This window comes from Janthinobacterium breve (genome assembly GCF_051380895.1).
Classification (GTDB): Bacteria; Pseudomonadota; Gammaproteobacteria; order Burkholderiales; family Burkholderiaceae_D; genus Janthinobacterium.
Map to the genome: position 1 here is coordinate 342299 of NZ_JBNYXY010000003.1, position 57671 is coordinate 399969.

A 57671-nucleotide genomic window follows, 5' to 3' on the forward strand; every position below is an offset into this window, starting at 1 on the left:
GACGAGCTGTACGACGGCCGCCTGAACGTGGCGCCGGCAGCCTTCGGCCTCCATCAGCGCGACATGGGCATCGCGATCGCATGGCGGCATCATTGCCACACCGCACTCTTGCACGTCTCACAACTCCGCATTATAATAAGAATAGTTCTCATTCACATTTGCGACTCCCACCGGAGTGTGCGCGCAGTCGCCTGACTGATGCGCGACTGGATGACACGCTACGCCAGCCAGGCACCACCGCCAAGCAAGCCTCCATATCGAACACGCCAGCTGCACGACAGCGGCAGACGAGAAGAAGGATGTTGCATGGCGCGTACACATTTTCCGGCCGGCACTGCCGTGGCCACTTCCCAGTACTGATGCACCGCTGCGGCCGCCTTTTCCGTTTCACCTAAAGAGCACAAGGGATACACCATGCACATCATCTCCATCGCGCGCCTCGGCGCCCTCGCCAGCGCCTTGCTGGCCGGCCTTGCCCTGTCCGGCGCTGCCAGCGCGCACCAGATCTGGCTGCAGCAGGACGGCAAGGCGGCCAGCGTGTATTTCGGCGAATTCGGCGACAACCTGCACGAAGCGTCGCCCGGCCTGCTGGACAAGTTCAGCATCCGGCGCGTGACGTGGATTTCGCCATCCGGCAGCAAGCCGCTGCAGGCGAGCAAGACGGCCGGCGCGTTCATCCTGAATGGCAAGGTCGGCGCCGGCGAAAGCATCATCGTCGAGGAAGACAACTACCCGTCGTGGGAAGAGAAGAAGGATGGCAAGGCCACGCGCACCGTGTGGGTCCCGGCCGCGCGCCTGATCGCCGACGCCAAGGCGCAAGCGCCCGCGCTGACGCTGGACCTGGTGCCGACCGGCAAACCGGGCCAGTTCCAGGTCAGCTATCAGGGCAAGCCGCTGGCGCAAGCCAAGGTCAACGCGGTGGTGCAGTCAGGCTGGGGCAAGGAAGCATGGAGCGATGCGCAAGGCCTGGTCAGCTTCCCGCTACCATGGAAGGGTACCTATGTACTGGAGGTGCAGCACACGGACAAGACGGCCGGCCAGCGCGGCGCGCAAGTCTATGACAAGGCCATGTTCGTGACCACCCTGAGCCTGCTGCAGCCGCAAGGCGTGGCGCCGCTGCCGGCCGGTCCGGCCCTGCCACCGAGCAAGGATCACGACTGACCATGCAAGCGCCTGCACATACTGAAACCACTGAAAAAATCGCGCGTCTGCGGCTCTCCGCCGGCGCGCTCTACCGCCTCGGCGTGGCTTCGCGCAGCGTGGCCGCCATCGTTGGCGGCTACGTGCTGGCAGCGCTGGTCACCATGCTGCTGTCGGTGAGCCTGCCCATGGCCCGATCCGAAGCCGTCATGACGGCCACCCTGCTATCGTTTGCCATCTACACCTGCGTGGTGATGTGGGTCTTCGCCACGCGCAGCGCCCTGCGCGCCTGGCTGGGCCTCGCGATCCCCGCCGCCGTCATCGCCGCCATCCTGCAGTTGATGGATGCACTATCCTGGAGTTTCGCATGAAAGAAGGTTTCCGCCAGTCGATGGCATGGCTGCACACCTGGTCCGGCCTGCTCGTCTGCTGGATTTTGCTGCTGGTGTTTTGCGCCGGCACGGCCAGCTACTACCGCAATGAAATCACCGTGTGGATGCAGCCCGAACTGCATGGCGCCGCCGCCACCAAGGTGACGACGGAAGAAGCTGCCAAGGTTGCGCAACAGGCAATGCAGGAGCGGGCCACGGGCGCCACGCGCTGGTTCATCAGCCTGCCCGGCGAGCGCAATCCCGCCACGCAGCTGGGCTGGAGCAAGCCATCGCAAGCCGGTGAAAAGAAACGCGGACGGCGCGGCAACTTCCATAGCGAAGCCGCCGACCCGGCCACGGGCGAGGTGCTATCGAAGCCGCGCGAAACGCGGGGCGGCGAATTCCTCTACCGCCTGCACTTCGACCTGCACTACATGTCCGCCATCTGGGGCCGCTGGATCGTGGGCTTTTGCGCCATGTTCATGTTCGTCTCCATCATCAGCGGCATTGTCACGCACAAGCGCATCTTCAAGGACCTGTTTACCTTCCGGCCAAAAAAGGGCCAGCGTTCGTGGCTCGATGCGCACAACGTGACAGCCGTGCTGGCACTGCCCTATCACATCATGATCACCTACACGGGCCTGGTCACCTTGATGTTCCTGTACATGCCATCGGGCGCCACGGCCGCCTACAAGGGCGACCAGGATGCCTTCTTCGCCGAAGCGTTTCCCGGCCGCTCGGGCGACAGCAAGCCGGCCGGCGTGGCCGCGCCGCTGACGCCGCTGGCGCCCCTCGTGCGCCAGGCGGAACAGCACTGGGGTGGCAAGGTCGAGCGCATCTCCGTGAATCATCCGGGCGACGCCAACGCCACCGTGACGCTGTCGCGCAAGGCCGGACGCAGCATGTCGTCGAAGCAGCCGTCGATGGAATTCGATGGCATTTCCGGCCAGCTGCTGTCGACCGATGGCGATGCGCTGCCCGGCGCGGCCGCCACGCACGGCGTGATGGTCGGCCTGCACATCGCGCACTTCGGCGGGCCGCTGCTGCGCGCGCTGTTCTTCCTCTCCGGCCTGGCCGGCTGCGCCATGGTCGCCACGGGTGCCCTGCTGTGGGCCGTCAAGACGCGCCAGAAGCAGGCCAAGGCGCTGGCCGCCGGCAAGCGCGCCAGCTTCGGCCTGCGCCTGGTCGAAGCGCTCAACATCGGCGCCATCGCCGGCATCCCGATCGCCTTCGGCGCCTATTTCTGGGCCAACCGCCTGCTGCCGGTCGGCATGGAAGACCGGCCGCAAGAGGAAATCGCCTGCTTCTTTGGCGCCTGGGCCCTGGCCGCCCTCATTGCGCAGCTGCGTCCCTCGCGCGCCATGTGGCGCATGCAGCTGGCCGTAGGCGCCTTCCTGCTGGCGTCCCTGCCCGTGCTGAACGTCTTCACCACCGAGTCGCACCTGGGCGTGACCCTGTTCCTGGGCCGCGGCCCCGTGGCGGTGGCTGCCTTCGACCTGGTGGTGCTGGTGCTGGGCCTGGGCCTGGCGTATGCCGCGTTCAAATTGAAACCGCTGCCCGTGAAGGCATCGAAGACGCAAAAAGCAACGGACGCGGCCAAGCCGGCAACGACGATGGAGGCCGCGTGATGGAGCTGCTGGCCAATTTTCTTGTCTTTGCCCTGTGCTATGCGGGCCTGTCGTCGCTGTGCCTGGCCATGGACCGCCACTACGCGGACCTGCACGGACGCGGCGCCGAACCACCCGCACCACTGCGCCGTCGTTTGCAGTGGGCGGGCGGGCTGGCGCTGGCGGCCGCCCTGGCCTGGGCCATGCACATCGCCGGCGGCGGCTATGGCCTCGTCTACTGGGTCGGCAGCCTGACGGGCTGCGGCTTGCTGCTGATCTGGCTGCTGCCCTACGCGCCCCACCAGGCCATGCGCCTGGCGCGCGTCATCGGCGGCGCGGCCGTGCTGGCCGCCATCGCGCTGGCAGTGCTGTAGTTATCGCGGCTGTGCTGCCATGCGTGGTGGCACAGCAACAGCGCATTGCATCGGCACGACTGTCGCGCTAAAATGAGAATAATTCTTATTTGCATTAAGGTTTTCTCCATCATGCCAGGCAGTCCGTTCGCGCCCTCCCCCCTGCTGCCCACGCAGTTGGAAAGCCATTACCGCGCACACCACGGCTGGCTGGCGCACTGGCTGCAGCGGCGCCTGGGCAATGCTGCCGAGGCGGCCGACCTGATGCAGGATACCTACACGCGCCTGCTGGCCGGCGCGCCATTGCAGCCGCAAACGCCGGCCCTGCGCGCACCGAAGGCCTATCTGGCGACAGTCGCCAAACATCTGCTGATCAACCACTTGCGCCGCCAGTCGTTGGAACGCGCATGGCTGGACGCGCTGGCAGCCCTGCCCGAACACCACGTACCATCCACCGAGCAGCGCGCGCAAATCCTGCAGGCGCTGCAAGCGGTCGATGCCATGCTCGACGGCCTGAAACCGAAGGTGCGCGCCGTCTTCATCCTGGCGCAGATCGAAGGCCATGCATTTGCGGACATCGCCGCGCAACTGGGCATCGGCGAGCGCTCCGTGAAGCGCTACATGGCCGAAGCGCTGACCGAATGCGTGCTGCTGGCGCCGGACCTGCCGGCATGAGCGCCGCTGCTCCGCCATATCCTCCGCTGTCGCGCAAGGTGGCGCGCCAGGCCGTCGAATGGTATTTGCTGGAGCAGTCGGGCCAGGCCACACCGGATGACTTGGCGGCGTCGGCCCAGTGGCGCGCGCTCGACCCGGAACACGCGCGCGCCTGGCACAGGGTACAGCAAGTGAGCCAGACGGCCGGCCTGCTGCCGTCCTCGCTGGCCGTGCCCGTACTGCACCGGCCGCAGCGCCGCGTGGCCATGCAAGTGCTGCTGGCGCTGATGGCGGCGCCCGCCGCCTGGCTGCTGGTGCGCCATGAGATGCTGGCAGACTACCGCAGCGGCGTGGGCGAACGGCGCGAAGTGTCCTTGCCCGATGGTGGCACGCTGGTGCTCAACACGGACAGCGCCGTCGATGTGGCGTATGGCGCCGATGAACGCCGGCTGACCTTGCGCCGCGGCGAAGTCCTGATACAGACGCGCCCCGACCACGCGGGCAGCCGCCCTTTCATCGTCACCACCTGCCATGGCCGCATCCGAGCGCTGGGCACGCGCTTCACCGTGCGCGTCGACGACGATGGCAGCCGCGTGACGGTACTCGAACACGCCGTGGAAATGACACCGCGCGCGCCCTCGGCCACCGTGCGCACGGTCATGGCGGGCCAGCAAAGCCGCTTCGACGCCAGCCACGCCAACCTGCCGGCGCCGGCGCCGCTGCAGGCCGATGCTTGGGCGCGCGGCATGCTGACGGCACAGGACATGCGCCTCGATGCCTTCGCTGCCGAATTGTCACGCTACCGCCCCGGCCTGCTGCGCGTGGAGCCGCAAGTGGCGGGCTTGCGCCTGTCAGGCGCCTTCCAGCTCGACGACACCGACGCCGTGCTGGAAAACCTCGCGCGCATGCTGCCCGTCGACGTGCTGTACCGCACACCGTACTGGGTCACCCTCGTGGCCCGCAAAAAATAATCGTGAAAAGCTGGCCCTTTTTTTCACCATGGCCTGTCCTGTGAGTATTGCAAAGACATTTTGCAACGACATTTTGCAACGACACCTCACCGGAAAGGCCAGACCATGCACCCACCTCGTTTGACTCCCCTCGCGCGCGCCATCGGCAACGCTTTGATCCTGCTGTCGCTGGCGCAGGCGCCGGCCATGGCGGCAGAACTGCCCGCCGCGCAAACGGCCTTCAACGTGCCGGCGGGCGAGCTGTCTGCCGCCATCGCCAGCTTTGCCATCGAGGCGAAGGTGAGCGTGGGCGCGGCGGCCGAACTGCTGCAGGGCGTGCGCACGCCGGGCCTGAACGGCAGCTACACGGTGCCGCAGGCACTGGCCCGCCTGCTGGCCGGCACGGGCCTCGATGCACTGCCCAGCGGGGAATGCAGCTACGTGCTGCGCAAAGCGGGCACAGGATCGCCTGCCGCGCCGATAGCCGCGACCCTGGACGAAGTGGCCGTCGGCTCCAGCGCGCTGCGCGACGGCACCACGGAAGGCAAGCGCGGCTACGCGGGCCTGACTAGCGCCACGCGTCTGAACCTGTCGCTACGCGAAACGCCGCAAGCCGTCAGCGTCATCACGCGCCAGCAGATCGACGACCAGGGCTTGCGCACGTTGCAGGACGTGCTGCTGCAGGCGCCCGGCATCACGGTTGACCATTCGTCGAGCACGCGCGAATACGACCAGGTGTTTTCACGGGGATTTGAAGTAACGTCGTACATGTTCGATGGCATCCCGACCAGCAAGAACCTGGAAGCGCGCACCTACGACATGGCCATCTACGACAGGGTCGAGATCATCCGCGGCGCCACGGGCCTGATCAGCGGCACGGGCAGCCCGTCGGCGGCCGTCAACCTGGTGCGCAAGCGCCCGGGCCGCAGCTTTGCCGCCACGGCCGGCGCGCAGCTGGGATCATGGGACCGCTACCGTATCGAGGGCGATGTCTCGACGCCCTTGACGGCGGACGGCAAGGTACGCGCGCGCGTCGTCGCCGCGCATGAAGACCAGCGCTCGTTCATCGACCGCTACCAGCAGAAAAAATACGTGCTGTACACCATCGTCGAAGCGGACCTGACGCCATCGACAGTGCTCAGCGCCGGCATCAACTACCAGAAGGAAAAGCTGAAAGGCGCGGGCCGCGACTTCCCCATGTTCTATGCCGACGGCGCGCAGACCCGCTTCCCCCGCTCGATGAACGGCACGGCCGCGTGGAGCACGTATGACCGCGAACAGAGCATGCTGTTCGCCACGCTCGACCATTACTTCGACAACGACTGGATTACCAAGGTGGCCGTCAACCGCAGCAGCAACCAGTACGACGCCTTGCAGGGCTTTTCCGGCAACGGCTACCCGGACCGCGTGACGGGTGGCGGCATGCAGCTGTGGCTGGCCAACTGGCACAGTAAACCGCAACAGACCTCGCTCGACGCCTATGTCAGCGGCCCGTTCCAGGCCTTTGGCCGCAAGCACGAACTGGTGCTGGGCGTGAGCGCCTCTGAACTCAAGACGAATAGTCCCATCTATCCAAACTGGCGCCTCGCCGGCTATGACTATACGGTGCCCGATATCCACGCCTGGAATGGCGCCATGCCGGTACCCGACTACAGCGGCACGCGCCTGGGCAGCTCGTACGACAAGGAACGGGAAAGCGGCCTGTATTCGACCCTGCGCCTGCGCCCGACAGACGCACTGTCGGTGATCCTCGGCGCGCGCCTGTCATACTGGAAGCGCGACATCCGCAGCGACTTTGCCAACGACACGGACCTGTACGACGCGATGCGCGAAAACGGCAAGATCACGCCGTATGCGGGCCTCGTCTACGACCTGGGCCGGCACTGGTCGGCCTACGCCAGCTACACCAGCATCTTCACGCCGCAAAGCCAGCGCGACGTCAACAGCCGCTTCCTGGCGCCGCTGGAAGGCAAGAACTACGAAGTGGGCGCCAAGGGCGAATTCTTCGACGGCAAGCTCACCACCAGCGCCGCCGTCTTCCAGCTGAAGCAGGAGAACCTGGCCGAAGCCGACCCGGGCAATGTCTGGATCATAGGCACGGGCGGCGGTTCCTACGCCTACCACACGGTCAAGGGCGCCACCACGCGCGGCGTCGAGGCGGAAGTATCGGGCCAGCTGCGTCCCGACTGGCAGCTGACGGCCAGCTATGCCTATAGCCGCATCCGCAACGCGGCTGGCGCGCGCATCCAGACCAGCCAGCCGCAGAGCATGGCAAAGCTGTGGACCACCTGGCGCCTGGCGCAGGGCGTGCCTGGCCTGGTGCTGGGCGGCGGCGTGAACTGGCAGAGCGATATCTACATGGATGACCGCGGACCGAATGGCGAACGTTTCACGCAAAAGGCGTATGCGGTGGCGGGACTGATGGCGCAGTACCAGGTCAGTGCGCAGCTGGTGGCGACCCTGAACGTCAATAACGTCTTCGACAAGAAGTACTACTCGACGGGCATGGGCGGCTACTACGGCGATCCGCGCAACGCCATGCTGTCGCTGCGCTATCAGTTCTGAATGACTTCACTACCTTTGATCAGCACCTCGATACCCTCGGGCGCCATGGCGCGGCCCAGGTAGTAGCCAAACGCCTCGTCGCAGCCCATCTCGGCCAGCTGCTCCAGCTGCTCGCCGCTTTCCACGCCGCCGGCGATGGTGCGCAGTCCGAGCGTGCGCGCCATCGCCACGATGGCGCGCACCATGGCGCTGTCGCCACCGGGCTTGCCCAGGTCGTCGACGAAGCACTTTTCGATCTTCACGGCATCCGTGGGAAAGCGTTTCAGGTAATTGAGCGAAGCATAGCCCGTGCCGAAATCGCTGATGGCAATCGCCATGCCCAGCTGGCGGAACTGGCGCAGTATCAGTTCGCAGTTCTGGCTGCGGTCGATCAGGATGCCAGCGGCGATTTCCAGCTCGATGCAGCGACCCGGCACGCCGGCCGCCTCCAGCGCGGCGGCGAAATTGCGCGCGATATCGCGCTGGTAGAACTGGCGCGCCGACAGGCTGACGGACACCGTCAGCATCTGCCCCTGCGCGATCCAGCTGCGCGCCTGCTCCACCGCCGTGGCCAGCACCCAGGCGCCCACCGGCAGAATCAGCGCGCTTTCTTCCAGCACCGGCAGAAAATCGAGCGGCATCATCAGTCCCAGTTCCGGGTGCTTCCAGCGCAACAGCGCCTTTACGCCCGTGATCCTGCGCGTCTTCAAGTCCATGCGCGGCTGGTAGAACAGGGCGAATTCGTTGCGTTCGAGCGCATGGCGCAGGGCCGTCTCGAGGATGGTGCGCGAATACGACTGCGTCTGCATGCGCGCGGCGTAGCGCAAACAGGTACCCGGCGCGTGACGCTTGGCCGCATACATGGCCAGGTCGGCCTTTTCAATCAGCGCATTGACGTCGTCGTCATCGTCCGGGTACAGGGCCACGCCCACGCTGGCCGCCACCGACAGGCTGTATTCGCCGATGACGAAGGGAGCGGCGATGGCGGCGACGATTTTTTCGGCCACCCGCTCGGCATCGTGCGCCGTGCGCAGTTCCGTCAGCAGGATGATGAATTCATCGCCGCCCTGGCGCGCCACCGTATCGACCTTGCGCACGCACTGCTGCACCCGGCGCGCGAACTCCGTCAGCACCTGATCGCCCACGTCGTGCCCCAGACTGTCGTTGATGGATTTGAAGCGGTCGATGTCGACGAACAGCACGGCCAGCAAGCCCTGGTGGCGGCGCGCGTAGGCAATGCCGTGCTCAAAGCGGATCTGGAAGTGCAGCCGGTTCGGCAGCCCCGTCAGACCGTCGTGGTGGGCGATGAATTCCAGCTGCTGCTCGGCGCGCCGGCGGGCCGATACATCGTGCAGCAGCAGCACCGCACCGCCCTGCGCCAGCGGCGCGCAGCTGTACTGCACGTCGATGCGCTTGCCGTCGAGATGGCGCAGCAGCACGGCGCCGCGCGCCACCTCCAGCACTTCCTGCCGCGCCACGCAGTCGCGCACCTGGCGCGCCGCATCGATGGGTGTGCCGTCATGGAACAGCGGCAGCAGCTGCGTCACGGGCTGGCCCAGACCATCGTCACCCAGCAAGCCACCCATGGCGCTGGCGCGGGGATTCAGGTATTGCACCACGCCATCGTGGTCGGTGCCGATGACGGCCGCCGGCAATGCGTGCAGCAGCGCCAACGCATCTGCCATGCGCTGCGCCTGCGCCGCCTTCAGCACCACGCCGGTCGCATGGCGCATGCGCCACATGCGCGCCACTTGCCATTGACAGGCCAGCAACACGGCGAGCACCATGGCCAAGGTCAGGCACAGTGCCAGCAACAGCGCCGTCATGCGTCACCCGGCAGGCGGAAAGTGAAAAACATGGTTTTCCTTTGCAACGCGCGCCATGCGGCCGGGCGCAGATCCATGCGGAAAGGAAATAGTATAAGAATTTCGCCGGACTTTTTGCCTGATCGGGCGCCGCTTGACTGGCATCAAGCGGCGCGGGGCGGGTGCGCATCAGGTCAGCGACAGCCTCCGGGCCGGCGCGGCCACGCCGGGAACGGCATGCAGTTTGAAGATGCTGACGGCGTCGGCCAGGCTGGCCGCCTGCTGCTGCAGCGCGTCCGCGGCGGCTGCGGCCTGCTCCACCAGCGCCGCATTCTGCTGCGTCACGCCATCCATCTGGCTGATGGCGATGCTGATCTGTTCGATGCCATCGCGCTGTTCCACGCTGGCCACGGCAATCTCGCCGATGATGGCGTTCACGCGCTGCACGCTGCTGACCACGTCATCCATCGTGCGCCCCGCCTGGCCGGCCAGCACGCTGCCCTCCTCCACCGTGCGCACGGATTCGCCGATCAGCTGCTTGATTTCCATGGCCGCCGCAGCCGACCTGTGCGCCAGGCTGCGCACTTCGGTGGCCACGACGGCAAAGCCGCGTCCCTGCTCGCCCGCGCGCGCCGCTTCCACGGCCGCATTCAGGGCCAGGATATTCGTCTGGAAGGCGATGCCGTCGATGACGGCGATGATGTCGACGATACGCTTCGACGAAGCATTGATATGGCTCATGGTCTGCACCACTTGCGCCACAGCCTCGCCACCGCGCTGCGCCACGTCGGACGCGCCGCCGGCCAGCTGGCGCGCCTGGTCCGCATTGTCGTTATTCTGCCGGACGGTGGAGGTCAGCTCGATCATCGAGGCGGCCGTTTCTTCCAGCGAGCTGGCCTGCTCTTCCGTGCGGGAAGACAGGTCCATATTACCGCTGGCAATTTCGCCCGACGCCGTGGCGATGGCGTCCGTGCCGGCCCGCACCCGTCCCACGATGTCGGCCAGGTTGCCGCTCATCGCCTTCAGGGCACGCAGCAGGTCGCCGATTTCATCGCGGCCGCTGTCGGCCACCACGGCGCGCAAGTCGCCGGCCGCCACTTGCTGGGCGATGCCGACGGCCGCACCCAGCGGCACCGTGATGCTGCGGATCAGCCACCATACGGTGACAGTGCCCACGACCAGGGTCACCAGCACGGTGGCCAGCATGGCGATGCTGGCGCTGCGGTGCGCGGTGGCGTCCTGTTCCTTCATCTGCGCCATCAGGCTGTGCGACTGCTTGCCGATAGTCGCGACGATGGCATCGATCTGGCGCGTCGGTTCGCGGTCGATACCCTTGACCAGCGCATCGACGGCCTGCGCGCTGTCGGCGTGCGCGCCGTCATATTTTTGCAGCGCCGCCAGGTAGCTCACGCCCAGCGCATCGTGCGCCTGCATGGCTTGCACCACGGGCGCCGTATCGAGTTTCAACGCGGCCATCATGGCTTGCAGGCCGGCCAGTTCCTTGCGCGTCTGCGCGCCGCTGGCGACAAACGCTTCGCGGTAGCGCTGGAAGGCGGCCGCATCGCCGCCGCGCAGCAGGATGTTTTTCCATTCCTGCACCTGGATCTTGAATTCCACCTGCGCGCTGCGCGCCGCGTCGACCGCTTCCGTCAGGGCCACCGAGCGTTGCATGGCGTCCGCGCTACGCGCACTGGCGGCGTCGAGCGCGCTCCAACCGCGCACACCGACGAATACCAGTGCAAGAAAGAAAAAGGCGCCCAACAGACCCAGGCGGACGGAGATTTTCAGATTCGCGAGTTGCATGTATTTCTCCCGGCGGCAAGAACAGGATGGCAACAAAGGCGTCGCCAAAAACTATCCAATTCTCACCAAATGAGCAAATCATGCAGCGTGCTCAGTGAAAAACCAAGTGACGCTTTTGCTAGAGAAACACTTTCAGCATAGAAACAACAAATTACACGAGAAGGTTGACTGTCTGGCCATATTGCCGGGCTCATAGCATGGTCGGGCCGGCAATATTGTTGGCAGCGCTAGCGCGCCGCAGCAGCCGCTCCCGCGAACTCTTCGCGCAGCAGCGGATACAAACGCCGGTAGCGCGCCAGGCGCTCGTCCAGCACGCCGGACGGCTGCGGCGCCATTGTTTCCTGCACGGGCGGGCGCGTGCACACCTGCGCAGGCGGCAAGCCCGCCACCGCCATCTGCGCCAGGCGCGCCGCGCCCAGAGTGCCGCCAGCCACGCCATGGTCGTGCCGCAGCACGTTCAAGCCCGAGGCATTGGCGCACAGCTGCGCCCAGAAACGGCTGCGCGAACCGCCGCCCACGAACGACGCTTCGCGCAACTGCGTGCCGGCGCTGCGCAGGGCAGCATTACCATCGGCCATGGCAAAGGCCACGCCTTCCATCACGCTGTAGGCCAGTTCCGCGTGCCCGTGTTCCGTCGACAAGCCGAAAAACACCCCGCGCGCCGTGGCATCGTTGTGCGGCGTGCGCTCGCCGCTCAGGTACGGCAAAAAGATGGGCGCTGCGCGCGCTTCGACGTTTTCCGCCAGCGATACCAATGCGCCGATGTCGCTCGATTGCGTCAGCCGCGCCACCCAACTGAGGCTGGATGCGGCGCTGAGGATCACGCTCATCTGGTGCCAGCGCTCGGGCAGGCAATGGCAAAACGCATGCACGCCCTGGCCCGGATTGGGCGCATAGCCATCGCTGCCGGCAAACAGCACGCCGGACGTCCCCAGCGACAGCAGCCCGGCGCCCGGTTCCACCACACCCAGGCCCACGGCGGCGGCGGCATTGTCTCCCGCGCCGCCGGCCAGCAGCACCGCATGGGCGATGCCCCATTCCTGGCACAGGGCCGGGCGCACCTGCGCGGCGGCATGGCTGCCTTCGACCAGGCGCGGCATGTGTTCGCGCGTCAAACCGGTTGCCGCCAGCATGCGTTCGGACCAGTCGCGTTTGGCCACGTCCAGCCACAGGGTGCCGGAAGCGTCGGACATGTCGGAAACATATTCGCCCGTCAGGCGCAGGGCCACGTAATCCTTGGGCAGCAAGACCTTGGCCGTGGCGCGGAACAGCGAGGGCTCGTATTTTTGCAGCCACAGCAGCTTGGGCGCCGTGAAACCAGGCATGGCCTGGTTGCCCGTGATGGCACGCGACTCGGGCACCAGCGCCTCGAGTTCCACGCATTCGGCAAACGCGCGCGTGTCGTTCCACAGGATGGCCGCGCGCAGCACGTGCTGCTGCTTGTCGAGGAGGGTGGCGCCATGCATCTGGCCCGACAGCGCGATGCCGCGCAAGCCGGAAAACGCCACCGGCTGCGCGGCGCAGATGGCCCCGATGACGTCCAGCGTGGCGTGCCACCAGTCTTCAGGATTCTGTTCCGACCAGCCGGGATGGGGACTGGAAACGCGCAGGGTCACGCCGGCGCTGGCAAGGATGGTTTGGGCGTCATCGGTGAGGATGGCCTTGACTTCGGAAGTGCCGATATCGATACCGAGATATGTCACGATGGTTCCATAAAAAAAGTAAAAACGGGCGGTCAGGAAAACGACTCCGGCATGTTCATGTGCAGGCAGGAGCGGAATTTCGACGGCGACATCTGCTTGTGGGCCAGGAACTGGCGGTTGAAATTAGAGAGATTGTTAAAGCCGGTGCGGTAGCAGATATCGGTGACCTTCATGTCCGTGTTCATCAGCAGCTCGCAAGCCAGCGCGATGCGTTCCTGGTTGACGTAATGGATGAAGGAGGTGCCCGTGTGCTTGCGGAAGAAACGCGTAAACTTCAGCGTATTCATCTCCGCCACGTCGGCCACGTCCTGCTCGCAGAAATCCAGGGTGATGTTCTGCTTGATGTAGGCGAGCACCAGGTTGATGGTCGAGGACATGTAGCGCCCCGCCTGCGCCAGGTAGGTGACGCTGGCCAGCGGGCGCCGTTCGCGGCAATCGCACAGGTCGCCGAACAGGCGCGCGAACAGTTCCACCCGGCGCGGTCCCTGCGCCGTCGTCAGCTCCTGCAGCAGCGGCGCCAGGCGCAGGCCCAGCGCATCAGGAAACTGCAAGCCCCTGCCCGCCTCGCCCAGCAGGGTCTTCAACGGCGCCATTTCCGGGAACAGCAGCGCGCAGCGCTCGACGAAGTCGCTGGAAAACTGCAGCACCAGGTCGCGCGCCGGCAGCTGCACGCCCTCGGCCAGCTCGCTGACCCAGTTGTGCGGCAAATTCGGTCCCGTCAGCACCAGGTTGCCCGGCGCATAACTGCCGATATGGTCGCCGACAAAGAATTTTCCCGTCGACGTGGTGATGATGTGCAGCTCGTACTCCGGGTGAAAATGCCATTTCGCCACGACATGCGGATAGCCGTGCGCCCACGCGCGAAACGATTCGTGGATCGGTTTGTGGATCAGTTCCAGGTCAGGCGTCACGGCAGTTCCCTTGCGCGGTCTCGGTCACCCTATTCTAACCACTTACCACCAGGGCCAGCCCGCTGTCGGCGTCGAACAGATGCATGTGTTCCTCGTCGAAAGCCAGCGCCAGGGTCTGGCCTACCTGCGCCGCACTGTTGGCCGCATTCGCCGGCAGCAGGGCCGACAGGCTCAAGGCGCCGCACTGGAAGCTGATCAGCGCTTCCGCGCCCAGCAGCTCGACCAGGTCGATCACGCACGCCAGGCCATGCGTACCTGGCTGCTGCTCCGGCAGCGCCGCGCGCAAGTGGTTCGGCCGCAGACCGAAGACCACGCGCGTGCCCGCCCGCAGCGCCGCGTAGCGGGAAGAAATCAATGGCCAACGGTAGCCGGCGCACACGAGCACCGTTTGGCCACCCTCTTTTTCGACGACGCCATCGATGAAGTTCATGGCCGGCGTGCCGATGAAGCCGGCCGCGAACAGGGTGCGCGGATGGTTGTACAGTTCCGCCGGCGTGCCGATCTGCTCGATATGCCCGCCCTTCATCAGCACCACCCGGTCGGCCAGCGTCATGGCCTCGAGCTGGTCGTGCGTCACGTACAAAGTAGTCGTGCGCAGGCGGCGGTGCAATCGCTTGATGTCGGCGCGCAGCTGCGCGCGCAGCTTGGCATCGAGGTTCGACAGCGGCTCATCGAACAGGAATACCTGCGGCGTCTTGATCATGGCGCGCGCGATGGCCGTGCGCTGCTGCTGGCCGCCCGACATGGCGCGCGGCTTGCGCTCAAGCAGGCTGTCCAGGCTGAGGATGGCCGCCACCTCGCGCACGCGGCGTTCAATTTCATCGTTCGGCACCTTCAGGCGGCGCAGGCCGAAGGCGATATTGTCGTACACCGTCATGTGCGGATACAGCGCGTAGTTCTGGAACACCATCGCCACGTTGCGCGCGCGCGGCGGCAAGTCGTTGACGATGGCGCCGCCGATCAGCAGCTCGCCGCCGCTGATGTCTTCCAGTCCCGCGATCATGCGCAGCAGGGTCGATTTGCCGCAGCCCGATGGCCCCAGCAGGACGATGAATTCACCGTCGTCTATCTCCAGGTCGAACGGCTGCAGCACGGCCGTCTTCTCGTCATAAGTCTTGTGCAGCTGCCTGCAGGCGATGTTTGCCATGATTAGTCTCCTGCCAGTTCAATTTGTATCTTGACGTCGCGCGGATGGCCCTGGGCCGCTTCCTCGAACGCCTGTACGCCGTCGGCGAAGCCGAAGGTGCGCGAAATGAAGGGCTTGACGTCGATCTTGCCCGAGGCTAGCAAGGCGATGGCGCGCGGGAAGATGTTCGCGTAGCGGAACACCGACTCGATGCGCACTTCCTTGGCCTGGATAGCAACGATATCGAAAGGGACATTCTCGGGTGGCATGCCGACCAGCACCAGGCAGCCGTTCGGGCACAGCAGGTCGACGATGTTGTCGTAGGCGCGCATGCTGCCGCTGGCCTCGAAAACGATGTCGGCGCCCCAGCCGTCCGTCAGCGTGCGCACCGTGTCCGCCAGGCTGGCTTGGCGCACGTCGATCGTGGTCACGGCGGGATTGCCGGCAAACAGGGCCAGTTTTTCCGGCACCAGGTCGGCCAGGATCACGCGCGAGCAGCCGCCCGCCAGCGCGGCCAGCGCGTTCATGGCGCCGATGGTGCCGGCGCCGATCACCACCGCCACGTCGCCCGGCTTGATGGCCGCCTTCTTCGCCGCCTGCAAGCCGATGGCCAGCGGCTCGACGATGGCGCCTTCGCCAAAGCTGACGTTATCGGGCAGCTTGAAGGTAAATGCGGCCGGATGCACGACATACGGCGTGAGGCAGCCGTGGATGGGCGGCGTGGCCCAGAAGCGCACGGCAGGATCCAGGTTGTACAGGCCGCGCATGGTGGCCGGCGAATCGAACTGCGGCACGCCCGGCTCCATGCAGACCCTGTCGCCCACTTTCAGGTGGGCCACTTCTGCGCCCACCTCGGCCACCACGCCGGACGCCTCATGACCGAGCACCATCGGCGCTTCGACGGCGAAGGAGCCGATCTTGCCGTGCTTGAAATAGTGCACATCGCTGCCGCAAATGCCGACCGTGTGGATCTTGATCTTTACGTCGCGCGGGCCGACGACGAGCGGCACGTCGATGTCGCGCAGGGTGATGGAATGCGCCTTTTCCAGTACGAGTGCTTGCATGATGAATTCCTTATTTATGTTTGAGCATGGAGTTGAGCAGCCGTCCCAGGATGCCGACGAACAGCAGCGGCGGCAGCGCCAGCAGCACGGTGGAAGCGTTCACCACGCCCCACGGCACTTCTTGCCCCATCGAGGTGAAGGCCGACGCCACCACGGGCAGCGTCATGCTCTTCGACGAGGTGAGCGCCAGCGCGATCATCAGTTCATTCCAGACCAGCACGAAACTGAAGACGATGCCGCCCATCAGGGTCTTCGAGGCCACCGGCAGGGCCACGTGCCAGAACACCTGGTAAGGGCCGTAGCCATCGAGCGCCGCTGCTTCCTCGATCTCCTTCGGGATACGGGCAAAGGCAGGAATCGACAGCCAGATGATGGTCGACAGGGTCACCAGCAGATACGTCACCACCATCGACAGGCGCGAGTCGTACAGGCCCAGGTCGATCCAGATCGAGATCAGGGGAATGGCAACGGCAACGGGCGGCAGGAAGCGCAAGGACAGCAGGAAGAACTGGATATCCTTCTTGGCCGGAATCGGATAGCGGGCGATCGCGTACGCGGCCGGCACGCCCAGCACGGCGCCCAGCAACACAGCCACGCCGACGATGGCCACGCTGTTGCCCAGCCCCGTCAGCACTTCCGGGCTGGCCAGCACCTGCTGGTAGTTGGCCAGTGTCGGGCTGAAGAAAAAGCGCGGCACGGGCGTGACAATATCCATCAGCTCCTTGAAGGAATTGAGCACGGCCCACAGGATGGGGAAGAGTGCTACCAGGACAATGACGGTGGTAATGGCGGTGGTGGTGGCATGGTCCACGCCGCGCCGAACAGTTAATTTTCCCATTTGGCGACCCGCTTCCAGAGTAAAGTGAAGATGACAGTCGTGGCCAGCATCATCAGCACGGCCATGCTGGACGCATACGACACCTTGCCCATCAAGCCGATGCCTTGCGCATACGCATACATGTCCAGCGTTTCGGTGGAGATGCCAGGACCGCCCTTGGTCATCACGTAGATCAGGTCGAACGAGCGCAACGACTCGACCATCTTGATGAACACGAGGCTCATGATGGGCACCTTCAGCATCGGCAGCGCGATGTAGGCATACACCTGGATCGTGCTGGCGTAATCGAGGCGCGCCGCTTCCAGCGGTTCGGCGGGCAGGGTTTCCAGCAGTTTCAGGATGACGGCGCCGAAGAACAGGCCCCACTGCCAGATGTCGACCAGGGCCACCGCGTACAGGGCCGTGGCGGGATCGGACAGCAAGGCCGTGCCGCCCAGGCCCACGCATTCCAGCAGCCAGTTGAGGATGCCCATCAGCGGCGAATACATGAACTTCCAGATGAAGGCGGCCGACACGCGCGGCAGCAGCACGGGCACGATCAGCATCAGCGCAAGAAGATCACGCGTGCGGCCCTTGATTCTCTCGAACAGGAACACGGCCAGCAACACGCCGACGAGCAGCGAGCCGGCCACGGTGACCACTTCCCATATGGCCGACACCTGCACGGCGTTGACGAAGCGGCGGTCGCCGAACAGGCGGAGAAAATTGGCAAAGCCGACGTAGTCGCTGTCGCTGTAGCGCAGCACGCGGTTTTGCAGGGCCAGGTTGATGGCGGCGATGCTGGGCACCAGGCCCAGTATCAGCAGGACCAGCAGCGGCAGCGTCAGGAACACGGCCGGAAGCCAGGTGTGGCGTTTCTTGCGGATAGTATGCGGCATGGTGATGGCTTTCAAACGAGAACGGACAAGCGCTGGCGTTACCCCAAAAGCAAGAGCCGGGGTCAGACCCGTCGGGTCTGACCCCTGGTTTTAGCTGGTGGAGTCGTTGGCGATATGGGCTTATTTACGCTTGCTGGCCCGTTGCATCACTTCCGTCGCGTACTCATTGGCCTCATCGAGCGCGCTCTGCACGTCGCCGCGCGTGCCCGTAAACACTTCTTCCAGCACCACGCCCAAGTTGTCGCCGATGTCCGGCCATTCCGGACTAGGCCAGATAGTGACGCGCGAGACGGGCGTGGTGTCCGTCAGGCCCGCCTGGATCTGCGGCTTGACGTGCTTGCGGAAGTAGTCGCTGTTGATGGTGCTGCTGCGGTTGTAGTCGCTGAAGACGTTGTCCTTCAGGCGCGCCTGTTCCTGCGCCTTGCCCGTGGCAAAAGCGATGAACTTGCCGGCTGCCTGGCGCGTGCACTCATCCTTGGCGCCCGTGGCGGAGATGGCCAGGCCGTGGCCGTAGGCGGCCGACGCCAGCGGCGCGGGCGGGCGCACATAGCCGACCTTGTCGACCACCGAGGATTTTTTCGGGTCTTCCATCCAGTCGGCAAATGGCGTCGACTCGATCATGAAGGCCACCTTGCCCGACCTGAACGCTTCGAGCGCGTTGCTCCAGTCGTAGGTGGCGCCGCCCGGCGGCGAGTACTTGAACAGGTCGCGGTACAGGGTGGTCGCTTTCACTGCCTGCGGCGAATTGAAGGTCGGCACGCCATTGTTTTCCCACTTGCCGCCGGCCGCCAGCATGAACGGCGCCCAGCGCCATACATTCATGCCCGAGCCGCGCTGGCCCCGCGCCGCCCATCCGTACACGTTCGGCGGGCTATTGAGTTTTTTCACGGCGGCGACCAGTTCGTCGAGCGTCTTCGGCACGGCGATACCGGCCTTTTCCAGCAGGTCGCGGCGGTAGAACAGGAAGTCGCTGCCGCCGATCAGGGGCGCGAAATACGCCACGCCCTTGTACGAGGCAACGGCGCGGCGGCCTGGCAGGAAGTCGTCGTAGTCGGCCTCCTTGGGCAGGTATTTGAGCAGAGGAACAACCCAGCCGGCAGTGGCAAATTCGGCCACGTTGGCTTCGTCGATGTAATAGATCTGGTAGGAGCCGGCCTTGGTGGAAGCGTCGAGGCGGGCCTTGGAGCGGCGATCGTTTTCGCCGAAATAGCTGATTTGAACCTTGGTGCCGCTTTTCTTTTCATACTCGGCCAGGGTCTTTTCCATCACCGTCAGGCCCAGGCTCTTTTGCGCCAGCACCTTGATCACGGGTACCGAGCAGCTTTGCGCCGAGGCGTCCGCAAACCCGGCGGACATGAGGGCGCCCCATGCAACAGCAGTCATGATTTTCATAACACGTCTCCATTTTTATAGTCCGGCGGTCTTCCACCGGTATGTCCACTATAAAAACAAAGACTGCGCGCCACCACTACAAAAGGCGCGGCTTTCTAAATACTTTTTTTCACTTATGTTTCACTTCGCCGATATGGATTTTCCGCCTTAATCCTGGCGAAAATCCTTGCGGTAGATATTCGTCTCCCTGCCCTCCGGTGGCAGGCGCGAGAAACGTTCGAAGCGCAGTCCCAGCTTGTTGAGCAGCTTGATCGATGCCTGGTTCTGCTGCGAGGTGATGCCGAACACGGTGGCCAGGCCCAGTGCGTGCTGCGCATGGCGCATGATGGCGGCCGCCGCCTCGTAGGCATAGCCCTGCCCCCAGTAAGCAGGGCGCACGGCATAGCCGATATCGGGGCCAGGCAGGCTGTCGCGGCGCACCAGGCCGCCCATGCCCACCAGCGCGCCGTCGCTGAGACGTTCGAGGATGTACAGGCAATAGCCATGCTCGCGGAACTGCGCCATCGGCCCTGCTGCCAGGGCCGCGCGGGCCGCTTCCAGCGTGTGGATATTGCGCTGGCCGATGTTGGCGATCCACGACGGGTCGTTGACCAGTTCCATGTAAAACGCCGCATCGTCGGGCGTGACGGTGCGCAGGCGCAAACGAGGCGTCTCGATGACGGTGATCGACTCTGTCATGGCGCCGCTCATGCCGGCCACTGCATCGGGTCGGTCAGCAGCTGGTACATCACGTAGGCGTCGACATAGCCCAGTTGCGCGTGGCGGTAGGCCAGCGGCAGGGTGGCGACGACGCTGAAGCCCAGCTTTTTCCACAGGGTGACGGCGGCCAGGTTGGTGCTGACGACGAAGTTGAACTGCATCGCCAGGAAGCCGGCGCGGCGCGCTTCTTCCATGCAGTGCACGCCCAGCAGGCGGCCCACGCCCACGCCCTGCGCGGCCGGATCGACCATGAACGAGGCATTGGCCACGTGCGATCCATGGCCCGGCTGGTTCGCCACCAGCTTGTACATGCCCAGCAGGCGCTCGCTGCCCATCACGGCGACATAGCTTTGCACGCCAGGGCCGAACCAGTAAGCGTGGCACTCTTCGCGCGAGGTATCGGCGGGGAAGGTATAGGTGTCGCCGCCGGCCACCAGGGTCTGGAAAATCGGCCACATGGCCTCGAAGTCGGATTCCAGGGCAGGACGGATATCAATTTCTTTCAAGGCGGTGCTCCCGATAACAAGTTATGGCAGATTGTATCAGCGCCCCAGGCGGAAATTGACCGTCTCGGGCCGGCCCGGCAGTTGCAACCGGGCCCCGGCGCGCGGCGCCTCGCTGACGACTTTCCCGCGCCGCAGCACCAGGCGCCGCGCGGCGCGCAGGCGCAGCGCTTCCACCGTGGAGCCGCAATCGAGGATCAGCAAGTCCGCATGGCAGCCGGGCGCAATGCCGTAGCCATCGAGGCCCAGGATGCGCGCCGGCGTTTCCGTCACCGCCAAAAAGCACTCGTGCATGGCTTGCTGCCCCGTCATCTGCGCCACGTGCAGTCCCATGTGCGCCACTTCCAGCATGTCGCCCGAACCGAGGCTGTACCACGGGTCCATCACGCAGTCGTGGCCAAAGGCGACGGGAATGCCGGCGGCCAGCATCTCGGGCACGCGCGTCATGCCGCGCCGCTTCGGATACGTATCGTGGCGCGCCTGCAGGGTGATGTTGATGAGGGGGTTGGCAATCGCCGCCACGCCCGCCTCGCGGATCAGGGGCAAGAGCTTGCTCACATAATAATTGTCCATCGAATGCATGGACGTCAGGTGCGAGCCCGTCACCCTGCCCTGCATGCCAAGGCGCTGGCTGTGGAAGGCCAGCGTTTCGATATGGCGCGACAGCGGGTCGTCCGACTCGTCGCAATGCATGTCCACCATCAGGCCACGTTCGCAGGCGAATTCGCACAGCAGGCGCACGGATTCGGCACCGTCGGCCATGGTGCGCTCGAAATGCGGGATGCCGCCCACCACGTCGACGCCCATGGCAATCGCGCGCTTCAGGTTATCGAAGGCGCCGGGGCTACGCAGGATGCCATCCTGCGGAAAGGCCACCAGTTGCAAGTCGAGGTAGGGCGCCACCTGGCGCTTGACGTCGAGCAGCGCTTCCACGGCCAGCAGGCGTGGGTCGCAGATATCCACATGCGAGCGGATGGCCAGCAGTCCCCGCGCCACGGCCCAGTCGCAATACTGCAGGGCGCGTTGCACCAGGGCGTCCTGCGTCAGTTGCGGCTTCAGTTCGCCCCACAAGGCGATGCCTTCCAGCAAAGTTCCGGACGCGTTCACGCGCGGCAAGCCATAGCTGAGCGTGGCGTCCATGTGGAAGTGCGCATCGACAAACGGCGGCGTGACGAGGTCGCCTGCGGCGTCGATCTCCTGCGCGCCCTGCACCGGCAAGGCGGGGCCGACGGCGGCGATGCGGCCATCCTCGATGGCGATATCGATGGCGCGGCGCCCATCGGGCAGGCTGGCATTGCGGATGACAAGGTCCATGTGGACACTCCTTTGCTTGACTACAGTGCCTGGTGCGTCCAGTTAATTGCTATTTAATACACTTCCATGGGATGTTGCAGTGCACGAATGCAGTCACTGGCAAAAGCATAGCCATAGATACGCTGACAACACCTTGCGCGTGCGCAAACTTCCCACAAATGCTGCCAGGCGCATGAATTGGGCAAGAACACGCCACAGGGCCTGAATAAAATAACTTTCAACTAACTCGAATCACCGCTAGAATATTCATATTGCGTTGCATCATAATCAGTCCATGATCAGCTGTTCAGCACGCTACCCACTTTACAAAACGCGGCCAACTCTGGTTTTCGGGATTTTGCAGAGCGTTTTGCCAGCATTTTAATCCGTACAAAGGAGTAAATATGTTTCCGCTTCCAGAACAATTTTCCAGCGCCGCCAAATCGCAACTGGAAAACCAGCTGCAAATCTTCAACACCCTGACCAGCAAAGTCTTCGAAAGCGCCGAGAAAATCATCGCCCTGAACCTGAACGCAGGCAAGGCTGCCCTGTCGCACACGGCAGAAACGGCGCAGCACCTGCTGGCAACGCAGGACCCGCGCGACTTCTTCAGCTACAGCACCAGCCAGGCGCAGCCGAATATCGAAAGCGTGCTGGCGTACAGCCGCCAGCTGTTCGGCATCGCCTCGAGCACCCAGGCTGAATTGCTGGCCTCGGCCAAGGCCCGCCTCGATGCCGCCGCACCGGCTGCCGTCCCAGCACCGGCAGCGGCCAAGCCGGCGCTGGCCGTCGTCGCGCCTGCGCCCAAGCCGGCCGCCGCACCGGCGCCGTCGCCAGTGGCGGCAGCACCTGCGCCCGCCGCCAAGCCTGCGCCAGCCAAGCCGGTCGAAGTGGCCAAGCCTGCCGCCAAGGCAGCACCGGCCCCCGCCACTTTTGCTGCGCCAGCAGCCAAGCCAGCGCCTGCGCCTGCCAAGGTCGCCGAGAAGGTTGCCGACAAGCCCGCCGTGAAAGCAGTCGAAGCCAAGCCTGAAGCAGTCAAGCCAGCATCTGCCCCCGCCACCGCCGCTGCGCCAGTGAAAGCCGCCGCACCAGCCCCCGCCAAGCCGGCAGCCAAGCCATTTCCTTCCAGCAAACCGGTCGCCAAGCCGGCCAGCGCCGCCGGCAAGACCGTGGCCAAGGTTGCCGTGAAGCCCCCTGCGCCAGCCGCCAAGCCGGCAGCCAAGGTAGCGCCCAAGGGCACGCCATCGAAACAGCTCGACATGCTGGGCGGCGGCAAAGGCAGCGGCCGCAAGTAAGACCGCAGCTTAAGGCGGAAGCAGCGCCGCAACATGCAACACAACGGGCTACGGCCCGTTTTTTGCGTGCCCGTCCACAGCGCAGTTTTCCGCCTTGTTGTATCCTACGCGTACTTTCCGTCCGCGTGCCCGTCCTTCCGCCCCGCGACACCCCATTACTAAAAACAAAAGGTAACCATGAGTTTATCGAGGCTCATCGCCGGCTTCGTGCGTCAGCATTGGCCGGCGTATGCCGCCGCCGCCGTCATGCTGACAGGCGTGGCAACACTGACCGTCTGGATTCCCCGCCGCGTGGGCGCCATCATCGACGCGCTGGCCGCGCACCGCATGACGGCTGCCGAACTGTGGCTTGAGCTGCTGACCCTGCTCGCCGTCGGCGTCGTCATCTATTTCCTGCGCGTGGGCTGGCGCATCACCCTGTTCAAGGCCGCCTACCAGCTGGGCGTGATGCTGCGCACGCGCTTCTACACGCGCATGTCGCAGCAGGGCGCGGCGTTTTACCAGAACCAGCGCACGGGCGACCTGATGGCGCTGGCGACGAACGACATCGACGCCATCGAAATGGCCGCCGGAGAAGCCATGCTGGCCGGCTTCGACGGCACCCTGACCTTGCTGATGGTGCTGGGCATCATGCTGCTGGGCGTGGACTGGCGCCTGGCCTGCATCGCCCTCTTGCCCTTTCCCCTGATGGGACTGGCCTTCTGGCGCATTTCCAGCCATATCCATACTGCGTCGACGGATTCATTGAATCGCTTTTCCGCGCTGAACGACCATGTGCAGGAATCGCTGTCGGGCGTACGCACCCTGCGCGCGCTGGGCCTGGAAGAGCGCAGCAGCCAGCAGTTCTCCACCCTGGCCGGCCATGCAGCCAACGCCAGCCTGACGGCGCAGCGCTGGGAAGCGGCGTATGAACCGGCCGTCGGCCTGACCCTGACGGCCGCCACTGCGCTGACCCTGGGCCTGGGCGGCTACCTGGTGTGGCACGATCAATTGACCATCGGCGCGCTGACCAGCTTTTCCATGTACCTGGGCCAGCTGATCTGGCCCATGTTCGCCGCCGGCTGGGTACTCTCGCTGATCGAACGGGGCCGCGCCGCCTGGCAGCGGCTGCAGCCGATGCTGGACGCGCCGCTGGCCATCGACGACCATGGCAGCATCGCCACGCTCACGCCCGGCCCATTGCAACTGACGGACATCGGCTTCGCCTATGCGGGCCAGACGGCACCAGCCTTGTCGCACATCTCGCTGCGCTTGCAGCCGGGCCAGACCCTGGGTCTGGTCGGCCCCACGGGCAGCGGCAAGTCGACCCTGCTGCGCGTGCTGCTGCGCCAGGTCACGCCGCAATCGGGCACGGCCACGTGGAATGGCCAGCCGCTCGATGCATATACCCTGCATGCGCTGCGCGCGGCCATCAGCTGGGTGCCGCAGGAGTCGTTTTTATTCTCCGCCACCATCGCCGACAATATCGCCCTGGCCCGTCCCGGCGCCACGCGCGAGGAAGTGGAACGGGCGGCGCAGCTGGCCGACATCCACGCCGATATTTTGCAATTCCCCGACGGCTACGCCACCCACGTGGGCGAAAAGGGCATCACTCTGTCCGGCGGCCAGCGCCAGCGCGTGGCGATTGCCCGCGCCCTGCTGGCCGACAACGGCTTGCTGCTGCTCGACGATGCTTTATCCGCCGTCGACACGGGCACGGAAACGCGCATCCTGCAGCACCTGGAAGAACTGCGCCGCAAGCGTCCCGAGCGCAGCGCCATCATCGCCAGCCACCGCCTGAGCGCCGTCGTCAACGCGGACCTGATCCTGGTGCTGCGCGATGGCCATGTGACGGAAACGGGCAGCCACGACGCGCTGATGCAGCGCGATGGCTGGTACGCCAGCCAGTGGCGCTATCAACAACTGGAGGCCAGCCTCGATGCCATCTAAGACCGACCAAGCCAACGCCGCCACGCAATCCGTGCGCCGCCAGGCCGCGCAAGCCATCGGCCTGCTGCGCCGCGCCGCCGCGCCCGACCTGCGCCATTTATATTGGGCCACGTTCTGGCTGATCCTCGCCGCCGCCCTCGAAGTAACGGGTCCCATCCTGGGCAAAGCCCTGATCGACCAGCATCTGCTGCCGCGCCACCTGGACTGGACGCGCATGTCATTGCTGCTGGGCGGCTGCCTGCTGACGGGCTGGGTCGCTTCCGGCCTGCGCTACCTGCAGCTGGTGCGCCTGTCCGGCCTGGCCATGCGCTCCGTGCAGCGCCTGCGCGAAACCGTCTACCAGCACGTGCTGCGCCTGCCCATGGCCTTTTTCGACCGCGCCATCACGGGGCAATTGGTCAGCCGCGTCACGAATGACACGGAAGCGGTGAAATCGCTGTACGTGCAAGTGCTGTTCGTCATCCTCGACAGCTCCATCGTCCTGGTCGGCACCATGGCCGCCATGGCCTTCCTCGACTGGCGTTTGATGCTGATCGTGCTGGCCCTGCTGCCGGCCGTGCTGCTCATCGTCTTTTTGTACCAGCGCTGGAGCGCGCCGGCCGTCACGCGCGCGCGCGCGCTGCGCAGCGAAATCAACGGGCAGATCGCCGAATCGATCGGCGGCATGAGCGTGCTGCAGGCGAATAACGCGGAAAAGCGCTTCGGCGCGCGCTTCGCGGGCATCAACCAGGACCACTACACGGCGCGCATGCAGGAATTGCGCGCCAACGCCTGGCTGCTGCGCCCCGCGCTCGACATGCTCAACATCGTGCTGCTGGCCGTCGTCATCTTCAGCTTCGGCCAGCGCGACATGGGCGCCGTGGAAGTGGGCGTGCTGTATGCGTTCATCAGCTACATCGCGCGCGTAATCGAGCCCTTGATCCAGATCACCATGCAATTCAGCCAGCTGCAACAGTCGGTGGTGGCCACGGCGCGCGTCTCGGCCCTGCTGGACGAAGCGCAGGCGCTGGAACATGCGCCGAAAAGGGAAACACCAGCCCTGCGGCATGCGAAAGCGGAGATCGACGTGCCCGCCGTGGACATCGCGCACCTGACGTTCGCCTACGTGGAAAACCAGCCCGTGCTGCACGACCTGTCGCTGACCATTCCGCAAGGCGCGTTTTTTGGCATCGTCGGCCACACGGGCAGCGGCAAGTCGACTTTGCTGTCACTGCTGCTGCGCTTTTATCCCGTCACGCAGGGCAGCATCGCCATCAATGGCGTCGCCCTCGACAGCATCGACAACGAGCATTTCCGCGCCGATGTGGGCCTGGTGCCGCAAGATCCTTTCCTGCTGGCCGCCTCGGCGCGCGAAAACATCGACATGGGCCGCGGCTATACGCAGGCGCAGATCGAGACGGCGGCGCGCGCCGCGCATGCGCACGACTTCATCGCGGCGCTGGAACACGGCTACGACACGCCGCTGGGCGAAGGCGGCTCGCGCCTGTCGTCGGGACAAAAGCAACTGATCGCGATTGCCCGCGCGCTGGCCGGCCAGCCGCGCATTTTGCTGCTCGATGAAGCGACCTCGCGCATCGATAGCCAGACGGAGCAGATCGTGCAGCTGGCCCTCAACGAATTGCGCGGCAAGGTGACCATCATCGCCATCGCCCACCGCCTGTCGACCATCCGCGAGGCGGACCGGATCATCGTGCTCAACCATGGCCGCATCACGGAAGCGGGACCGCACGAGGAACTGATGCAGATCGAGGGCGGCCTGTACCAGCGCCTGTATCTGCTGCAGCAGCTGGCCCAATAATGACGTCTTGTCAATGCCGACAGTGTGCACTTTCACACATTTCTGCACCCCGCATGATATTTCTTGATTGCAACAGAATATAATCGTTGCAGACAGTGGGTCATTGCGGGGGCGGGACGTTGGCAGGCAGACAGAGACGGGCATCATGGCGAAAGGCGCATTGGCTGCTGGTACTGGCCTGCATGCTGCCGCCCGCCGCCCGTGCCCAGGTCAGCAACCTTGAGCAGCATATCGCCGCCGTGCGCGAGGATGGCCGCTTCGTGCCCGCGCGCGCCCTCGAACGACTGCAAGAAGTGGAAACGCAGGCGCGCAGTGCGCCCTTGCCAGTGCGCGCAGAATTCCTCACCCAACTGAGCACCGTCCGCATGCGCCTGGGGCAGAACGACCTCGCCATGCAGCTGGCCGAGGAGCTGATCGCCTACGCCCGCTTGAACAAGAACGACGTGGCGTTGGCGAAAGGCATCCTCTGCAAGGCCTACATCACGTTTGCCCTGAACGAACGCCGTGCCTCGCACCTGCTGGCCTTCGAAGCGGAAAAGATCGCCAACCGCACGGACGACCTGCCCGTGCGCGTGCAGGCCACCATCAGCGCGGGCCAGTCGTGGGCCGAGGAAGGCAATTTTCCGTTCGCGCTGGCCAAGCTGCAGGCGGCCGTGGACCTGGCGCGCCAGAGCAATTCCCCTTCCAGCCTGGCCGCCGCCCTGAATGCCCTCACCCTGCTGTACACGCAGATGCGCGAATACAACAAGGGCTTCGAAGTGCTCGACGAGCTGCTGGCCGTCTCCGCCACCCTGGCATCACCGGGTCGCATGGCACAGGCGAAGAATACGGAATACGGGCTGGCGCTCGATGCACAACAGCCGCAACGGGGCCAACGCGCCCTGCTGGCGGCCCTGGCGCTGGAACGCCAGTTGGGCGCCCGCGGCATGGTGGCCGTTACCCTCGTCAATCTGTCGGACAGCTATCTGAAGGAAAACGACTACACGCGCGCCCTGCGCTATGCGAATGAAGCCATCACGGCGGGGCGCCTGGTCAACAATGAACAGGTGGAGGCGACGGCGCGCCTGAACATCGGCCAGGCGCTGATCGGCCAGGGACGCCTGCAGGAAGGCAAGCAAAGCGTGGCCACGGGCCTGGCCTACTACGAGCGCACGGCCAACCAGCCGGACATGCAAGCCGTGCTGCTGGAATACGGCATGGCGCTGGAAAAGGCCGGTGACATGCGCGGCGCCGTCACGGCGTACCACCGCGAACGGGGCATTTCCAACCAGTTGTTCGAGAAGCAGCGGCAAAAGGCCCTGTATGAATTGCAAGAAAAGTATGAGGCGGAGAAGAAACAGCGCCAGATCGAGCTGCTGAGCCGCGAGAATCAGCTGAAGAGCACGGAAATCGACAACCGCCGCCTGCAGCAGCGCGTATGGTGGTTGCTGGCGTTGGTGCTGGCCATGGCGTCCGTCATCGTCGGCTTGCTGTACCGCAAGGTGCGCCACGCGAACGTACAGCTGAAAGTCAAGAACCAGGAACTCAAGCGCCAGAGCTCGCGCGACCCGCTGACGGCCCTGTATAACCGCCGCCACTTCCAGGAATTCATGCGCAGCCATGCGGGCAAGCCGCTACCGGCCTACGGCGGCGCCGATGTCGTGGGTGCGCTGTTCCTGCTCGATGTCGACCATTTCAAGCACATCAACGACCGTTACGGCCATGCGGCGGGCGACTTGGTGCTGACGACGATCGCCGAAACGCTGCACGAGGTGCTGCGCGAAACGGACATGATCGTGCGCTGGGGTGGCGAAGAATTCCTCGCCTTCCTGCCTGCCGTCGCGCGCGACGGGCTCGACGATATCGCGCGGCGCATCCTCAATGGCGTCGCCGCGCAAGACGTCCACTACCAGGGGCAGGCCATCCAGGTGCACGTTTCCGTGGGCTTTGCGCCCTATCCGCTGGCGCCGCAGGGGCGGCCGCTCACGTGGGAACGCAGCGTCAACCTGATCGACATGGCGCTCTACTTGGCCAAGGCGCACGGGCGCAACCGGGCGTATGGCTTGCGTGGTTTTCAGCAGGTGGAAAGAACGACCCTGGAAGCGGTGGAGCAAGACCTGGAGCGCGCGTGGCGCGACGGCTTTGTCGATTTGAGCGTGGTGCTGGGGGGAACGGATGGGATGGACAAGACGGGGGCGAAAACGGCGGAGCCGGGCGGCAATGCCAGCGATGGCATCGCTGCAGCTGCCATCACCTGACGGCAGCTGCGGGGGCCGGGCCGGCAGCTGCCGGCCCTGGCGCGATTACTTGTGCGCGGCGTCCTGCATCTTTTCGCCGGCTTTTTCCACTTTCTTGCCGACGGCATCGGCCGCTTCGCTCATTTTCTTGTCGGCGTCAGCGGCGACCTGATCCATCTTGGCGCCCGTATCGGAAGCGGCCTGGCTCACGGCGGCATCGGCTTTGCCAGCGGCGGCCTTGATGTCGGCTTCAGCCTTGGCAGCGGCCGCATCGATCTTCTGGCCAGCTTGTTCCGCAGGACCCGCAGCGACATCGCTCTTCTTCTGGCAGGCAGCCAGTGCCACAACCATCATCCCGGCGGCGCACACGGTCATCCAATTTTTGCTTACTTTCATGATATTCCCTTTCATTGTTATCAAAAGACACAGATCAGTTTGCAATATACACCTGCCTAAAATTTTCTAGCGTGCGCTAACGCACATAAAAACAGGCTTTTGTGGCGTAGTTGTAAGCAATGGTATCTTGATATCTTTTTAGCCACCCTTTCCCTGCGCCGGGCGGGCCAGCGGATAGCCATCCGTCAAGGTATGCAGGAAAACGATGACGTCGGCGATCTCCGCTTCGCTCAGGGCGGGCGCCTGGCCCGGCTGGCGGTCGAACGGCGCCTCCACGTTCACGTTGGCGTCCAGGCCGGGCGGCAGATCGTTGTATTTGTGCACCTTGCCACTCTTATCTTTCGGATACCATTTTTGCGGCGCCGTGTCGCGCTGTACGTAAAAACGCAACACCTGCTCCAGGCTGTCAAAGCTGCCGTTATGGAAAAACACCTTGCGCAGGGCAACGTTGCGCAGGGACGGCGTCTTGAAACTGCCGCAGTATTCCTTGTGCTCCATCAAGTCGGTGCGGTCCGGGCCGCACAAGCCCAGGTCAAAGAACGCCGGGTCGGCATTCGCCGGCAGTTTGGTATTGCGCGGCACGCCGATATTGATCAAGCCGTAGTCGGTAAATTGCGGAAATGCGCCGCCCGAGCTCACCTGGCTGATGTGGCAGGACGCGCAATTACCCTTGGCTTCATCGTTGAACAGGGCCAGGCCGCGCGCTTCCTGCGGGCTCAAGACGGCCTGCTTGCGCAGGAAAGCATCGTACTTGCTGGTGTACGGATAGAAGTCCAACGGGCTTTCCTGGAACACTTCCAGCGACATCAGCGCCCAGCGCAGCGCCTGGCCAGGCTGTTCGAAGATATCCGCGCCATACGTCTGGCGGAATTGCGCCGCCAGGGGGCCGGCCTGTAATTTGGCGACCACGGAGGCACCGTCGCGGTTGCCCATCTCGCGCTTGGATAACAGGGGCGCGAGCGCCTGTTCGTGGCCGGACTGGGCGCGGCCGTCCCAGTTGCGCCCGCCCGTGGGGCCCGCGTCGACGCTGTCGTCGCCATCGTCATCATGAAAATGTTCGGTAAATGCGGGCGCGTTCTGGAGGTAACGCAGCGAGGGCGCGGCACGCGTGCCCGCGTCCTTCAATTCCGGGCCACCCAGCTGCACCGCCAGCGCGTTCGGCGGGCCGTACGCGTGTTCCGGACTGTGGCAGCTGGCGCACGACATCTTCCCCGACACGGACAGGCTGGGCTCGAAAAACATGGCGCGGCCCATGGCCGTCATTGCCGCCACCGAAGGCTGGCGTTTCAGGGTGGGCGCATACGCGCCCGCCAGGTGGCCGGCCGGCACGGCGGCCGCGTCTTTCTGCGGTGCGGGCTGGCAAGCGGCCAGCAGGCAAGCAGCGGCCACGGCAGCAAGCAGCAGGGAGGGTATCGGTTTCATCATGGGCTGGCAGCGTAGCAACGGCATGTGACAACTGCGTGACAAGTCCCTGCAAAAAGTAATGTATCAAGTCCGTACATTACGTCATGTAACAGGTACTGACATGTCACAGAGCTGACATATTGCCTGCCTAGCATGCGACGTTTTCCACCCAGAAGGCATGAACATGAACTTGCACGCCAAAACCGCTTTACGCCCCTCTTTACGGCCCCTGCCGTTGTTACTGTCGCTGGGCCTGGCCGCCTGCGGCAGCGACTACGCGATCACGCCCAGCACCACGGGCCAGGTGATCGGCAGCTACTATGAAAACGCCCAGGTGTGCCTGGAAAGCAGCACAGCCAAGCTGACCTGCGACACCGGCTCGGCCGCCGTGCGCACGGCAGCCGACGGCAGCTACACGCTCGGGGGCCAGGGCGCCGTGCTGGTGAGCATCGGCACGGACGCCATCCGCCATGAAACCATCGGTGACGCGGGCAGCAAGGTCACGCAAAAACTGCTGCTGCGCGCACCCAGCGGACACAGCGCCTTTGTCAGCGCCCTGTCGACGGAACTGGCGCAAATCATGGATGGCAACGGTGGCGACTTTGCGGCCGCCAGCAGCAAGCTGGCCGCGCGCCTGGGAGTGTCGGAAGCGGGCCTGGCGTCCGACTTCAACAAGGCCAGCGGCGACGAGCTGACGAAACTGAAGGCGGAGAACACCAGCGTGACGGCCTTGATCGCCAGCGCCAGCACCCAGGCGGCGCCCGCCGACGCGCTGGCCGCCCTGAACGGCGCACTGGCGCTGAACAATATCCAGACCATCGTCGTCATCTACGCGGAAAACCGCGGCTTCGACAATCTGTACGGCCTGTTCCCGGGCGCCAACGGCGTGCCGGGCGTCAATCCCACTTCCAGCGTGGCCTACGTGCCGCAGAAGGACTATGACGGCAGCACCCTGCCCGTGCTGCCGCCCACCTGGGGCGGCATGACAGCGGCCGGCCAGAGCACCGTCATCACCCAGGCGCAATCGGCCAACCTGCCCAACAAACCGTTCCAGATCGATGACGCCGGCAGCCCCCTGTACCTGCCGCAATCGGTGATCACGCGCGACCTGGTGCACCGTTTCTACAACAACCAGATGCAGATCAACGGCGGCGCCAACGACAAGTTCGCAGCCTATTCCGACGCGGGCGGCCTGTCCATGGGCTATTACGACGGCAGCAAGATGCAGTTATGGGACATCGCCAAACAATATGCGCTGGCCGACAACCTGTTCATCGGCGCCTTCGGCGGCTCCTTCCTCACGCACCAGTACCTGATCTGCGCCTGCGCACCGACCTACCCGAACGCCGACACCTCGGTAGCCAAGGGATCGATTGCGAAGATCGACGTCGACGCCAACGGTAACTTCGTGCGCCTGACGCCGTCCGCCACTGCCCCAAGCACGGTCCTGAACGGCGCGCCCGCCTATGCCAACGACGGCGCGCTGACGCCGGCCGACAGCACGGGCATGTTCTACGCCGTCAATACCATGCAGCCACCGTTCCAGCCCAGCAGCAACGCCCCCGCATCCGGCGACAGCAGCAAGCTGTATGCGGACACGGGCAAGGCCAACACCCTGCCGCAGCAGACGCAGACGAATATCGGCGACCTGCTCTCTGGCAAGAACATCGACTGGGCCTGGTATGCGGGCGCCTGGAAGGATACGACGGCCCTGGCCACGGCCAGCGCGCGCGCCGGCAGCTTCCCGAATCCGCCGAACTTCCAGTTCCATCACCAGCCGTTCAACTACTTTGCCAACATGGACCCCCTGAAGGCGCCCGCCTACCGTGCCGCCCACCTGCGCGACTTCGACAGCCAGTTCCTCAGCGACGCCAGCGCCGGCAAACTGCCGCCCGTGGCCTTCTACAAGCCGCAGGGCAATTTGAACCAGCATGCGGGCTACGCCAGCGTGGCCGACGGCGACGCGCATATCGCCAGCGTCATCGCCCAGCTGAAAAAGAGTCCGCAATGGAAAAACATGCTGGTCATCGTCACTTACGATGAAAACGGCGGCTTCTACGACCATGCGGCGCCGCCGAAGGGCGACCGCTGGGGTCCGGGCACGCGCGTGCCGGCCATCCTCGTCTCGCCGTACGTGAAAAAGGGATTGGTTGACCATACGCAATATGATTCGGCCTCGATCCTGCGCGCCATCACGCACCGCTTCGCGCTGCCCGTACTCGACGGTTTGACGCTACGCGACAAGGCGCTGATGGCCAACGGCGGCAAGCCGATGGGCGACTTCAGCGCGGCGCTGGCGCTGGTGCCGCAAGAATAAGCGTCGGCTCAAACGGCAACGCGACGCCCGCCCGGCCTGGCCGCGGCGGGCATTTTACATGTTGGCGCTACTGGCCCGGGACCGGGGCAGCATCGAGCAGCGAACGCTCGAGCAGTTGCGACAACGCCGCGCGCAGCGCCTGCGTGCGCGCCGCCAGTTCCGGCCGCTTGTAGCGCTCGGCGGCGATCAGGCTGCTTTCCAGGCAGACCCTGTCCGACCTGGCCAGGCAGGCGTCGGCCGCGTCGAGCTGGACGCTGGCTTGCGCCACTTTCACCTTGGCGTCCAGTTCCAGGCTGTCGGGATCGTCGCCCCAGCGTTTCACGTAGATGGCCAGGCGCGTGGCGGCCAGATCCGGCTTGCCCGCATCGAGCGCCTGGTTGACACTGTCTTGCAGCGCCGTCCACGCCTGTGCCCGCTGCTGTTGCCGGTCGCAGGTGGCGGCGGACTTGGTGATGCTCGCCTGCAAGCGTTTGAGGTGCGCGGCGGGGGCCTTGGCGCTTTTCAGCACGGCCAGCGCGCTGCGCGCCCCGTCCAGGTCGCACTGCGCCGCCAGCGCGATAGCAGCTTCGACCTGGTCCGCCACGCTGGCAGGCTTGTCGGCGGGCTTGTTGAAAAACCAGATGCCGGTCAGCACCACTGCCGCCGCGATCCACGTGCGCAAGCGCACGGGCGGGCGCGGTGGCGGCACCGAACCCCTGGCGGCCGGTTTCGCAGGCGGCGCCTTGGCTGGCACGGGAACCGGCGGCGGGACGGGCTTGGGAGCGGGAGCGGGCTGCGGCACAGGAACTGGCGGGACGACGGGCACCGGCGGCGGCATGCGAGGCACCGGCGGCGGCACTACTTTCTGCAAAACAATGGGTTCGGCCGCCTGGCGCGTGCCGCAAAATGGACAACAAGCCACGCGCAGCAGCAATTCCCGGCCGCAAGCGGCGTTAATACAACGTTCATTCACTTTTTCAAGCACATTCCAACCTTTTCCTGGGTGCGCCCCGTCACCCTGCGCACGTCTTGCTGGTTCATATCGTCATTCATCTTGGCGAGCGCAGCGGCCAATGCTGTCGCCAGATCCCAGCTGCGCCTTGTTGCAATATTACCTTACGCGACAGCAAAAACGGCACGACGACCTGGCGCTGGGAGGGAAGACGACGCCAGGCCGGCCGATCGTCGAAGACGATCAGCCCTGCCCTCTCCAGGCGCAGGCGAATATTATCGTGGTGTAGGGAGGGTACAGTCAGCCAGCACGGCGAGGCAAAGGAACAACACCCTGGCCTATCGTCCGCACGCCGCGAACGTCTGAAAAATGCCCAGGGCTGGGCGCCACGCCGAAATCAGACTTTGACGCTTTCGGCTTTGGCGATAACAGTGCGGGGAATAATCTCATTCTCGGGGCAAGTCTGCATCGCCTCCGAATACGTCAGCCAGCGTTTCAGGCTGTCCATATGGCGGATGGTGATGCCCTTGCCATTGATATAGCCGATTTGCTCGAAATTGGCGGGGCTGGTGGTCAGCTTCGATACGGTGGGGGCATTATCGATCAGGCGATCATAGGCCTTGCGCGCCTTGTGTTCCCACTTCGCCAGCGCGGGATCGTCGAAACGGTTGCTTTCAAAATAAACGGTGACGGTACGGTCGTGGTTGGCAAAGCCGACGATGGCCGCGCCCCTGCGTATCGTCAACAGCACATCTTCCTTGACGCTTGGGATGGGCACAAGCAGGGCCGCGCGGCCATCCGCATCGGGCCGTTCCATCGGAATATCTTGTCCAATCACACTCATCGCATCACACTCGTCTAAGTCTATTCATTGCACCATCCTCATCAGGAGGGTGTCGTCCTGCATCATTTGCACAAGCGGCCATGCGTACACGCCGCATGCCGCTCGTGTATCTGGCCTGTTTTACAAATAATACATTGCCATACAGCACTACACAAGATAATCGGCCTTCCCCGGTGGGGCTTGAGCATCCTTGCCACAGAAGCAAGCCTGAAACGGCGCGGTATCGACGACACGCCCGGCAATCGCCTTATAATGCCTGGTTTACCATACGCCAGACGAAATCCGCACCATGACGCTTCCCGAGAATGACACCAGCCGGCTCGATGCCATCAGCGCCGCCGCCACCGAAGTGGCCGCACAAAACGTGGCCGACCTGCTGGCCATGGCCATCTGTCACCGCCCGGACGAACCGGCGCTGATCGTCTGCGACAAGCGCAGCTGGCTCAACGTCGTGTTGACGGAAGCCTATCGCCAGGCCTTGCCGGACGCGAGCTTCATTGATTTCGACGACGTCACGCCCGACGCCGTGCTGGCCGCGTTTGCCGAACTGCCCGCCGGCAGCCTCGTCGTGCTGATCCAGTCGACCAGCTTCCGCCTGGAAGCGTTCCGCATCCGCATCGAGCTGTTCAAGCGGGGCCTGAAAGTGATCGAACACGTGCATTTGTCGCGCATGCCCGGCGTGCAGGGACTGCACTACATCGCTTCGCTGGCCTACGATCCCGATTACTACCGGGGCGTGGGCCATGCGTTGAAGGCACGCATCGACCGCGCCCGCCACGGCATGGTCGACAGCGGCGGCGAGCAGCTGGTGTTCGCTTCGCCGTTCGAATCGGCCAAGCTGAATATCGGCGACTACGCCGGCATGAACAATATCGGCGGCCAGTTCCCCCTGGGCGAAGTGTTTACGGAAGCGCAGGACCTGGAAGCGGTGAACGGGCGCGTGCGCATCTTCGTCTTTGGCGACACGCACTTCATGGTCAACCGCCCCGACACGCCGATCACCCTGATCATCGACAAGGGCCGCGTCACGGGCACCGAGCACGCCACGCCGGAATTTACCGCCATGCTGGAAATCATCCGCGCCCATGAGGGCGAAGTGTGGGTGCGCGAACTGGGCTTCGGCATGAACCGCGCCTTTTCGCGCGAACAGCTGGTCAACGACATCGGCACGTATGAACGCATGTGCGGCATCCATTTGTCGTTGGGCGCCAAGCATGGCGTGTACACCAAACCCCAGTTCAAGCGCAAGGATGCGCGCTACCACGTCGACATCTTCGCCGTCACCGAAGCCGTTTATCTGGACGACGAGCGCGTGTATGCCGATGGCGCGTGGACGCTGGAACCGGTCGCTTTCAGCTGAAAAACCCGGCAGCCTCCAGCTCGCGGTCCCACGGCGGCACGGGCTGGTATTCGGCCACCAGGAAATCGATCAGCGCGCGCACCTTGGGCGATGGCTGGCGGCTGGCCGGATACAGGGCGCTCAAGTGATTCAACGGCAGGTCCCAGCCGGACAGCACGGGCACAAGGCTGCCGTCGAGCAGCTTGCGCCAGGCGAGGAAGGTAGTGCTGTAGACGATGCCCAGCCCCCGCTGCGCCGCCTGCTGCAGTACCAGCCCGTTATTCGCCGTGAAGCCCGCCTGCACGCGCACGCTCACCTCCTCGCGCTGTTCCCCTTCTCCCCGCTGGAAATGCCAGTTCGTGCCATCGGTCAGGTGGCTGAAATGCAGGCACTGATGCTGCAGCAAGTCTTGCGGCGTCTGTGGCACGCCCCATTGCGCCAGATAGGCGGGACTGGCGCACAGCACGGCGCGGCACGGCGCCAGCGGTCGCATGGCCAGCGCGCTGCTGTCCGGGATGCCGCCCACGCGGATCGTCAAGTCAAAACCGTGGCGTATCGGGTCGAGCAGCGCATCGTCGACAAACAACTCGGCCTGCACCTGCGGGTGCCGCAGGCTGAAACGGGCGACGGCGTCGGCCAGCCACACGCTGCCGAAACTCGATGGCGCCTGGATGCGCAGCGGCCCGGCGAGCTCCGCTCCGGCTCCCGCCTGCGCCACGTGCGCTACCATGCGCGCCGCTTCCTGCGCCTGGCTGACGGTCGCCATGCACGGCGCCAGGTAGGCACGGCCCGCGTCCGTCAGGCTCACTTCGCGCGTGGAACGGTGCAGCAGGCGCGCATGCAGGCGCTCTTCCAGCTGCATGATGGTCTTGCTGACCATGGCCCGCGTCAGGCCCAGGCGCTGCCCGGCCACAGTGAAGCTGCGCTGGCGCGCCACTTCGACAAAGATTTCCATCGCTTTTAGTTGATCCATGTCAAAGATTGTCATCGCTTTGGCGACAATCTGTCAACCGCCGGGCGATTGTTTGCCGCCCTCGCCCATCCTACAATGGCGCTTTCCATTGACCTCCGGAGCCGCCGCCATGCTGACAATCCTGCAACAAGAACAATACCAACGCGACGGCTACATCATCCTGCCCGATTTCAAGGGTGCGGACGAAATCGCCGCCTTGCGGGCGCGCGCCGAGCAGATTGTCAACGAATTCGATCCCAGCGTCAGCCAGTCCATCTTCACCACGCGCGACCAGGCAAAGAACACCAACGATTATTTTCTCGCCTCCGACAACACCATCCGCTGCTTCTTCGAGGAAGAAGCGTTCGGCGCTGACGGCCAGTTAAAACAGGCGAAGTCGCTGTCGATCAACAAGATCGGCCACGCCATGCACGACCTGGATCCCGTCTTCCGCAGCTTTTCGGCCGACCCGAAGCTGGCCGAAGTGGCGCGCGACCTGGGCCTGGCAGATGCGCAGGTCTGGCAATCGATGTACATTTTCAAGCAGCCGGGCATCGGCGGCGAAGTGCGCTGGCACCAGGACGCCACGTATTTCGAGACCACGCCGATCAGCGTGACCACCTTCTGGTTCGCGCTGGAAGACGCGACCCTGGACAACGGCTGCCTGTGGGCGGAACCGGGCGGCCACCGCGGCCCCTTGCGCGAACGCTTCATCCGCAACGGCGACGCCGTGCGCGTGGAAAAACTCGATACGATGCCGTGGCCCGACGACAGCACGGCCGTGCCACTGGAAGTCAAGGCGGGCGCCCTGGTCTGCTTCCACGGCTTGCTGCCCCATTACAGCGCGCCGAACCGCTCGCCCGTCTCGCGCCACGCCTACACCCTGCATGCGACGGACGGCCAGACCGAGTACGCAGCCCACAACTGGATACAGCGCGACGCGGCGTTCCCCGTGCGGGGCTTCGTCTGATGCGCATTGAAGTCTACGCCGCCCACTGGGGCAATAACGAACTGCCGCCCGAGGTCTTCATCGATAGGGTAGCGGCGGCCGGCTTTGACGGCATCGAAATGTCGCTGCCGCTGGACGCCGCCCTGCGCGAGGAATGGACGGACCGCATCGCCAAGGCGGGCCTGCAACTGATCGCCGCGCAATGGGAAACCGTATTCCACCGCGATTTCGAGCAGCACCGCGCCGCCCTGGCGGAACTGCTGGAAAACGCCTGCCTGGCGCGGCCCGTGCTGGTCAACACGCACACGGGCAAGGATTACTACAGCCAGGCGCAAAACGCAGAGCTTCTCGACTTGGCCGCCGCCATCACGGAAAAGCACGGCGTGCCCATCGTGCATGAGATCCACCGCAGCCGCTTCAGCGGCCACCCGATGCTGCTGCTGCCCTATTTGGCGCAGTATCCTGACCTGCCATTGACGGCCGACCTGTCGCACTGGTGCTGCGCCTGCGAATCCCTGCTGGAAGACCAGCCGCAGACCCTGGCGCAGGTGCTGCCGCTGGTGCGCCACGTGCATGCGCGCGTGGGCCATGCGCAGGGGCCGCAAGTGGCAGACTTCCGCGCGCCGGAAGCAAAGCAGGCGCTCGACGCCCATCTCGCGTGGTGGGATGCCATCGTCGCCCTGCGCCGCGCGGCCGGCGCCGAACGCATGACGTTCACGCCGGAATTCGGCCCCGCGCCGTATACGCAAACCCTGCCCTGGACGCAGCAGCCGGTGAGCGACGCGTGGCAACAGAACGTCGCCATGCTGCAACTGCTGCGCCAGCGCTATGCTTGAGGTTGAGGTTGAGGTTGAGGTTGAGGTTGAGGTTGAGCAGCGTCGCACTGCAGAACGAAGAAAATACTCGTCCAATTTTCGGTTGTGACGTAAGCGACTGGGTCAGCATACTGGCGCCATGTTCAATCAGGAGCCATTCATGTACTTTACAGACCTGCATCACCAAGCGTCGCCACTACTGCTCGCCAATGTATGGGATGCCGCCAGTGCCCGTGCGGCAGAATCTGCCGGTTACGCCGCCATTGGCACTTCCAGCGCGGCGATTGCCGCAATGCTGGGCTATGCGGACGGAGAGGAGGTCAGCTTTTCCGAGCTGCATGCCCTAGTCCAGCGTCTGCGCGCCGTCACCGAGCTGCCGCTCACCGTGGACATGGAAGCCGGCTACGGTGACACGAGCGCGGCAGTTGTGGAGAATTTGCTCAAGCTGGCGGCTTCGGGCGTGGTCGGCGTCAACCTGGAAGACAGCGTGGTGATACGCAACGGCGGCAACGACGTGCGCGACTTACTGGACAGTGCAGTCTTTGCCCAGCGCCTGCGCGACATCCGCGCCGGCTTGCAGGCCGCCGGTGTGTCGTTGTTCCTCAATGCGCGCACCGATACCTTCCTGCTGAACGTAGACGATGCCCTTGCACAAACCATTGCCCGCGGCCGGATGTATGCCGCCAGTGGCGCCGATGGCTTGTTTATCCCCTGTCTCGTCAACGAAGCCGATATCGCCGCCATCGTTGCCGGCATCCCCTTGCCGGTAAATGTCATGTGCATGCCGCATTTACCGCGTTTTTCCCGCCTTGCCGAACTGGGCGTCAAACGCATCAGCATGGGCAACTTTCTTTATCAACGGGTGCAGCGTATCCTGCAAGAACTGTATGTAGCCGTGCGCGGCGAACAATCGTTCCAGGCGCTGGTCGACGATGCTGGTCACTGACGTCCGGCAGATCGATAGCTACTACCGCGCACTGATCGGACGCGCGGCCGATGATGTCGGTATCTTCTATGTCGCCGTGAAAACCACCGGTGTGTTTTGCATCGCCACCTGCCGGGCACGCAAACCCAAGCGCGAAAACGTGGTGTTCTATACGAGCTTCAAGGAAGCGCTGGATGCCGGTTACCGGCCATGCAAGGTCTGCAAGCCGACCGAGAATGCCTACACCGCACCGCCGGAAGTAGCAGAGGCCATTGCCTGGGTGCGCCAGCACCCCAAGGAACGCCTGAGCGACAGCCATCTGCGGCAGCGCGGCCTCAGCCCAGAACGCATCCGACGCTGGTTTCAGCAGCACCATGGCATGAGCTTTCAGGCATTCCAGCGTTCGCTGCGCATCAATACGGCACTGGAAGAACTGAAGACCGGGCGCCGAGCGACCAGTGTGGCATTCGATCACGGCTACGAATCGCTCAGCGGCTTCGGTTATACCTGCAAAAAACTGACCGGTGCCGCGCCAACGGCGGCGGCCCATGTCATCCTCATTCACCGCTTTACCACGCCTTTGGGACCGATGTTCGTCTGCGCCAGCGAGCGTGGCGTCTGCCTGCTGGCGTTTGTCGACCACCGAATGCTGGAAACCGAATTCAGGAATATACAAAAGGAGCAGCAGGCGCGCATGCTGCCGGGTGAAAACCGGCACACGCGCCAGGCAGAACGCGAGGTAGGCGAATACTTTGCGGGCACGCGGCAGTGCTTCGGGCTGATACTCGATACGCCCGGCAATGCTTTCCAGCAGACAGTCTGGCAAGCCTTGCAAGCCATTTCCTATGGCCACACCGTCAGCCATGCTGCACTTGCGGAGCAACTCGGCCAGCCACGGACGGTGCAGGCGGTGGCTGTTGCCAATGATGCCAATCGCGTGGCCATCGTCGTTCCCTGCCACAGGGCGCTTGGGGAGCATGGCAGGCTAAATAGCGACGATAGCGGCTTGGCGCGCAAACAGTGGCTGCGCGACCACGAGCGGCGGCTAGCCTAGGCGGGCCACCTGACTGAAGCCAGGCAACAGGCAGAGTGATGGCACCGCAGAACGCACAGTTGCATTGCAATTAAATAGCGCGCTATATATACTGTCCCCATGGATACCACCACCGCTCCCAACCCCTTGCACCAGGTGCCGCGCCTGGACAGCCAGCTGTGCTTTGCGCTGTACTCGACCTCGCTTGCCATGAACAAGCTGTACCGCAAGCTCCTGCGTAAACTCGGCCTCACGTATTCGCAATACCTGGTGATGATGGTGCTGTGGGAACGCGACGGCCTGACGGTATCGGAAGTGGGCGAGCGCTTGTTCCTCGACTCGGCCACCCTGACGCCCCTGCTCAAGCGCATGGAGCAAGCGGGCCTGTTGACGCGTGCGCGTGCCGCCAGCGACGAGCGCCAGGTCATCATTTCCCTCACCGAACAAGGCGACCAGCTGCGCCACGAAGCGGCCCTGCTGCCCGAAGCCATCCTGACGGCCAGCCACTGCAGCGTGGAACAAGTTGTGGACATGAAACAACAGCTGAACCAGTTGCGCGACAGCCTGATGAAAAGTGAGTAAAAGCGCCGCTTTTCCGAGCAAAATAAGGCAAAGCATGCCCCTGACAGCGCAAGGCAAAAACTGGCGCAAAATCTGCCTTTCTTTATTACAAATCGATACAAGGATGGCCCCACCCTGCGTATAGAATAGTTGCCACTATTTCCTTACAACAACATCAGGGTGAATATGCGCTTACTTTTCGGCTCCGTAGCCTCGTTGGCTCTCTGCTTTACCGTGTCGGCTTTCGCCGCCGAACCATTCGACGACAAGTTCCGCCAGCTCGAAGAAGTACTGCCCACCCCGAATACCTACCGCACCGCGTCCGGCGCGCCGGGCCACGCCTATTGGCAGCAGCGCGCCGACTACACGATCCGCGCCACCCTGGACGAAGCCAAACGCGAGATCGCCGGCAGCGGCAGCATCACCTACCACAACCAGTCGCCCGACACCCTCGGCTACCTGTGGGTTCAGCTGGACCAGAATATCTACAAGCCCGATTCCGACGCGCGCCGCATGACCACGGCGCCGTCGCGCCAGGCGTGGGCCAGGACGACGGGCGAAGAGACCATGAAGTTCGATGGCTTGCGCGGCATGCTGGCGCGCGGCGACTTCCAGGGCGGCTTCAATATCCGCGCCCTGAAGGGCGCCGATGGCCAGCCCCTGAAATACCTTATCAACCGCACCATGATGCGCATCGACCTGCCGCAGCCTTTGAAGCCGGGCCAGGACTTCGTCTTCCAGATCGACTGGGACTACCGCATCAATGAACAGAAGGTGCTGGGTGGTCGCGCCGGCTATGAAGTCTTCGACGACAAGAACGCCCTGTTCGAAGTGGCGCAGTGGTTCCCTCGCATGGCGGCCTACTACGACGCGGCCGGCTGGCAGCACAAGCAGTTCCTCGGCTCGGGCGAATTCACGCTGGAATTCGGAGACTACGACGTGCAGCTCACCGTCCCCGCCGACCATATCGTCGCCGCCACGGGCGAGCTGAAAAATCCCCAGGACGTGCTGTCTTCCGCGCAGCGCGAGCGCCTGGAAAAGGCCCGCAGCAGCGACAAGCCCGTCATCATCATCACGCAAAAAGAGGCGGAAGCGGCCGAAAAATCCGTCAGCCGCGCGCAAAAGACCTGGCACTTCAAGGCGACCAACGTGCGCGACTTCGCCTGGGCCTCGAGCCGCAAGTTCATCTGGGATGCGCAGGGCTACAAGAAGGGCGGCAGCGATGTGATGGCCATGTCCTACTATCCGAAGGAAGGCAATCCGCTGTGGGAAAAGTACAGCACGCAAGCCATCGTGCACACGATCGAACAGTACAACAAGTACAGCATAGCCTACCCGTACCCGACGGCCATCTCCGTCAACGGCCCCGTGGGCGGCATGGAGTATCCAATGATCTCGTTTAACGGCCCCCGTCCGGTGAAAGACAAAAAAGCGGGCGAGCTGACCTACTCCAAACGCACCAAATATGGGCTGATCGGCGTCATCATTCACGAGGTGGGCCACAACTACTATCCGATGATCATCAACTCGGACGAGCGCCAGTGGACGTGGATGGACGAAGGCTTGAACACCTTCGTGCAATACCTGGCGCAGCAGGCGTGGGAAGAAAACTATCCCGCCTCGCGCGGCGAGCCGCGCGAGATCGTCGACTACATGCGTAGCCGCGACCAGGTGCCCATCATGACCAATTCCGAATCGCTCCTGCAGTTCGGCAACAACGCCTATGCCAAGCCGGCGGCGGGCCTGAACATCCTGCGCGAGACCATCCTAGGGCGCGAGCTGTTCGACTACGCGTTCAAGGAATATGCGCAGCGCTGGAAGTTCAAGCGCCCGACGCCCGCCGACTTTTTCCGTACCATGGAAGACGCCTCCGGCACGGACCTGGACTGGTTCTGGCGCGGCTGGTTCTACACCACCGACCCGGTCGACATCAGCATCGACGGCATCAGCGAATATGGCGTGAGTTCAAAAAATCCGGAAACGGAGAAGGCCTGGAGGAAAGCGCAGAAGGATGCCCAGCCCGAATCGGTGACGAGCCGCGCCAACAAGGGCATGCCGCGCCGCGTGGACGCGCATCCGGAGCTGAAGGATTTCTACAACCAGCACGACGACTTCACGGTGACCAACAAGGACCGCAACAGCTATGCCGAAGCGCTGGCCGGCCTGGAACCGTGGGAAAAGGACTTGCTGAAACAGGGCAAGCACCTGTACCTGGTCGACCTGTCGAACCTGGGCGGCATGGTCATGCCCCTGATCCTGGAGATTGAACTGAAAAGCGGCAAGAAGTACGTCGAGCGCGTGCCGGCCGAAGTGTGGCGCTACTCGCCGAAAAAGATCACCAAGGTCGTCATCACCGATGAACCGATGGTGGGCCTGGTGCAGGACCCGTACTGGGAAACGGCCGATATCGACACCAGCAACAATAGCTGGCCGAGAAAAGTCACGCCATCGCGCCTGGAACTGTTCAAGAGTGAAAAATCGCCCAAGGATAACCTGATGCGCGACTTTAATACTCCGCTGAAAGGCAAGAACAGCGGCTCGGACAAGGGCGACGAGGCGTGAAGCGCTGGCGCACGTTCGCGGCAAGCCTGCTGGCCGGTGCCAGCATGGCGGCTGGCGCCCACAATTTCCATATGGGTATCGCCGACATCAGCTATAACGCGGCCAGCGGCAGCACCGAAGTGGTGCATACCTATACGGGCCATGACGTCGAGGCGCTGCTGACGCAGCTGTACCAGCGCCAGTTCGACCTGGGCCAGGAAGACAGCGAAGCGGCCTTGCGCCGCTATGTCGAAAAACAGTTTTATCTCGTGGCGCCGGACGGCAAGCGCCTGCGCCTGAACTGGGTCGGCTTGAAGGTCAATGCCGACAACGTGGTGATCTTCCAGGAGATCGAACGCACGCGCCTGGCCCCCGCCACGCGCATCCACAACCAGCTGCTGATCGATTTCCTGCCCAGCCAGCGCAACACTCTCAATGTGCAGGACAGCGGCACCATCCAGACGCTGTTTTTCGACCGCCAGAACACGGAATTGCCGATCCGGTAAGTCCCGCCACACCCAGACATCCATGACGCCACGCTATCTTCCCCTCCTCCTCGCCGCCCTGTTTTCAGCAACCGCCGCCCACGCCGACGACATCTTCCAGCGCGTGCTGGTCGACGGTTCGCGCTTGAACCAGCTGGGCGTGGCCGATTCGGCCAACGCGGGCAGCGTCACGCAACAGCAGCTCGCAGCGCGCACCAGCTACCGGCCCGGAGAATTGCTCGAAGCCGTGCCGGGGCTGATCGTCAGTCAGCATAGCGGCGAGGGCAAGGCCAACCAGTTCTACCTGCGCGGCTTCAACCTCGATCATGGCACGGACTTGCGCACCACCGTCGACGAGATGCCCGTCAACCAGCGCAGCCATGGCCACGGACAGGGCTGGACGGACCTGAACTTCCTGATCCCCGAACTGGCCATGCGCCTCGATTACAAAAAGGGGCCGTATTCGGCGGCGCAAGGCGATTTTTCCTCCGCGGGAGCGGCCTCCATCGTCTACGCGAACCGCCTGACGCAGGGCATCGCCAGTGTGGGCGTCGGACAAAACGGCTTTCGCCGCGCCCTGCTGGCCGATACGCTCGATGCAGGCGGCGGCAGCCTGCTGTACGCGCTCGAAGCGCAGCATAACGATGGCCCGTTTACGCAGCCGGACCGCTACCACAAGCTTAATGGCGTGCTGCGTTACAGCGAAGGTTATGCCAACAACGGTTTCAATGTCACGGCCATGGCGTACGACGCCAGCTGGCATGCCACCGACCAGATTCCGCTGCGCGCCGTGCAGGACGGCACGCTGGGCCGCTTCGACGCCGTCGATGACAGCGACGGCGGCAAGGCGCAGCGCTACAGCCTGTCGGGCACCTGGCGCCAGACCAGGGACGACGTATCGTCCAAGGTCAGCGCGTATGTGATCGCCAACCGCCTGGCCCTGTTCTCGAATTTCACGTATGCGCTGGACGACCCCGACAACGGCGACCAGTTCGCCCAGCCCGACCGGCGCGTGACGGCCGGCCTCGATGCGAGCCATACCTGGCACCGCCACACGGACAGGGGCAGCAGCGACACTACCATCGGCCTGCAGCTACAGAACGACAATATCCACAATGGCCTGTACAACACGCGCCAGCGCCAGATCCTGTCGACCACGCGGCAAGACCATATCGTCGAAACCAGCATCGGCGTGTATGGTGAAAACATTACGCGCTGGTCGCGCTGGCTGCGCAGCCTGGCCGGCCTGCGCGCGGACGCCTACCGCTTCGACGTGCGCAGCGACCGCGCCGCCAATTCGGGTACCGCCAGCGACCATTTGTTCAGCCCCAGCCTGAGCGTGATCGCCGGCCCGTGGCGCGAGACGGAAGCGTATATCAACATCGGCAATGGTTTTCACAGCAACGACGCGCGCGGCACGACGATCACGGTCGACCCGAAGACGGGCGAGGCGGCCGACAAGGTCACGCCCCTGGTGCGCTCGCGTGCCCTGGAACTGGGCTTGCGCAGCGCCGCCATCGCCGGCCTGCAAACGTCGCTGTCGCTGTATCGCCTGGACTTCGATTCCGAGCTGCTGTTCATCGGCGACGCGGGCGCCACCGAGGCGGGCCGCCCCAGCCGGCGCTACGGCATCGAGTTTTCCAGCTACTACAAGGCGGCCAGCTGGCTGTCGCTGGACCTGGACCTGGCGTATGCGCGGGCGCGCTCGCGCGGCAGCGACCCGGCGGGCGACTTCATCCCCGGCGCCATCGAAGGCGTGGCCCAACTGGCCATGACAGTGACGCCGCGCGGGCCATGGTCGGGCTCTTTGCGCCTGCGCTACTTCGGCCCGCGGCCCCTGATCGAAGATAACAGCGTGCGCTCCGCGGCCAGCGTGGGACTGAACGGGCGCATCGCCTACCAGATCGACAAGACCTTGCGCGTGGAGCTGGAAGGCTACAACCTGGCCAACCGGCGCGACTCGGCCATCGATTACTACTATGCCTCGCGCCTGCCCGGCGAGGCGCAACCGGTCGACGATATCCACTTCCATCCGGTGGAGTCGCGCTCGCTGCGCCTGACCCTGGTAAAGAATTTTTAAGTAAACAAGAATAATTCTTATCGCACTGCACAGGAAACGCTGCGAAGTCGTAGAATGCCAGGCTGGATAAACTGATACAGGCCGCGTTGCGGCCCGCACCGCCATGAGCACTTCCGCACCGATCTTTACCGACCCGTCCCACGTCAAGGACGCCTTGCGCGATGACGGCTATGCCGTTCTGCGCCCGCAGGATGTGGCGGCGCTGGCCGGCTGCCCGCTGGCCGCACTGCGCGCGCTGGAACCCAGCTGGAACGCGCTGGCGCTGGACAATTACCTGAAAGATGGCGGCCGCTATCGCCGCCGGCGCCACTCATGCTTCGTGCAGGATGGCGCGCGCCTGACGCAGACGGCGCACCGCCCGCACTGGCAACCGGTCGAATACAACGCCCTGCACGGCGGCATGCACCGCCTGTTCGAGCCGGTCGAGCCGGCCATCGTCGCGCAACCAGCCTGGCAACAGCTGATCCGCGCGCTGGGCGACGCCTGCTCGCAGGTCAAGGGCAGCCAGCCATGGTTCATCGAGGCGCACCAGTTCCGCATCGATACGACCGATGGCATCGGCCGCCCCACGCCGGAAGGCGCGCACCGCGACGGCGTCAATTTCGTCGCCGTGCTGCTGATCGGGCGCGAACAGGTCAAGGGCGGCGAGACGCGCATCTTCGAAGCCAATGGCCCCAATGGCAAGCGCTTTACCCTGACCGAGCCGTGGTCGCTGCTGCTGCTCGACGATGCGGCGGTGATCCACGAATCGACGCCGATCCAGCCCATCGGCGAACATGGCCACCGCGATACGCTCGTGCTGACGTATCGCGCGGGCCAGTTCCAGGGTGAGAATTAAGCGTTGGCCACAGCATTCCCTGTGGCCAAAATAGTTACTTGTAAGTTACTTTTGCAGACTTAAATCCGATATAGTCACAGGATGTCGATATTGTGCGCTCACCGTGCCCAGCATCACCACACTGAAATTCTAGGAGAGGTCTGTGGACTCCAACAACCAAATCAAGCCTGACGAAATCGAGATCCTGATCGTCGAGGACAGCCCGACCCAGGCGGAGCGCTTGCGCCGCCTGATCCAGTCGCTGCACTACAATGCGCGCGTGGCGGCGAATGGCCAGCTGGCCCTGGCCGCCATCCGCGAGCGCAAGCCGCACCTGGTGCTGTCCGATATCGTCATGCCTGAAATGAATGGCTACGACCTGTGCCGCGCCATCAAGTCCGATCCGACCCTGCGCGATATTCCCGTGATCCTCGTCACCTCGCTCAATGACCCGAAGGACATCATCCGCGGCATCGAATGCGGCGCGGACAATTTCATCCGCAAACCCTACGCGGAAGACTACCTGCTCAACCGCATCAGCCACATGCTGATGAACCAGAAGCTGCGCAAGAACCAGAATGTGGAAATCGGCATCGCCCTGTACCTGGGCGACCAGAAGCACTTCATCAATGCGGAGCGCCAGCAAATCCTCGATTTGCTCATTTCCACGTATGAACAGGCGGTGCAGGTCAACGGCGAACTGCAGGCGCGCGAACGCCAGGTGATCGAGCTGAACATGCGCCTGGCGCACCATGCGGCCGAACTGGAAACCATCAACCGCGAAATCGCCCTGAAAAACCTGGAACTGGCCGAAGCGAGCCGCATGAAGTCGGCCTTCATCGCCAATATGTCGCATGAGCTGCGCACGCCCCTGAACGCCATCATTGGCTTCACCGGCGCGTTGCTGATGAAACTGCCCGGCCCCCTGACGTCCGACCAGGACAAGCAACTCAATACCATCCGCGCCAGCGCGCGCCATCTGCTCTCGCTGATCAACGACATCCTCGACGTGGCCAAGATTGAAGCTGGCAAGCTGACCCTGTTGATCGAGCCCGTGCACTGCCAGGAGCTGATGGCCGAAGTGGCCGACACCTTGCGCCCCCTGGCCCAGCAAAAAGGCCTTGCGTTGGAAATGGCACTGGGAGAAGCGGGCCGCCCGCCCGCCATCATCGACACGGACCGCCGCGCGCTGACGCAAATCCTGATCAACCTGCTCAACAACGCCATCAAGTTCACGGAACAAGGCACGGTGCGCATCAGCCTGTCCCAGCGCGAGGAAGATGGCGTACTGGTGACGGAAATGAGCATCGCCGACAGCGGCGCCGGCATCAAGGAAGAAGACCAGGCCAAGCTGTTCCAGGCCTTTTCGCAGCTCGATTCCACCTCCACGCGCCACGTGGAAGGCGCGGGACTGGGCCTGTACCTATGCCAGAATCTGGCCAACGCCATTGGCGGCGCCCTGTTCTTCAACAGCGACTACGGCTCGGGCAGCACCTTTACACTGGCCCTGCGCAGCAAGGCCTGAGCCTCTGTGCGCCGCAACATAGATTTTGATTTTTTACCATCAAACAAAGAACGATATAGTAGTTCTACGGTATTGCACCGCACCATTTTCAGCGCTATAGTGGAACTGTCTCCTCCAATTCGTTCTCCGAACATTGGATTTAGCCCGCGAATACAACCGTGGGCTTTTTTTTGCCTGCGTTTTCCATCATCTTCACCTTACCTTAACTAAATCAAGTGATTTAGTTATATCAATCGTTTGAGATATATGATTAAATCTCCGGCATGATTGAAAAAAACGCCATCCCAACTTTCCACGCCGACGATGGGCGCAAGCCCCGTTCCGACGGAGAACAGTCGCGCGAGCGGCTGCTGCACAGTGCCATCCGCCTGTTTGCCGAACAGGGTTATGCCAAGACCTCCACGCGCGAACTGGCGCAGGCAGCGGGCACGAATGCGGCCGCCATCAGCTACTATTTTGGCGACAAGGCGGGCCTGTACCGCGCCGCCTTTGCCCAGCAATCGTCGAATCCGCAAGACAATATCGCCCTGTACGAGCAGCCCCATTTCACCCTGCGCCAAAGCCTGGAAGGCTTTTATGCGCAATTGCTCGCCCCCATGCAGCAGGGCGAGATCGCGCGCGACTGCATGCGCCTGTGGTGCCGCGAAATGCTCGAGCCGACAGGCCTGTGGGCACGCGAGATCGACCAGAACATCCGTCCCGAACACGAGGCGCTGACGCGCGTACTGGCACGCCACCTGGGCGCGCCCGACAACAGCGACGACATGCACCGCCTGGCGTTTTCCATCGCTTCGCTGGCCCTGCAGCACATGGTGGGCGCCGAGGTGCTGCAAACCTTGCGACCGCAACTGCTGGAAACGCCGCACGCCATCGACACCTGGCTGGCGCGCATGACCGACTACGCGCTGGCCATGGCCGACGTGGAGCGCCTGCGCCTGACCATTCCTCCCTCTACCCCTACCGCTCAATGACAAGCAGAAGGACCAGCATGACGACTATTCAATGCACCGTTCAACGCGTCCTGGCCGCCAGCATCGTGCTGGCACTGGGCGGTTGCGCCCTGCAAGGGCCGCCCGCAGCGGTGGCCGCCAGCGCACCGGCGCAGTGGCAAGCGCCGCTGCCGCATAACGGCAAGCTGACGGACCTGGCCAGCTGGTGGCAGGGCCAGGGCGACAGCCTGCTGGTGGAATTGATCACCGACGCGCAGCAGGTCAGCCCCACGATCGCCACCGCCGGCACGCGCATCGTGCAGGCGCGCGCGGACAGCATCGCCAGCGGCGCCGCACTGGCGCCCACCCTCGACGCGACAGGCAGCGTGGTGCGCACCAGCCAGCAATCGGCGCAGCCGGGCGGCACCACCTCGCAGGCCGCCCTGCAAGCCTCGTGGGAAATCGATGTGTTCGGGGCCAAGCGCGCCACGCGCGATGCGGCGCAGGAGCGCTACGACAGCGCCCGCGCCGGCTGGCATGAAGCCCGCGTCTCGGTCGCCGCCGAAGTGGCAAACCAGTACTACGCCTTGCGCACCTGCCAGCAATTGCAGGTCGTGTCCGAACAGGACGCCGTCTCGCGCCGCGATTCGGCACGCCTGACGGAACTGAGCGCCGGCGCCGGCTTCCAGCCGCCCGCCAACGCGGCCCTGGCCCGTGCCAGCGCCGCCGAAGGCGCCAGCCGCGCCATCGAACAACGCGCCGCCTGCGATGTGAATATCAAGGCGCTGGTGGCCCTGTCGGCCATGCCGGAAGCGTCGCTGCGCCAGAAGCTGGCGGCCAGCCCTGCCGTCCTGCCCTCGCCCGTGGCAATTGCGGAACTGCCGGCGCAAACCCTGGGCCAGCGTCCCGACATCTACAGCGCCGAACGCGAAGTGGCGGCGGCCAGCTTCGAAGTGCGCGGCGCACAGGCGCAGCGCTATCCCCGCCTGAGCCTGGCCGGCTCCATCGGCAAGGGCAATATCCGCAGCGGCGGCACCAGCATCACGGCCAGTACCTGGAGCATCGGCCCGCTGGCCGTCAGCCTGCCCATCTTCGACGGCGGCACCCGCCGCGCCCAGGTCGATGCCGCCACGGCGCGCTACGACGAAGCGGTAGTGAAATACCGCGCCGGCGTGCGCCAGGCCGTGCGCGAAGTGGAAGAAGCCCTGGTCAACCTGGCCAGCACGGACGAACGCAGCGGCCACGCCAAAACGGCCCTGGAAGGTTACCGCGTGTCGTTTGTCGCCACCGAGGACCGCTACAAGAATGGACTGGCCAGCCTGATCGAACTGGAAGACGCGCGCCGCACGCGCCTGGCCGCCGAAAACACCGTGGTCAACCTCGAGCGCGAACGCAGCGCCGCCTGGGTGGCGCTGTATCGCGCCGCCGGTGGCGGCTGGAACAGCGCCAACGCCATCGCCAACAACGCCCCCTGACGGATACGACAACATGAAAAAAATGACCTTGAAACCCGTGGCTCTCGCCCTTGCCGCTCTTTGCGTGATGCTGGGCGCGGGCGTGGCCCTGTACCCATCGGCCTCCACGGCGGCCGACGATGCCAAAGACAAGAACGCGGCGCAAAAACCGGCCCTCACCGTCACCACGGCCAAGCCGCAAACGGCCAGCCTACCCATCAAGCTAAAGGCCAACGGCAACGTGGCTGCCTGGCAGGAAGCCGTCATCGGCAGCGAATCGAACGGACTGCGCCTGACCGAGGTGCGCGTCAACGTGGGCGACGTGGTGCGCGCCGGCCAGGTGCTGGCCGTGTTCTCGAACGACACGGTGAACGCCGACGTGGCGCAGGCGAAGGCCGCCGTGCTGGAAGCGGAAGCGAATGCGGCAGAAGCGGCCGCCAACGCGCAGCGCGCCCGCTCACTGCAAAGCACGGGCGCCATCAGCGCGCAGCAAATCAGCCAATACCTGACGGCCGAACAGACGGCCAACGCGCGCATCGCATCCGCCAAGGCGCAACTGGCGTCGCAGCAGCTGCGCCTGAAATACACGCAGGTGGTGGCGCCCGACAGCGGCATCATCTCCTCGCGCTCGGCCACCGTCGGCTCCGTCGTGGGCGCGGGCACGGAGCTGTTCCGCATGATCCGCCAGGGCCGCCTCGAGTGGCGCGCCGAAGTGACAGCCACCGAGCTGCTGAATTTGAAACCGGGCACCCTGGCGCAGGTCAGGGCGGCCAACGGCAGCGTTTTGACGGGCAAGGTGCGCATGATCGCTCCGACAGTCGACCCGCAGACGCGTTCGGCCCTCGTGTACGTGGACCTGCCGGCCAGCACCGGCAACAATGCGCCGTTCAAGGCCGGCATGTACGCCAGCGGCGAATTTGAACTGGGCACGTCGGGCGCGCTGACGGTGCCGCAACAGGCCATTGCCGTGCGCGATGGCTTCAGCTACGTCTTCCGCCTGAATGCCGACCAGCGGGTCAGCCAGATCAAGGTGCAGGCCGGACGGCGCCTGAGCGACCGCATCGAGATCATAAAAGGCATCACGGCCGACACCACCATCGTCGTCAGCGGCGCCGGCTTCCTCAATGACGGCGACCTGGTACGTAATGTTCAAACCCCGGTGCAAAACCCGGTCGCAGCAGCTGCCAAGCCGGCCACGGCGAAAAAGTAAGGAGAGGCCATGAATTTCTCCTCCCTCTCGATCAAGAATCCGATCCCGGCCATCATGCTGTTCGCGCTGCTGACCCTGGCCGGCCTGCTGGCCTACAAGGCCAATCCGGTGCAGGATTTCCCCGACATCGAACTACCCATCGTCACCGTCAGCGCGGTGCTGCCGGGCGCCGCGCCGGCCCAGCTGGAAACGGAAGTGGCGCGCAAGATCGAAGACTCCGTCGCCACCCTGCAAGGCGTGAAAAACATCTACACCAAGGTACTCGATGGCGTCGTCACGGTGACCGTCGAATTCATCCTGGAAAAGCAGATCGCCGAAGCCGTCAATGATGTGCGCGACGCCGTCGCCCGCGTCAAGGCAGACATGCCGGCCGAGCTGCGCGACCCGACCGTCACCAAGGCGTCCACCGCCGGGCGCGTGGTGCTGACCTTTATCGCCACGGCAAAACCCGGCGTGGACAACCCGCTCGACGCTCCCGACCTGTCCTGGTTCGTCGACAATACGGTGGCCAAGCGCCTGCTGACCGTGCCCGGCGTGGGCGCCGTCAACCGCGTGGGCGGCGTCTACCGCGAAATCCAGGTGGAACTCGACGAGGCGCGCATGGCGGCGCTGAAGGTCTCTGCCCTCGACGTCTCGCGCCAACTGCGCCTGGTGCAGCGCGAAGCGCCTGGTGGCCGGGGCGACATCAGCGGCGCCGAGCAGTCGGTGCGCACCATCGCCACCGTCAAGACGGCCGATGAACTGTCGCGCGTGGAAGTGCCGCTGCCGGACGGCCGCCATGTGCGACTGGACCAGGTGGCTACCGTGCGAGACACGATCGCCGAACCGCGCGCGCTGGCCGAGCAGGATGGCAGGACCGTGGTCGCCTTTGAAGTGTTCCGCACCAAGGGCGCCAGCGAAGTGGCCGTCGCCAAGGGCGCGCGCGCGGCCATCGCCGACCTGCAGAAGGAAAACCCCAACGTGGTGCTGCAGCAGTCGATCGACAATGCCTTCCCCGTCGAGGAAAACTTCGTGGGCTCAATGGAGCTGCTGTATGAAGGCGCGCTGCTGGCCGTGCTGGTGGTGTGGTGGTTCTTGCGCGACTGGCGCGCCACCCTCGTGGCCGCCGCCGCGCTGCCCCTGTCGGTGATGCCGGCGTTCCTCGGCATCTACTGGTTCGGCTACACACTCAATACCGTCACCCTGCTGTCGCTGGCCCTGGTCGTCGGCGTGCTGGTCGACGACGCCATCGTGGAAATCGAAAACATCGAACGCCATCTGCGCATGGGCAAGTCGCCCATGGAAGCGGCCATGGAAGCGGCCGACGAAATCGGCATGGCGGTGATCGCCACCACTTTCGCGCTGGTGGCCGTGTTCCTGCCGACGGCCTTCATGAGCGGCATTCCCGGCCTGTTCTTCAAACAGTTCGGCTGGACGGCCGTGCTGGCTGTGCTGGCGTCCCTGGTGGTGGCGCGCCTGCTCACGCCGATGATGGCGGCCTACATCCTGAAACCCCTGCAGCACAAGGAAGAACAGGACGGCTGGCTGATGACGCGCTACCTGAACGTGATGCGCTGGTGCCTGAATCACCGTGGCATCACGGCCATCGCTGCAGCACTGTTCTTTATCGGCGCCATCGCACTCGTGCCGCTGCTGCCGACGGGTTTCGTGCCGGCCGCCGACCGCGCGCAGACGCAGATCAACCTTGAACTGCCGCCCGGCTCCACCCTGGGCGAAACGCAAGCCGTGGCAGCCATGGCGCGCGATGCGGCCATGCAGACGCCGGGCATCAAGGGCGTCTTCAGTTCGATTGGCGGCGGCTCCAGCGGCGACGCCTTCGCCCCCGGCGCGGCGGCCGAGGCGCGCCGCGCCGTGCTGACTCTGACCACCGTGCACCGCACGGAGCGCAAAGAGTCGATGGCAGGCCTGGAAACCCAGCTGCGCCACAAGCTCGATACGATACCCGGTGCCCGCTTCACGGTGGGGCCGCCCGACTCGGGCGTCAAGATGCAACTGGTGCTGCGCTCGGAAGACCCGGTGGCGCTGATGGCGGCGGCGCAAAAGGTCGAGCGCGAACTGCGCGGCCTGAAAGGCATCGGCAACGTCAATTCCAGCGCTTCGCTGGTGCGCCCGGAAATCATCGTGCGTCCCGATTTTGCCAAGGCGGCAGACCTGGGCGTGACGGCGGCAGCCATCGGCGAAACGGTGCGCGTCGCCACGGCCGGCGACTACGACACGGACCTGACGAAGATGAACCTGCCCGAGCGGCAAGTGCCGATCCGCGTCAAGCTACCCAACAGCGTGCGCGCCGACCTGGCCGCCATCGAGCGCCTGACCGTGCCCGGCAAGAATGGCCCCGTGCGCCTGGCGAATGTGGCCACGGTGACGATGGAAAGCGGCCCGGCGCAGATCGACCGCCTGAACCGCAGCCGCAACGTGACGCTCGACGTGGAACTCGGTTCGCGCACCCTTGGCGAATTAAATGCAGAGGCGCGCGCGCTGCCGTCGATGAAGAATTTGCCGCCGTCCGTGAAGATCGCCGAACTGGGCGACGCGCAGGAAATGGCTTCGCTGTTCGCCAGCTTCGGCCTGGCCATGCTGATCGGCGTGCTGTGCATCTACTGCGTGCTGGTACTGCTGTTCAAGGACTTCATGCAGCCGGTGACCATCCTGGCGGCGCTGCCGCTGTCGATCGGCGGCGCCTTCGTGGCGCTCCTGATCACGGGCAGCGCCCTGTCGATGCCGTCGATGATCGGCCTGATCATGCTGATGGGGATCGTCACCAAGAACTCGATCCTGCTGGTCGACTATGCGATCCTGGCGCGCCAGGCCGGCATGAACCGCTTCGATGCGCTGGTCGACGCCTGCCACAAGCGCAGCCGGCCCATCCTGATGACGACGATTGCCATGGGCGCCGGCATGATGCCGCTGGCGCTGGGCTGGGGCGCCGATCCCAGCTTCCGTTCGCCGATGGCCATCACCGTCATCGGCGGCCTGATCACCTCGACTTTATTGAGCCTGCTGGTGGTGCCGGCCGTGTTCACCTACATCGACGACCTCGAGCACCTGCTCAAGCGCGGCATGGCGAAACTGCGCCGCCAGAAAGCGCCGGCGCGGCGCGATGACAAGGTGGTGCTGGAAAAATAAGCGCCACGCCTGATGGCGAAATCGCCCCCTGCGGGCAAGGAAGCGAAGGACCGGCCGGCAGGCCGCGCTCCCTCGCTTCCATCTATCTGGCATACTGCGCCCATTCTCCATGAACGCAATCTGCCCTGCCTATGAATTACCGCACTCCCCTCGTCCTGCTCATGGTATCCGCACTGCTCGGCGCCTGTTCGGACAAGACCACCCCCGCCAGCGCCGACATGGCAGTTGACGTGGTAGCCGATGTCCCCGCCGCCGCTGCCGATACGGCATCGGCCGAGCACGTGCCGCCACCGGCTGCCAGCGCGCCCAAGACGGAAGAAGTGAACACGCCGCAGGCGCGCAAGCGCGAAGCGGGCATGATGCGTGCCGTCTTTGGCAAGGACTACCGCGGCGACAGCGACGATGCGCTGGCCGACCTGTCCGATCCGGACAACCATGTCGACAAACTCAGTTATGTCGTCAGTGCCGTCAGCCACAGGCTGCTGCCCGATGGCCGCGCCATCCTGGTGGCGAATGCGGAAACGGCCAACACGGAAGGCACGGCAGAATCGGCGCACGCCTCGTCGGGGCTGTTGAACGTGTTTTTCCTGGCACCCAAGGGTCAGCCGGAAGAGGGACAGTGGCAAGTCGTGAAACGGCTGGAAAACATCGCCGCCCTGGGTTCGTCCGGGCAGCTGGGCGAAGTCCACTGGGTCATGCTGGGTGCGAACAAGCCAGGACTGGCGATCCGCCACGGCTATACGGGCCAGGGTTACACCATCACGCAACTGGCCCTGTTTGAAATCGGCGACGGCAAGGTAACCGCGCTCGATGGCGGCATCGACCTGTACTCGGACAATATGGGCGCCTGCACGCCAGACATGGACGAGTGCTGGATGGTCGACGGCAAGTGGCGCTTCACCCCCGCGCGTAACGGCGGCGCCTACGACGACTTGCTGCTCGACTTCACGGGCGCGTCCGAAAAGATCAAGCCCGGCGTCACAGTCAAGTCTGACCAAGACCCGCCGCGCATCGCCACGTCCCTGAACGGCCGCGCGCGCTATGGCTTCGATGGCAAAGGGTACAAACTGGTTGAAGGGAAGAATACGGTGCCTGGCGTGTAAGCCAATAAGCACCAAGCACCGTCATGCCGCTACCTGCGTGCCGTCTCCAGGCGCGCCAGCAGCGGCGCATACATAGCCCGCGTATGGCTGCTCCAGCGGGCCATGGCGCTGTCGATATCGGCACACAGGCGCTCGGCCAGCACCTTGTCGCCCTGCTGCAGCGCCCAGATCGCATACTCGGCGCGGCACTCGAAGCTGTTGTAGCGCGTCAGCGCGTCGTCGAACTCCGCCTTCGCTTCCGGCTGGCGCCCGCTTTGCGCCAGCGCGCGCGCCGTCAGCAGGGAAACCATCTCGGGACGGAAATGGATGTCGTTGCGGCGGATGAATTCCAGGTGCGTCAAGGCCTCGGTGCCGCGCGCGCATTCCAGGTAGGCGCGTGCCGCGCCCAGGCGAATTTCCAGGTCCGATGAAAACGCTCCCTGCAGGCAGGCTTCATACGTCGATGCCGCTTCCTGCGCATCGCCCGCTTCGAGCAGCGCGCTGGCCAGGCGCATCTGGTTCTGCGCCGTCGGCGTGTACTCGAAGGCGGCCTTCGCCTCGCGCAGTTCGCGGTTCGGATCGAGCACCTGCACGGCCACCGACGCAACCTTGCGCGCACCTTGCGGCAGGCGCGAATTGGGCAGGTAGATGGCGAAGAAATACACCACGCTGCCCAGCAGCGGGAACATGAATAAAATGAGCAGCCAGTACAGCTGCTGCCCGTTGCGCACCACGTGAATCGCAAAAAATACCGCGATCAGTATGTGGATGCCTATGCCAAAAATCGTCATGTTACAACCTCGTTCGTAACGGGAGCCGCTGGCACCATGCCGCCACTTCCCCAGGCCAGAATATTACACCGGCCGCGGCAAACGGCTACGCCATGCACGCGCGCCTATGGCGTCTTGGCCGACCAGCCGCCGCCCATGGCCCGGTACAGATCGACCGAGGCAACGAGGATGCGTGTCTTCAGTTGCAGCAAGCCCACGTCGGCGCTGTACAGGGTACGCTGGGCGTCCAGTTCTTCCAGGTACGATGCGTAGCCATTGCGATAGCGGTTATGCGCGATGCGCAGGGTGTCAGC

The 57671-nt window shown here is 64.4% G+C and carries 46 protein-coding genes and 1 pseudogene (1 of these 47 cut by a window edge); 28 read left to right on the forward strand and 19 right to left on the reverse strand.

The window, feature by feature from the left end; translation table 11 throughout:
- The first annotated feature begins 414 nt into the window (after positions 1 to 414).
- The 7 genes from ACQ4W0_RS06990 (at position 415) to ACQ4W0_RS07020 (ending at position 7640) form a co-directional block, all read left to right on the forward strand.
- Positions 415 to 1161: a DUF4198 domain-containing protein gene (locus tag ACQ4W0_RS06990; RefSeq protein WP_436576090.1), complete on the forward strand. Its 747-nt coding sequence runs from the start codon at positions 415 to 417 to the stop codon at positions 1159 to 1161.
- 2 nt (positions 1162 to 1163) lie between these two features.
- Positions 1164 to 1511, forward strand: coding sequence for a DUF3649 domain-containing protein (locus ACQ4W0_RS06995; protein WP_436576091.1), 348 nt, complete (start codon positions 1164 to 1166; stop codon positions 1509 to 1511).
- Positions 1508 to 3139, forward strand: a complete 1632-nt coding sequence (locus ACQ4W0_RS07000) for a PepSY-associated TM helix domain-containing protein (RefSeq protein ID WP_436576092.1) — start codon at positions 1508 to 1510, stop codon at positions 3137 to 3139. Before ACQ4W0_RS06995 ends, ACQ4W0_RS07000 begins: the two co-directional genes overlap by 4 nt.
- The gene (locus ACQ4W0_RS07005; protein WP_436576276.1) at positions 3139 to 3492 is read left to right on the forward strand and encodes a DUF3325 domain-containing protein; all 354 of its coding nucleotides are present in this window, start codon (positions 3139 to 3141) and stop codon (positions 3490 to 3492) included. The genes ACQ4W0_RS07000 and ACQ4W0_RS07005 overlap by 1 nt, the downstream gene beginning before the upstream one ends.
- 111 nt (positions 3493 to 3603) lie before the next feature.
- Positions 3604 to 4146 carry a sigma-70 family RNA polymerase sigma factor gene (locus ACQ4W0_RS07010; RefSeq protein ID WP_436576093.1) on the forward strand — a complete coding sequence of 181 codons (543 nt, stop codon included), beginning with the start codon at positions 3604 to 3606 and terminating at the stop codon, positions 4144 to 4146.
- The gene (locus tag ACQ4W0_RS07015; protein ID WP_436576094.1) at positions 4143 to 5096 is read left to right on the forward strand and encodes a FecR domain-containing protein; all 954 of its coding nucleotides are present in this window, start codon (positions 4143 to 4145) and stop codon (positions 5094 to 5096) included. Before ACQ4W0_RS07010 ends, ACQ4W0_RS07015 begins: the two co-directional genes overlap by 4 nt.
- 105 nt (positions 5097 to 5201) lie before the next feature.
- Positions 5202 to 7640 carry a TonB-dependent siderophore receptor gene (locus ACQ4W0_RS07020; protein ID WP_436576095.1) on the forward strand — a complete coding sequence of 813 codons (2439 nt, stop codon included), beginning with the start codon at positions 5202 to 5204 and terminating at the stop codon, positions 7638 to 7640.
- Here ACQ4W0_RS07020 and ACQ4W0_RS07025 read toward each other — a convergent pair.
- The 12 genes and pseudogenes from ACQ4W0_RS07025 to ACQ4W0_RS07080 form a co-directional block, all read right to left on the reverse strand.
- Positions 7631 to 9445 carry a putative bifunctional diguanylate cyclase/phosphodiesterase gene (locus ACQ4W0_RS07025; RefSeq protein WP_436576096.1) on the reverse strand — a complete coding sequence of 605 codons (1815 nt, stop codon included), beginning with the start codon at positions 9443 to 9445 and terminating at the stop codon, positions 7631 to 7633. The genes ACQ4W0_RS07020 and ACQ4W0_RS07025 overlap by 10 nt on opposite strands.
- A gap of 168 nt (positions 9446 to 9613) precedes the next feature.
- Complete coding sequence (locus ACQ4W0_RS07030) at positions 9614 to 11227, reverse strand: methyl-accepting chemotaxis protein (protein ID WP_436576097.1); 1614 nt, start codon at positions 11225 to 11227, stop codon at positions 9614 to 9616.
- 227 nt (positions 11228 to 11454) lie between these two features.
- Positions 11455 to 12930 carry a xylulokinase gene (gene xylB / locus ACQ4W0_RS07035; protein ID WP_436576098.1) on the reverse strand — a complete coding sequence of 492 codons (1476 nt, stop codon included), beginning with the start codon at positions 12928 to 12930 and terminating at the stop codon, positions 11455 to 11457.
- Positions 12931 to 12962: 32 nt separating this feature from the next.
- Positions 12963 to 13841: an AraC family transcriptional regulator gene (locus ACQ4W0_RS07040; protein ID WP_436576099.1), complete on the reverse strand. Its 879-nt coding sequence runs from the start codon at positions 13839 to 13841 to the stop codon at positions 12963 to 12965.
- Positions 13842 to 13899: 58 nt separating this feature from the next.
- Positions 13900 to 14988, reverse strand: a pseudogene (locus ACQ4W0_RS07045) (ABC transporter ATP-binding protein); the annotation flags it as partial.
- Positions 14989 to 14990: 2 nt separating this feature from the next.
- The gene (locus tag ACQ4W0_RS07050) at positions 14991 to 16031 is read right to left on the reverse strand and encodes an NAD(P)-dependent alcohol dehydrogenase (RefSeq protein ID WP_436576100.1); all 1041 of its coding nucleotides are present in this window, start codon (positions 16029 to 16031) and stop codon (positions 14991 to 14993) included.
- 10 nt (positions 16032 to 16041) lie between these two features.
- Complete coding sequence (locus tag ACQ4W0_RS07055; protein ID WP_436576101.1) at positions 16042 to 16869, reverse strand: carbohydrate ABC transporter permease; 828 nt, start codon at positions 16867 to 16869, stop codon at positions 16042 to 16044.
- On the reverse strand, positions 16857 to 17747 hold the full coding sequence (locus ACQ4W0_RS07060; protein WP_436576102.1) for a carbohydrate ABC transporter permease: 891 nt from the start codon (positions 17745 to 17747) through the stop codon (positions 16857 to 16859). The genes ACQ4W0_RS07055 and ACQ4W0_RS07060 overlap by 13 nt, the downstream gene beginning before the upstream one ends.
- 120 nt (positions 17748 to 17867) lie before the next feature.
- On the reverse strand, positions 17868 to 19139 hold the full coding sequence (locus tag ACQ4W0_RS07065) for an ABC transporter substrate-binding protein (RefSeq protein ID WP_436576103.1): 1272 nt from the start codon (positions 19137 to 19139) through the stop codon (positions 17868 to 17870).
- Positions 19140 to 19286: 147 nt separating this feature from the next.
- Positions 19287 to 19817 carry a GNAT family N-acetyltransferase gene (locus ACQ4W0_RS07070; protein WP_436576104.1) on the reverse strand — a complete coding sequence of 177 codons (531 nt, stop codon included), beginning with the start codon at positions 19815 to 19817 and terminating at the stop codon, positions 19287 to 19289.
- 8 nt (positions 19818 to 19825) lie between these two features.
- Positions 19826 to 20344 (reverse strand): GNAT family N-acetyltransferase, encoded by a 519-nt coding sequence (locus ACQ4W0_RS07075; RefSeq protein ID WP_436576105.1) that lies wholly within the window; start codon positions 20342 to 20344, stop codon positions 19826 to 19828.
- A 36-nt stretch (positions 20345 to 20380) separates the two neighbouring features.
- Complete coding sequence (locus ACQ4W0_RS07080) at positions 20381 to 21655, reverse strand: amidohydrolase family protein (protein WP_436576106.1); 1275 nt, start codon at positions 21653 to 21655, stop codon at positions 20381 to 20383.
- 383 nt (positions 21656 to 22038) lie between these two features.
- Between ACQ4W0_RS07080 and ACQ4W0_RS07085 the strand changes: the two genes are divergently transcribed.
- The 4 genes from ACQ4W0_RS07085 (at position 22039) to ACQ4W0_RS07100 (ending at position 28893) form a co-directional block, all read left to right on the forward strand.
- Complete coding sequence (locus ACQ4W0_RS07085; protein ID WP_436576107.1) at positions 22039 to 22929, forward strand: phasin family protein; 891 nt, start codon at positions 22039 to 22041, stop codon at positions 22927 to 22929.
- A 177-nt stretch (positions 22930 to 23106) separates the two neighbouring features.
- Positions 23107 to 24858, forward strand: a complete 1752-nt coding sequence (locus ACQ4W0_RS07090; RefSeq protein WP_436576108.1) for an ABC transporter ATP-binding protein — start codon at positions 23107 to 23109, stop codon at positions 24856 to 24858.
- Complete coding sequence (locus tag ACQ4W0_RS07095; RefSeq protein WP_436576109.1) at positions 24848 to 26656, forward strand: ABC transporter ATP-binding protein; 1809 nt, start codon at positions 24848 to 24850, stop codon at positions 26654 to 26656. The genes ACQ4W0_RS07090 and ACQ4W0_RS07095 overlap by 11 nt, the downstream gene beginning before the upstream one ends.
- Before the next feature lie 182 nt (positions 26657 to 26838).
- Entirely contained in the window at positions 26839 to 28893 is a 2055-nt protein-coding gene (locus ACQ4W0_RS07100) for a GGDEF domain-containing protein (protein ID WP_436576110.1), read from the forward strand.
- A 45-nt stretch (positions 28894 to 28938) separates the two neighbouring features.
- Here ACQ4W0_RS07100 and ACQ4W0_RS07105 read toward each other — a convergent pair whose 3' ends face one another.
- Together ACQ4W0_RS07105 and ACQ4W0_RS07110 are read right to left on the reverse strand one after the other, a co-directional pair.
- Positions 28939 to 29268: a hypothetical protein gene (locus ACQ4W0_RS07105; RefSeq protein WP_436576111.1), complete on the reverse strand. Its 330-nt coding sequence runs from the start codon at positions 29266 to 29268 to the stop codon at positions 28939 to 28941.
- Between the two features lie 138 nt (positions 29269 to 29406).
- Positions 29407 to 30690: a cytochrome-c peroxidase gene (locus ACQ4W0_RS07110; RefSeq protein WP_436576277.1), complete on the reverse strand. Its 1284-nt coding sequence runs from the start codon at positions 30688 to 30690 to the stop codon at positions 29407 to 29409.
- Positions 30691 to 30856: 166 nt separating this feature from the next.
- On the opposite strand from ACQ4W0_RS07110, the gene acpA reads away from it, so the two are divergent.
- Positions 30857 to 32989 (forward strand): acid phosphatase, encoded by a 2133-nt coding sequence (acpA, locus tag ACQ4W0_RS07115; protein ID WP_436576112.1) that lies wholly within the window; start codon positions 30857 to 30859, stop codon positions 32987 to 32989.
- A 67-nt stretch (positions 32990 to 33056) separates the two neighbouring features.
- Here the strand turns inward: acpA and ACQ4W0_RS07120 are convergent, their stop codons facing one another.
- Positions 33057 to 33806, reverse strand: a complete 750-nt coding sequence (locus ACQ4W0_RS07120; RefSeq protein WP_436576113.1) for a hypothetical protein — start codon at positions 33804 to 33806, stop codon at positions 33057 to 33059.
- Between the two features lie 511 nt (positions 33807 to 34317).
- The gene (locus ACQ4W0_RS07125; RefSeq protein ID WP_436576114.1) at positions 34318 to 34764 is read right to left on the reverse strand and encodes a hypothetical protein; all 447 of its coding nucleotides are present in this window, start codon (positions 34762 to 34764) and stop codon (positions 34318 to 34320) included.
- A 289-nt stretch (positions 34765 to 35053) separates the two neighbouring features.
- On the opposite strand from ACQ4W0_RS07125, the gene ACQ4W0_RS07130 reads away from it, so the two are divergent.
- On the forward strand, positions 35054 to 36124 hold the full coding sequence (locus ACQ4W0_RS07130; protein ID WP_436576115.1) for a M29 family metallopeptidase: 1071 nt from the start codon (positions 35054 to 35056) through the stop codon (positions 36122 to 36124).
- Here ACQ4W0_RS07130 and ACQ4W0_RS07135 read toward each other — a convergent pair.
- A complete protein-coding gene (locus ACQ4W0_RS07135) occupies positions 36117 to 37076 on the reverse strand; it encodes a LysR family transcriptional regulator (RefSeq protein WP_436576116.1) in 960 nt (319 codons plus the stop codon). The genes ACQ4W0_RS07130 and ACQ4W0_RS07135 overlap by 8 nt on opposite strands.
- A 109-nt stretch (positions 37077 to 37185) precedes the next feature.
- Between ACQ4W0_RS07135 and ACQ4W0_RS07140 the strand changes: the two genes are divergently transcribed.
- The 15 genes from ACQ4W0_RS07140 to ACQ4W0_RS07210 all read left to right on the forward strand — a co-directional run bounded on the left by ACQ4W0_RS07140 (position 37186) and on the right by ACQ4W0_RS07210 (position 56608).
- Entirely contained in the window at positions 37186 to 38025 is an 840-nt protein-coding gene (locus tag ACQ4W0_RS07140) for a phytanoyl-CoA dioxygenase family protein (protein WP_436576117.1), read from the forward strand.
- Positions 38025 to 38840 (forward strand): sugar phosphate isomerase/epimerase family protein, encoded by an 816-nt coding sequence (locus ACQ4W0_RS07145; RefSeq protein ID WP_436576118.1) that lies wholly within the window; start codon positions 38025 to 38027, stop codon positions 38838 to 38840. Before ACQ4W0_RS07140 ends, ACQ4W0_RS07145 begins: the two co-directional genes overlap by 1 nt.
- A 139-nt stretch (positions 38841 to 38979) precedes the next feature.
- Entirely contained in the window at positions 38980 to 39765 is a 786-nt protein-coding gene (locus ACQ4W0_RS07150) for an isocitrate lyase/PEP mutase family protein (RefSeq protein WP_436576119.1), read from the forward strand.
- A complete protein-coding gene (locus ACQ4W0_RS07155) occupies positions 39752 to 40798 on the forward strand; it encodes a bifunctional transcriptional activator/DNA repair enzyme AdaA (protein WP_436576120.1) in 1047 nt (348 codons plus the stop codon). The genes ACQ4W0_RS07150 and ACQ4W0_RS07155 overlap by 14 nt, the downstream gene beginning before the upstream one ends.
- 99 nt (positions 40799 to 40897) lie before the next feature.
- Positions 40898 to 41359 carry a MarR family winged helix-turn-helix transcriptional regulator gene (locus tag ACQ4W0_RS07160; protein WP_436576121.1) on the forward strand — a complete coding sequence of 154 codons (462 nt, stop codon included), beginning with the start codon at positions 40898 to 40900 and terminating at the stop codon, positions 41357 to 41359.
- A gap of 165 nt (positions 41360 to 41524) precedes the next feature.
- Entirely contained in the window at positions 41525 to 43900 is a 2376-nt protein-coding gene (locus ACQ4W0_RS07165; protein WP_436576122.1) for a M1 family metallopeptidase, read from the forward strand.
- Positions 43897 to 44385 (forward strand): DUF6702 family protein, encoded by a 489-nt coding sequence (locus ACQ4W0_RS07170; protein ID WP_436576123.1) that lies wholly within the window; start codon positions 43897 to 43899, stop codon positions 44383 to 44385. The genes ACQ4W0_RS07165 and ACQ4W0_RS07170 overlap by 4 nt, the downstream gene beginning before the upstream one ends.
- Positions 44386 to 44407: 22 nt before the next feature.
- Entirely contained in the window at positions 44408 to 46444 is a 2037-nt protein-coding gene (locus ACQ4W0_RS07175) for a TonB-dependent receptor (RefSeq protein ID WP_436576124.1), read from the forward strand.
- A gap of 103 nt (positions 46445 to 46547) precedes the next feature.
- Positions 46548 to 47282, forward strand: a complete 735-nt coding sequence (locus ACQ4W0_RS07180; protein ID WP_436576125.1) for a 2OG-Fe dioxygenase family protein — start codon at positions 46548 to 46550, stop codon at positions 47280 to 47282.
- A 142-nt stretch (positions 47283 to 47424) separates the two neighbouring features.
- On the forward strand, positions 47425 to 48786 hold the full coding sequence (locus tag ACQ4W0_RS07185) for a hybrid sensor histidine kinase/response regulator (RefSeq protein ID WP_436576126.1): 1362 nt from the start codon (positions 47425 to 47427) through the stop codon (positions 48784 to 48786).
- Positions 48787 to 49049: 263 nt separating this feature from the next.
- Positions 49050 to 49757 carry a CerR family C-terminal domain-containing protein gene (locus ACQ4W0_RS07190; RefSeq protein WP_436576127.1) on the forward strand — a complete coding sequence of 236 codons (708 nt, stop codon included), beginning with the start codon at positions 49050 to 49052 and terminating at the stop codon, positions 49755 to 49757.
- Between the two features lie 17 nt (positions 49758 to 49774).
- Positions 49775 to 51190 carry an efflux transporter outer membrane subunit gene (locus tag ACQ4W0_RS07195; RefSeq protein WP_436576128.1) on the forward strand — a complete coding sequence of 472 codons (1416 nt, stop codon included), beginning with the start codon at positions 49775 to 49777 and terminating at the stop codon, positions 51188 to 51190.
- Between the two features lie 13 nt (positions 51191 to 51203).
- A complete protein-coding gene (locus tag ACQ4W0_RS07200; protein ID WP_436576129.1) occupies positions 51204 to 52379 on the forward strand; it encodes an efflux RND transporter periplasmic adaptor subunit in 1176 nt (391 codons plus the stop codon).
- Positions 52380 to 52388: 9 nt separating this feature from the next.
- Positions 52389 to 55505, forward strand: coding sequence for an efflux RND transporter permease subunit (locus ACQ4W0_RS07205; protein WP_436576130.1), 3117 nt, complete (start codon positions 52389 to 52391; stop codon positions 55503 to 55505).
- A 131-nt stretch (positions 55506 to 55636) separates the two neighbouring features.
- Positions 55637 to 56608 carry a hypothetical protein gene (locus ACQ4W0_RS07210; RefSeq protein WP_436576131.1) on the forward strand — a complete coding sequence of 324 codons (972 nt, stop codon included), beginning with the start codon at positions 55637 to 55639 and terminating at the stop codon, positions 56606 to 56608.
- 29 nt (positions 56609 to 56637) lie between these two features.
- Here ACQ4W0_RS07210 and ACQ4W0_RS07215 read toward each other — a convergent pair whose 3' ends face one another.
- Together ACQ4W0_RS07215 and ACQ4W0_RS07220 are read right to left on the reverse strand one after the other, a co-directional pair.
- Positions 56638 to 57378, reverse strand: coding sequence for a tetratricopeptide repeat protein (locus ACQ4W0_RS07215; RefSeq protein ID WP_436576132.1), 741 nt, complete (start codon positions 57376 to 57378; stop codon positions 56638 to 56640).
- A 104-nt stretch (positions 57379 to 57482) separates the two neighbouring features.
- Positions 57483 to 57671, reverse strand: partial view of an efflux transporter outer membrane subunit gene (locus ACQ4W0_RS07220; RefSeq protein WP_436576133.1) — the 3' portion only. Its footprint extends 1209 nt past the window's final position; the window shows 189 of its 1398 coding nt (coding positions 1210-1398); the start codon falls outside the window, past its right edge; its stop codon occupies positions 57483 to 57485.

Excerpts from the sequence above, each read along its gene's own strand:
- ACQ4W0_RS06990 (WP_436576090.1), top strand. The coding sequence starts at position 415 with ATGCACATCATCTCCATCGCGCGCCTCGGCGCCCTCGCCAGCGCCTTG.
- ACQ4W0_RS06995 (WP_436576091.1), top strand. The coding sequence starts at position 1,164 with ATGCAAGCGCCTGCACATACTGAAACCACTGAAAAAATCGCGCGTCTG.
- ACQ4W0_RS07000 (WP_436576092.1), top strand. The coding sequence starts at position 1,508 with ATGAAAGAAGGTTTCCGCCAGTCGATGGCATGGCTGCACACCTGGTCC.
- ACQ4W0_RS07005 (WP_436576276.1), top strand. The coding sequence starts at position 3,139 with ATGGAGCTGCTGGCCAATTTTCTTGTCTTTGCCCTGTGCTATGCGGGC.
- ACQ4W0_RS07010 (WP_436576093.1), top strand. The coding sequence starts at position 3,604 with ATGCCAGGCAGTCCGTTCGCGCCCTCCCCCCTGCTGCCCACGCAGTTG.
- ACQ4W0_RS07015 (WP_436576094.1), top strand. The coding sequence starts at position 4,143 with ATGAGCGCCGCTGCTCCGCCATATCCTCCGCTGTCGCGCAAGGTGGCG.
- ACQ4W0_RS07020 (WP_436576095.1), top strand. The coding sequence starts at position 5,202 with ATGCACCCACCTCGTTTGACTCCCCTCGCGCGCGCCATCGGCAACGCT.
- ACQ4W0_RS07025 (WP_436576096.1), bottom strand. The coding sequence starts at position 9,445 with ATGACGGCGCTGTTGCTGGCACTGTGCCTGACCTTGGCCATGGTGCTC.
- ACQ4W0_RS07030 (WP_436576097.1), bottom strand. The coding sequence starts at position 11,227 with ATGCAACTCGCGAATCTGAAAATCTCCGTCCGCCTGGGTCTGTTGGGC.
- ACQ4W0_RS07050 (WP_436576100.1), bottom strand. The coding sequence starts at position 16,031 with ATGCAAGCACTCGTACTGGAAAAGGCGCATTCCATCACCCTGCGCGAC.
- ACQ4W0_RS07055 (WP_436576101.1), bottom strand. The coding sequence starts at position 16,869 with ATGGGAAAATTAACTGTTCGGCGCGGCGTGGACCATGCCACCACCACC.
- ACQ4W0_RS07060 (WP_436576102.1), bottom strand. The coding sequence starts at position 17,747 with ATGCCGCATACTATCCGCAAGAAACGCCACACCTGGCTTCCGGCCGTG.
- ACQ4W0_RS07065 (WP_436576103.1), bottom strand. The coding sequence starts at position 19,139 with ATGAAAATCATGACTGCTGTTGCATGGGGCGCCCTCATGTCCGCCGGG.
- ACQ4W0_RS07070 (WP_436576104.1), bottom strand. The coding sequence starts at position 19,817 with ATGACAGAGTCGATCACCGTCATCGAGACGCCTCGTTTGCGCCTGCGC.
- ACQ4W0_RS07080 (WP_436576106.1), bottom strand. The coding sequence starts at position 21,655 with ATGGACCTTGTCATCCGCAATGCCAGCCTGCCCGATGGGCGCCGCGCC.
- ACQ4W0_RS07085 (WP_436576107.1), top strand. The coding sequence starts at position 22,039 with ATGTTTCCGCTTCCAGAACAATTTTCCAGCGCCGCCAAATCGCAACTG.
- ACQ4W0_RS07090 (WP_436576108.1), top strand. The coding sequence starts at position 23,107 with ATGAGTTTATCGAGGCTCATCGCCGGCTTCGTGCGTCAGCATTGGCCG.
- ACQ4W0_RS07095 (WP_436576109.1), top strand. The coding sequence starts at position 24,848 with ATGCCATCTAAGACCGACCAAGCCAACGCCGCCACGCAATCCGTGCGC.
- ACQ4W0_RS07100 (WP_436576110.1), top strand. The coding sequence starts at position 26,839 with ATGCTGCCGCCCGCCGCCCGTGCCCAGGTCAGCAACCTTGAGCAGCAT.
- ACQ4W0_RS07105 (WP_436576111.1), bottom strand. The coding sequence starts at position 29,268 with ATGAAAGTAAGCAAAAATTGGATGACCGTGTGCGCCGCCGGGATGATG.
- ACQ4W0_RS07110 (WP_436576277.1), bottom strand. The coding sequence starts at position 30,690 with ATGAAACCGATACCCTCCCTGCTGCTTGCTGCCGTGGCCGCTGCTTGC.
- acpA (WP_436576112.1), top strand. The coding sequence starts at position 30,857 with ATGAACTTGCACGCCAAAACCGCTTTACGCCCCTCTTTACGGCCCCTG.
- ACQ4W0_RS07120 (WP_436576113.1), bottom strand. The coding sequence starts at position 33,806 with ATGCCGCCGCCGGTGCCCGTCGTCCCGCCAGTTCCTGTGCCGCAGCCC.
- ACQ4W0_RS07125 (WP_436576114.1), bottom strand. The coding sequence starts at position 34,764 with ATGAGTGTGATTGGACAAGATATTCCGATGGAACGGCCCGATGCGGAT.
- ACQ4W0_RS07130 (WP_436576115.1), top strand. The coding sequence starts at position 35,054 with ATGACGCTTCCCGAGAATGACACCAGCCGGCTCGATGCCATCAGCGCC.
- ACQ4W0_RS07135 (WP_436576116.1), bottom strand. The coding sequence starts at position 37,076 with ATGGATCAACTAAAAGCGATGGAAATCTTTGTCGAAGTGGCGCGCCAG.
- ACQ4W0_RS07140 (WP_436576117.1), top strand. The coding sequence starts at position 37,186 with ATGCTGACAATCCTGCAACAAGAACAATACCAACGCGACGGCTACATC.
- ACQ4W0_RS07145 (WP_436576118.1), top strand. The coding sequence starts at position 38,025 with ATGCGCATTGAAGTCTACGCCGCCCACTGGGGCAATAACGAACTGCCG.
- ACQ4W0_RS07150 (WP_436576119.1), top strand. The coding sequence starts at position 38,980 with ATGTACTTTACAGACCTGCATCACCAAGCGTCGCCACTACTGCTCGCC.
- ACQ4W0_RS07155 (WP_436576120.1), top strand. The coding sequence starts at position 39,752 with ATGCTGGTCACTGACGTCCGGCAGATCGATAGCTACTACCGCGCACTG.
- ACQ4W0_RS07160 (WP_436576121.1), top strand. The coding sequence starts at position 40,898 with ATGGATACCACCACCGCTCCCAACCCCTTGCACCAGGTGCCGCGCCTG.
- ACQ4W0_RS07165 (WP_436576122.1), top strand. The coding sequence starts at position 41,525 with ATGCGCTTACTTTTCGGCTCCGTAGCCTCGTTGGCTCTCTGCTTTACC.
- ACQ4W0_RS07175 (WP_436576124.1), top strand. The coding sequence starts at position 44,408 with ATGACGCCACGCTATCTTCCCCTCCTCCTCGCCGCCCTGTTTTCAGCA.
- ACQ4W0_RS07180 (WP_436576125.1), top strand. The coding sequence starts at position 46,548 with ATGAGCACTTCCGCACCGATCTTTACCGACCCGTCCCACGTCAAGGAC.
- ACQ4W0_RS07190 (WP_436576127.1), top strand. The coding sequence starts at position 49,050 with ATGATTGAAAAAAACGCCATCCCAACTTTCCACGCCGACGATGGGCGC.
- ACQ4W0_RS07195 (WP_436576128.1), top strand. The coding sequence starts at position 49,775 with ATGACGACTATTCAATGCACCGTTCAACGCGTCCTGGCCGCCAGCATC.
- ACQ4W0_RS07200 (WP_436576129.1), top strand. The coding sequence starts at position 51,204 with ATGAAAAAAATGACCTTGAAACCCGTGGCTCTCGCCCTTGCCGCTCTT.
- ACQ4W0_RS07205 (WP_436576130.1), top strand. The coding sequence starts at position 52,389 with ATGAATTTCTCCTCCCTCTCGATCAAGAATCCGATCCCGGCCATCATG.
- ACQ4W0_RS07210 (WP_436576131.1), top strand. The coding sequence starts at position 55,637 with ATGAATTACCGCACTCCCCTCGTCCTGCTCATGGTATCCGCACTGCTC.
- ACQ4W0_RS07215 (WP_436576132.1), bottom strand. The coding sequence starts at position 57,378 with ATGACGATTTTTGGCATAGGCATCCACATACTGATCGCGGTATTTTTT.